The 57,671-nt window shown below is 59.2% G+C and carries 45 protein-coding genes and 1 tRNA gene (1 of these 46 running past the window's edge); 20 read left to right on the forward strand and 26 right to left on the reverse strand.

Translation table 11 applies throughout. The features are described from left to right. Positions 1–119: 119 nt before the first annotated feature. The 13 genes from RS75_RS17225 to RS75_RS17285 all read right to left on the reverse strand — a co-directional run bounded on the left by RS75_RS17225 (position 120) and on the right by RS75_RS17285 (position 15,867). Positions 120–1,697 carry a LysM peptidoglycan-binding domain-containing M23 family metallopeptidase gene (locus RS75_RS17225; protein ID WP_045022520.1) on the reverse strand — a complete coding sequence of 526 codons (1,578 nt, stop codon included), beginning with the start codon at positions 1,695–1,697 and terminating at the stop codon, positions 120–122. Positions 1,698–2,042: 345 nt separating this feature from the next. Next, on the reverse strand, positions 2,043–2,696 hold the full coding sequence (locus RS75_RS17230) for a protein-L-isoaspartate(D-aspartate) O-methyltransferase (RefSeq protein WP_045022522.1): 654 nt from the start codon (positions 2,694–2,696) through the stop codon (positions 2,043–2,045). Beyond that, entirely contained in the window at positions 2,693–3,463 is a 771-nt protein-coding gene (gene surE, locus RS75_RS17235; RefSeq protein ID WP_045022524.1) for a 5'/3'-nucleotidase SurE, read from the reverse strand. Before surE ends, RS75_RS17230 begins: the two co-directional genes overlap by 4 nt. 57 nt (positions 3,464–3,520) lie before the next feature. Then, positions 3,521–4,804 carry a serine--tRNA ligase gene (gene serS, locus RS75_RS17240; RefSeq protein WP_045022526.1) on the reverse strand — a complete coding sequence of 428 codons (1,284 nt, stop codon included), beginning with the start codon at positions 4,802–4,804 and terminating at the stop codon, positions 3,521–3,523. Between the two features lie 103 nt (positions 4,805–4,907). Beyond that, on the reverse strand, positions 4,908–5,711 hold the full coding sequence (tatC, locus tag RS75_RS17245) for a twin-arginine translocase subunit TatC (protein WP_045022528.1): 804 nt from the start codon (positions 5,709–5,711) through the stop codon (positions 4,908–4,910). Further along, positions 5,708–6,418: a Sec-independent protein translocase protein TatB gene (tatB, locus tag RS75_RS17250; protein ID WP_045022530.1), complete on the reverse strand. Its 711-nt coding sequence runs from the start codon at positions 6,416–6,418 to the stop codon at positions 5,708–5,710. The genes tatC and tatB overlap by 4 nt, the downstream gene beginning before the upstream one ends. A 55-nt stretch (positions 6,419–6,473) precedes the next feature. Then, positions 6,474–6,683, reverse strand: coding sequence for a twin-arginine translocase TatA/TatE family subunit (locus RS75_RS17255; RefSeq protein WP_045022533.1), 210 nt, complete (start codon positions 6,681–6,683; stop codon positions 6,474–6,476). Between the two features lie 129 nt (positions 6,684–6,812). Then, complete coding sequence (scpB, locus tag RS75_RS17260; protein ID WP_045023149.1) at positions 6,813–7,547, reverse strand: SMC-Scp complex subunit ScpB; 735 nt, start codon at positions 7,545–7,547, stop codon at positions 6,813–6,815. After that, positions 7,537–8,385 (reverse strand): segregation and condensation protein A, encoded by an 849-nt coding sequence (locus RS75_RS17265; protein ID WP_045022535.1) that lies wholly within the window; start codon positions 8,383–8,385, stop codon positions 7,537–7,539. The genes scpB and RS75_RS17265 overlap by 11 nt, the downstream gene beginning before the upstream one ends. 58 nt (positions 8,386–8,443) lie before the next feature. Beyond that, positions 8,444–9,460 carry a beta-N-acetylhexosaminidase gene (gene nagZ, locus RS75_RS17270; RefSeq protein ID WP_045022537.1) on the reverse strand — a complete coding sequence of 339 codons (1,017 nt, stop codon included), beginning with the start codon at positions 9,458–9,460 and terminating at the stop codon, positions 8,444–8,446. 241 nt (positions 9,461–9,701) lie between these two features. Continuing rightward, on the reverse strand, positions 9,702–12,749 hold the full coding sequence (locus RS75_RS17275) for an SPOR domain-containing protein (RefSeq protein ID WP_045022540.1): 3,048 nt from the start codon (positions 12,747–12,749) through the stop codon (positions 9,702–9,704). A gap of 66 nt (positions 12,750–12,815) precedes the next feature. After that, positions 12,816–14,573, reverse strand: coding sequence for an arginine--tRNA ligase (argS, locus tag RS75_RS17280; RefSeq protein WP_045023150.1), 1,758 nt, complete (start codon positions 14,571–14,573; stop codon positions 12,816–12,818). 76 nt (positions 14,574–14,649) lie between these two features. Continuing rightward, positions 14,650–15,867: a deoxyguanosinetriphosphate triphosphohydrolase gene (locus tag RS75_RS17285; protein ID WP_045022542.1), complete on the reverse strand. Its 1,218-nt coding sequence runs from the start codon at positions 15,865–15,867 to the stop codon at positions 14,650–14,652. 229 nt (positions 15,868–16,096) lie between these two features. On the opposite strand from RS75_RS17285, the gene erpA reads away from it, so the two are divergent. After that, entirely contained in the window at positions 16,097–16,429 is a 333-nt protein-coding gene (gene erpA / locus RS75_RS17290; RefSeq protein ID WP_045022544.1) for an iron-sulfur cluster insertion protein ErpA, read from the forward strand. Between the two features lie 308 nt (positions 16,430–16,737). Beyond that, a complete protein-coding gene (gene xth / locus RS75_RS17295) occupies positions 16,738–17,535 on the forward strand; it encodes an exodeoxyribonuclease III (protein ID WP_045022546.1) in 798 nt (265 codons plus the stop codon). A 51-nt stretch (positions 17,536–17,586) separates the two neighbouring features. On the opposite strand, the gene exoR is transcribed toward xth, so the two are convergent. From exoR to RS75_RS17325, 7 genes are all read right to left on the reverse strand, one after another. Then, positions 17,587–18,381, reverse strand: coding sequence for an exopolysaccharide production regulator ExoR (exoR, locus tag RS75_RS17300; protein WP_045022548.1), 795 nt, complete (start codon positions 18,379–18,381; stop codon positions 17,587–17,589). A gap of 553 nt (positions 18,382–18,934) precedes the next feature. After that, positions 18,935–20,218, reverse strand: a complete 1,284-nt coding sequence (locus RS75_RS17305) for an outer membrane protein transport protein (protein WP_045022550.1) — start codon at positions 20,216–20,218, stop codon at positions 18,935–18,937. Between the two features lie 453 nt (positions 20,219–20,671). Further along, positions 20,672–23,515 carry a valine--tRNA ligase gene (locus RS75_RS17310; RefSeq protein ID WP_045022552.1) on the reverse strand — a complete coding sequence of 948 codons (2,844 nt, stop codon included), beginning with the start codon at positions 23,513–23,515 and terminating at the stop codon, positions 20,672–20,674. A 197-nt stretch (positions 23,516–23,712) separates the two neighbouring features. Continuing rightward, positions 23,713–24,696 (reverse strand): cell division protein PopZ, encoded by a 984-nt coding sequence (gene popZ, locus RS75_RS17315; protein WP_045022553.1) that lies wholly within the window; start codon positions 24,694–24,696, stop codon positions 23,713–23,715. A gap of 398 nt (positions 24,697–25,094) precedes the next feature. Next, positions 25,095–25,766, reverse strand: coding sequence for a protein-L-isoaspartate O-methyltransferase family protein (locus tag RS75_RS17320; RefSeq protein WP_045022555.1), 672 nt, complete (start codon positions 25,764–25,766; stop codon positions 25,095–25,097). Positions 25,767–26,045: 279 nt separating this feature from the next. Then, a complete protein-coding gene (locus RS75_RS26900; RefSeq protein ID WP_152643151.1) occupies positions 26,046–26,186 on the reverse strand; it encodes a hypothetical protein in 141 nt (46 codons plus the stop codon). A gap of 320 nt (positions 26,187–26,506) precedes the next feature. After that, positions 26,507–26,580: transfer RNA gene (locus RS75_RS17325), tRNA-Cys, on the reverse strand. A gap of 228 nt (positions 26,581–26,808) precedes the next feature. On the opposite strand from RS75_RS17325, the gene RS75_RS17330 reads away from it, so the two are divergent. After that, positions 26,809–27,048 carry a hypothetical protein gene (locus RS75_RS17330; protein WP_045022556.1) on the forward strand — a complete coding sequence of 80 codons (240 nt, stop codon included), beginning with the start codon at positions 26,809–26,811 and terminating at the stop codon, positions 27,046–27,048. A gap of 31 nt (positions 27,049–27,079) precedes the next feature. On the opposite strand, the gene RS75_RS25745 is transcribed toward RS75_RS17330, so the two are convergent. After that, complete coding sequence (locus RS75_RS25745; protein WP_084687064.1) at positions 27,080–27,232, reverse strand: DUF3309 family protein; 153 nt, start codon at positions 27,230–27,232, stop codon at positions 27,080–27,082. 579 nt (positions 27,233–27,811) lie between these two features. Here RS75_RS25745 and RS75_RS17335 point away from each other — a divergent pair. Together RS75_RS17335 and RS75_RS17340 are read left to right on the forward strand one after the other, a co-directional pair. Further along, positions 27,812–28,099 (forward strand): hypothetical protein, encoded by a 288-nt coding sequence (locus RS75_RS17335; protein WP_045022557.1) that lies wholly within the window; start codon positions 27,812–27,814, stop codon positions 28,097–28,099. A gap of 84 nt (positions 28,100–28,183) precedes the next feature. After that, complete coding sequence (locus RS75_RS17340; protein ID WP_003515635.1) at positions 28,184–28,429, forward strand: DUF982 domain-containing protein; 246 nt, start codon at positions 28,184–28,186, stop codon at positions 28,427–28,429. Between the two features lie 508 nt (positions 28,430–28,937). On the opposite strand, the gene wrbA is transcribed toward RS75_RS17340, so the two are convergent. After that, positions 28,938–29,537 carry an NAD(P)H:quinone oxidoreductase type IV gene (gene wrbA, locus RS75_RS17345; RefSeq protein ID WP_045023151.1) on the reverse strand — a complete coding sequence of 200 codons (600 nt, stop codon included), beginning with the start codon at positions 29,535–29,537 and terminating at the stop codon, positions 28,938–28,940. 277 nt (positions 29,538–29,814) lie between these two features. Between wrbA and RS75_RS17350 the strand changes: the two genes are divergently transcribed. The 8 genes from RS75_RS17350 to RS75_RS17385 all read left to right on the forward strand — a co-directional run bounded on the left by RS75_RS17350 (position 29,815) and on the right by RS75_RS17385 (position 41,620). Then, positions 29,815–30,606: a competence/damage-inducible protein A gene (locus RS75_RS17350; protein ID WP_045022559.1), complete on the forward strand. Its 792-nt coding sequence runs from the start codon at positions 29,815–29,817 to the stop codon at positions 30,604–30,606. An 89-nt stretch (positions 30,607–30,695) separates the two neighbouring features. After that, positions 30,696–31,541 (forward strand): universal stress protein, encoded by an 846-nt coding sequence (locus RS75_RS17355; protein WP_045022561.1) that lies wholly within the window; start codon positions 30,696–30,698, stop codon positions 31,539–31,541. Positions 31,542–31,835: 294 nt separating this feature from the next. Further along, positions 31,836–32,333 carry a xanthine phosphoribosyltransferase gene (gpt, locus tag RS75_RS17360; protein ID WP_045023153.1) on the forward strand — a complete coding sequence of 166 codons (498 nt, stop codon included), beginning with the start codon at positions 31,836–31,838 and terminating at the stop codon, positions 32,331–32,333. Between the two features lie 678 nt (positions 32,334–33,011). After that, positions 33,012–36,830, forward strand: a complete 3,819-nt coding sequence (locus RS75_RS17365) for a vitamin B12-dependent ribonucleotide reductase (RefSeq protein ID WP_045022563.1) — start codon at positions 33,012–33,014, stop codon at positions 36,828–36,830. Between the two features lie 314 nt (positions 36,831–37,144). Continuing rightward, complete coding sequence (locus RS75_RS17370) at positions 37,145–38,359, forward strand: nucleotidyltransferase domain-containing protein (RefSeq protein WP_200893646.1); 1,215 nt, start codon at positions 37,145–37,147, stop codon at positions 38,357–38,359. Further along, positions 38,356–40,068, forward strand: coding sequence for a ThiF family adenylyltransferase (locus tag RS75_RS17375; protein WP_052679707.1), 1,713 nt, complete (start codon positions 38,356–38,358; stop codon positions 40,066–40,068). Before RS75_RS17370 ends, RS75_RS17375 begins: the two co-directional genes overlap by 4 nt. A gap of 38 nt (positions 40,069–40,106) precedes the next feature. Then, positions 40,107–40,544, forward strand: a complete 438-nt coding sequence (locus tag RS75_RS17380; protein WP_084687073.1) for a Mov34/MPN/PAD-1 family protein — start codon at positions 40,107–40,109, stop codon at positions 40,542–40,544. Beyond that, positions 40,541–41,620 (forward strand): SAVED domain-containing protein, encoded by a 1,080-nt coding sequence (locus RS75_RS17385; protein ID WP_052679709.1) that lies wholly within the window; start codon positions 40,541–40,543, stop codon positions 41,618–41,620. Before RS75_RS17380 ends, RS75_RS17385 begins: the two co-directional genes overlap by 4 nt. 331 nt (positions 41,621–41,951) lie before the next feature. Here the strand turns inward: RS75_RS17385 and RS75_RS17390 are convergent, their stop codons facing one another. The 4 genes from RS75_RS17390 to RS75_RS17405 form a co-directional block, all read right to left on the reverse strand. Then, positions 41,952–42,692, reverse strand: coding sequence for a hypothetical protein (locus RS75_RS17390; RefSeq protein ID WP_045022565.1), 741 nt, complete (start codon positions 42,690–42,692; stop codon positions 41,952–41,954). 671 nt (positions 42,693–43,363) lie between these two features. Then, the gene (locus tag RS75_RS17395; RefSeq protein WP_045022566.1) at positions 43,364–44,386 is read right to left on the reverse strand and encodes a DUF1254 domain-containing protein; all 1,023 of its coding nucleotides are present in this window, start codon (positions 44,384–44,386) and stop codon (positions 43,364–43,366) included. A 78-nt stretch (positions 44,387–44,464) separates the two neighbouring features. After that, positions 44,465–45,982, reverse strand: coding sequence for a DUF1254 domain-containing protein (locus RS75_RS17400; RefSeq protein WP_052679710.1), 1,518 nt, complete (start codon positions 45,980–45,982; stop codon positions 44,465–44,467). A gap of 154 nt (positions 45,983–46,136) precedes the next feature. Further along, on the reverse strand, positions 46,137–46,928 hold the full coding sequence (locus RS75_RS17405; RefSeq protein ID WP_045022568.1) for a hypothetical protein: 792 nt from the start codon (positions 46,926–46,928) through the stop codon (positions 46,137–46,139). 580 nt (positions 46,929–47,508) lie between these two features. Between RS75_RS17405 and RS75_RS17415 the strand changes: the two genes are divergently transcribed. From RS75_RS17415 to RS75_RS17445, 7 genes are all read left to right on the forward strand, one after another. Continuing rightward, complete coding sequence (locus RS75_RS17415; protein ID WP_045022571.1) at positions 47,509–49,254, forward strand: hypothetical protein; 1,746 nt, start codon at positions 47,509–47,511, stop codon at positions 49,252–49,254. 81 nt (positions 49,255–49,335) lie between these two features. Further along, positions 49,336–51,921, forward strand: a complete 2,586-nt coding sequence (locus tag RS75_RS27325) for an SH3 domain-containing protein (RefSeq protein WP_045022572.1) — start codon at positions 49,336–49,338, stop codon at positions 51,919–51,921. Positions 51,922–51,950: 29 nt separating this feature from the next. Continuing rightward, the gene (locus RS75_RS17425; RefSeq protein WP_045022574.1) at positions 51,951–52,931 is read left to right on the forward strand and encodes a SphA family protein; all 981 of its coding nucleotides are present in this window, start codon (positions 51,951–51,953) and stop codon (positions 52,929–52,931) included. Beyond that, positions 52,932–54,164 carry an alpha/beta hydrolase gene (locus RS75_RS17430; protein WP_200893647.1) on the forward strand — a complete coding sequence of 411 codons (1,233 nt, stop codon included), beginning with the start codon at positions 52,932–52,934 and terminating at the stop codon, positions 54,162–54,164. Between the two features lie 134 nt (positions 54,165–54,298). After that, positions 54,299–55,936 (forward strand): arylsulfatase, encoded by a 1,638-nt coding sequence (locus RS75_RS17435; RefSeq protein ID WP_045022575.1) that lies wholly within the window; start codon positions 54,299–54,301, stop codon positions 55,934–55,936. Between the two features lie 60 nt (positions 55,937–55,996). Next, positions 55,997–56,974 (forward strand): AAA family ATPase, encoded by a 978-nt coding sequence (locus RS75_RS17440; protein ID WP_045022576.1) that lies wholly within the window; start codon positions 55,997–55,999, stop codon positions 56,972–56,974. Between the two features lie 10 nt (positions 56,975–56,984). Beyond that, positions 56,985–57,671, forward strand: partial view of a DUF58 domain-containing protein gene (locus tag RS75_RS17445; protein ID WP_045022577.1) — the 5' portion only. It continues 255 nt past the right edge of the window; the window shows 687 of its 942 coding nt (coding positions 1–687); it begins with the start codon at positions 56,985–56,987; the stop codon falls past the right edge of the window.

Consider the following 57,671-nt stretch of genomic DNA (forward strand, 5'->3'; position numbering starts at 1 on the left):
ACCGGACAGTAGTGGGTCAAGCCCGAGGATGACGTCGAATGTGTGGAGACGTTTGCATCTCCCCAAAATGAAAAAGCCGGGCGTTCGGCCCGGCTTCATCATTCCTTGAGACGCAATACCTATTCAAGGAAACCGGATGGGTTCACCGGCGTCGCATCCTTGCGAACTTCGAAGTGAACCTGAGGACGTTTGGCGCTGCCGGTCATGCCTGATGTGGCGATGGTCTGGCCGCGCTGAACCTTCTGGCCGCGCTGCACGTCGAGATTGGCGGCGTTGCCGTAAACGGTGACCTTGCCGTCGTCGTGGCGGACGAGCACGGTGTTGCCGAGCTGCTTCAGGCCGTTGCCCGCATAGATGACCACACCGTTTTCGGCGGCCTTGATCGGCGTGCCTTCCGGGACGGAGATGTTGATGCCATCGTTGCGGCTGCCTTCGACATTATCGCCGAAATTGTTGATGACCGCACCGCGAACCGGCCAGCGATATTTGCCGATGCCGGTGGATTCCGGAGCGATCGAGGCCATATCGGACTTCTTCTCGATGTCGCCGACGCTTGCCGTGGCAGCGGGAGCGGCAGGTATGGTCGCAGCGGCGGACGGAGCCTTGTAGGGTTCCGGCTTGGCGGATGCGGTTTCGACTGCCTTCGTCGCCTCCTTGGCGGGTACGGAGGCCGTCTTGATGGCGTCGGTCGAAGCACCGGGCATGGCGAGTGTCTGGCCGACACGGATGCTTTCGCTGGAAATGCCGTTCGCGGCCTTGAGCGCTGCAACCGACACGCCGTTTTCACGGGCGATCTTTGCCAGGCTGTCGCCCGGCTGAACCTTGTAGCCACCGCTTGGCGGCAGAGGCTTGCCGCCGGGAGGCGTGAGCTTGCCGTTTTCGGCGGAAACCTTGTCGCGAGCCGCCGTCTGCGTGGGCAATACGGCCACATTCTGCTCGGGACCGCGCAGCGGGGTCGGCTTGTCGCCGTTGCGGTTGAGCGCAATGTCGCTGGCCGCAGCCTTGGCGGCGTTGCGGGCCTGACCGAACTTCGGAATGAGGATAGACTGGCCAGCCTGCGCGGAAGCCGCGGTCTTCAGACCATTGACCCGCAGCAGTTCCTTTTCAGGAACGCCGTAGCGGTTGGAAATCGTGGCGATGCTTTCACCCGGACGCAGCGTCACTGAAGAAGCGCCATCCGTATGCCAGCCATTCTTGTCGGAACGGACGGTTGCAGTGGTGAGATTGTCGGTGGGAGCGGCGGCCTGCTGTGCGGGCGCTGCGAGAGACGGCGCGGCCTGTCGCTGCGCGGAAGGGAAAGGCTGGGCCATGGCGTCGTTGCGCGTCGCCGGATCGCGGCTTGCCACCGCCGTCGGTGCCGACAGCTCGGAGCGCTGGACCGGAGAGGCCGAAGCGGAGCGCGCCGTGGAAGGCTGGACGCCGCCGCCGTAACCGCCGGAGGACGGGTAGGAATTGGCCATGCCGGAATTTGCGGCCATGTTCTGGTTGGCGTAACCGCCCTGCGGTGTCGCAGAGGCGTAGCCGCCGTTCATGTCGCCTTGCGGAACCGGGACCTGCCCATAAGCACCGCCGCCCTGACGGGCTGGAATTGACGCCGTGGTCATCTTATCCGGTCCACTGGAAAAGAGGCCGCTGAACCGCGTTGCATCCGAGCTACAGCCCGTTGCGACGCTTGCCAGCAATGCCGCTGCGAACATTTTTGCGACTGATTTTCCGATTTTAGACGAATGTCTCATACGCATGACTCGATCTACACTGACGCCAACCCGCCGCATCGAGGTCGATCCGGCACAAATTTCACTTCTTGCAAGGTCCATTTCCCGATCCCGGGAATACCATGCGTCGATGTTTATGATTAAAGCGCGTTAGTGTTACCACGCCGTTAAAACGTTAAGCCGCTCGGCGCTTTTTTGACACTTCGATAACCATGACGAAAACCGGATGCGTCATGTTGGGACAATATTACGATGGAAAATCAGTTGGTTGTGATAATTTAGAATATTCTAAGACGAAAATTAATCGCCCTGGAAATTTTCATTTTGTCACAAATGCCGCGCAATATGGCTGCCAAGCGGCAGATAAGGCGCTTCGAACAGCTCTTCCTTCTCGAAGCGGCTGCCGGTCTTGGAAAAGCGGGTCATCACACAGCGGTCGCCTTCAAGGATGATCGGTGCGATCATCATGCCGCCGGAGACGATCTGCTCGGCGAAAAAGCGGGGCATGGTGGTGAAGGCGGCGGTGGAGACGATGCGGTCGAAGGTGCCTTCACCCACCAGACCATTGCTGCCATCCGCCTGGCGGATGACGACATTGCGGATGGAAAGATCGTCCAGACAGTTCTGCGCCTGCTGCACCAGCGTTTTGTAACGCTCAAGCGAAAAGACACGCTCCACCCGGCGCGCCATGATCGCCGTCATGAACCCGCTGCCGGTGCCGATTTCCAGCACACGTTGGCCCGGCTTCAATTGCAGGCGGGCGAGGATTTTCACCGCCATATCGGCGCCTTCCATGAAGGCACCGCAGTCGATCGGGATCGTCCGGCTGGAATAGGCGTCGGTCGCAAATTGCGGCGGCACGAATTTGGAACGCGGCGTCTGCTCGACCGCCGTCAAAAGGTCGAGGTCGGAAATCCCCTCGCCCCGCAGGCGGAGAACGAGAGCTGCAAAACCTTCCTTTTCGACCATGGCAGATTTCAATCGGCGACTCCGAATCCAAGCGCTTCCGCAACCCGATCCTTCACCGTGTAGTCCGTCAGGTCAAGCTTTAGCGGCGTGACCGAAATCTTGCCGTGTTTCAAAGCGTGGATATCCGTACCCTCACGGAAGGTGCCGAGGCGTTCGCCGAAGCGCAGCCAGTAATAGGGAAGACCGCGGCCATCCTTGCGTTCTTCCACCGTCAGGCCGAAATCAAGCTTGCCCTGCCCGGTGACAGATACACCCTGCACATCATCAGGTGCGCAATTGGGGAAATTGAGATTGAGGAAAGTGCCATCGGGCAGATCCACATTCATCAGCTTGCGCAAAAGATCCGGCGCATGCGTCTCGGCCACCTCCCACGGCACGGCGCGGCCTTCGCCATGGCTGAACGCCTGGCTGAGCGCGAAAGACCGCACCCCTTGCAGCGTGCCTTCGATGGCGCCGGCAATCGTGCCCGAATAGGTCACGTCATCAGCCATGTTGGCGCCGGCATTGACGCCTGACAGCACCAGATCAGGCTTTTCCGGCAGGACCTCACGGATGCCCATGATGACGCAGTCGGTCGGCGTGCCGCGCAGCGCGAAATGCTTGTCGGAAATCTTGCGCAATCTCAGCGGTTCGGAAAGCGTCAGCGAATGGGCAAGCCCGCTCTGATCGGTTTCCGGCGCGACGATCCAGACATCGTCGGACAGCGTGCGGGCGATACGCTCCAGCACCGCCAGACCTTCGGCGTGGATACCGTCGTCATTGGTCAGCAAAATCCGCATGTTTCTCTCCCGCTATTCTTTCATTCAAATGCGGGCATGCCCGCCGCCGCCGTTAGATCAAGCAGCTTTTTCAATCCGCTTCAGCCCGCCCATATAGGGCAGCAACACCTCGGGAATTGTGACCGAGCCGTCGTCGCTCAGATAATTTTCGAGAACCGCGATCAGGCAGCGGCCGACAGCCGTGCCGGAACCGTTCAGCGTGTGCACGAACTTCGTCGCCTTGTCGTCCTTGCCGCGATAGCGCGCATTCATGCGCCGCCCCTGGAAATCGCCGCAGACCGAGCAGGACGAGATTTCGCGATAGGTGTTCTGTCCCGGCAGCCACACTTCCAGATCGTAGGTCCTGCGGGCGCCGAAACCCATATCGCCGGTGCACAGCGTCATGGTACGGAAATGCAGGCCAAGACGCTTCAACACTTCCTCGGCGCAGGCCGTCATGCGCTCATGCTCGGCAACGGCGCTTTCCGCATCGGTGATGGAGACAAGCTCGCATTTCCAGAACTGGTGCTGGCGCAGCATGCCGCGCGTATCGCGGCCGGCAGAACCCGCTTCCGAACGGAACGAGGGGGTGAGCGCAGTAAAGCGCAGCGGCAGCTTTTCCTGGTCGAGAATTTCGCCTGACACGAGGTTGGTCAGCGTCACTTCCGCCGTCGGGATCAACCAGCGGCCATCAGTGGTCTTGAACAGATCCTCGGAGAACTTCGGCAGCTGGCCGGTACCGAACATCGCCTCGTCACGCACCATCAGCGGCGAGGAGACTTCCGTATAGCCGTGTTCGCTGGTGTGCAGGTCGATCATGAACTGGCCGAGCGCCCGCTCCAGACGCGCCAGCTGGCTGGTCAGCACGGTAAAACGCGAGCCGGAAAGCTTGGCCGCGCGCTCGAAATCCATGTAGCCGAGCGCCTCGCCGATCTCGAAATGCTCCTTGGCCGCATGGTTCCAGCCGGGCTTCTGGCCGACCACGCGGGCGACCACATTGTCGTGTTCGTCCTTACCATCAGGCACGTCGTCGAAAGGCATGTTCGGCAGGCGTGACAGGGCGTCGTTAAGCTCGGCGGTGACCTTTCGATCCTCCTCCTCGGCGCGCGGCATGTTTTCCTTGATGTCGGCGACTTCGGCTTTGAGTTTTTCCGCAAGCTCCATGTTCTTCTGGGCCATGGCGGCGCCGATGTCCTTGGAGGCGGCGTTACGGCGCGACTGCATGTCCTGCAGGGACTGGATGACGGAACGGCGCTTTTCATCGAGAGCGATCAGGCCGCTTGCGGCCGGCTCGACGCCGCGCCGGGCAAGCGCCGCATCAAAGGCTTCGGGGTTTTCGCGTATCCATTTAATGTCGTGCATCGTCGTTCCAGACCGTTGTTGGTCGCTCGCGTTTTATCAGCAAAACGCCGGGCGAAAGGCCCGGCGCGAGGAATTTGATGAGCGGGAAGACCGTGGCGAACCGTCAGGTCTCTTCCAGCTCCGTGCTTTTGGATTCCGCAGCACGTTTCCTCTCCACGAGTCGAGCCATGTAGATGGAAATCTCGTAGAGAATGATCGCGGGCAGCGCAAGACCGATCTGGGACATGGGGTCCGGCGGCGTCAGCACGGCCGCGACCACGAAGGCCATGACGATGGCGAACTTGCGCTTTTCCCGCAGCCAGTCACTGGTCAGAAGCCCGACGCGCGCCAGAAGCGTAGTGACGACGGGCAGCTGGAACACCAGGCCGAAGGACAGAACCAGCGTCATGATGAGGCTGAGATATTCCGACACCTTCGGCATCAGGGAAATCGCCACCTCGCCGTCTTCCGGCAATTGCTGCATGGCAAGGAAGAACCACATGACCATGGGCGTGAAGAAGAAATAGACGAGCGCCGCACCGACGAGAAACAGGATCGGCGAAGCGATCAGGAACGGCAGGAAGGCGGCGCGCTCATTCTTGTAGAGGCCGGGCGCCACGAATTTATAGAGCTGCGAGGCAATCACCGGAAAGGACAGCACCATCGCGCCGAACATGGCGACCTTGATCTGCGTGAAGAAGAATTCCTGCGGCGCGGTATAGATCAGCGACGATTTCGTAACATCGAGCCCCGCCCAGAGTACCGCCCATTTATAGGGGATGACGAGCAGGTTGAAGAGATGCTTGGCAACGGCGAAACAGCCGATGAAGGCGACGAAGAACGCGCCGAGCGCCCAGATCAGCCGCGTGCGCAACTCCATGAGATGCTCGATAAGCGGCTGCGGCTTATCTTCTGTTTCCCCGCTCATGCTTCATCCTTTTTGGGCTTCACGGCCTTTATTCTTGCCGTTTTGACCGGTTTGGCATCCAGCGCCGCTTTATCGACTACCGGCTTTCTGGCCGGAGCTTTTACCGGCGGCTGCGAAATAGCGGGTTCGCTGGTTTTGGGAGAGGCAACGACTTCCGGCGTCGCGGACGACTTGATCCGGCTGGCGCGTTTCGGCTTGGCGGCAACCACCTCGGCCTCCACTGTCACGGCGGATTTTTCCGGCGTCTTTTTCGCCCGAGCACGCTTCGGCTTTTCCTCCGCAACCGCAGCAACCGTTGCAGATGCCGCTGTCGTGGCAACCACGGCGGGCGGTGTCTCGGGAAGTTTCATCTCCGGCTCGGGCACGCCGACGAGCGGTGCGACCGGCTCGCTCGTCGCAGGTGCGGCCGTCGCTTTCTGGAGATCGGACTTGATCTCGTTGCCGAGCTGGCGAAGCGGGTTCATCGCATCGCGCAGGGAATTGGTGGGGTTGAGATTTCGGACGTCCGAGATCGTCTGCCGCACATCGTCCATATCGGCCTCTTTCAAGGCCTCATCGAACTGGGTGCGGAAGTCCCCCGCCATCTTGCGGAGGCCGGCCATCGTCTTGCCGAAGGCGCGGATCATGGGCGGCAAATCCTTTGGTCCGACGACCACGATCAATACTACCGCAATCACCAGAAGCTCGCTCCAGCCGATATCTAACATCAATATGCTCCCGAGAGCCTAGCGCCAGTCTCACAACAGGCAGCAAACACGCCGCTTACTTGGTCTCGTCAGCCTTGTGGTCGACTGTCTTGGCATTGGCATCCGCCGCCGGTGGAGGCGTCGCATCTTCGTCCGACATGCCCTTCTTGAAGCTCTTGATACCCTTGGCGACATCGCCCATCAGTTCCGGGATCTTGCCGCGTCCGAAGAGAACGAGAACGATCACCAGCACGATCAGCCAATGCCACACACTAAAAGAACCCATAACTCAAACTCCTGAATTTCGCTTTCAGACGATGTAAGACGTTTGAAAGGCTTTTTCAAACAACAAATTGTCGGTTTGACAGGGAGTGCGCATAAAGTTTTCGTGCCTTAGCGCCGCCCCATGGCGATATCAATCGTCGCCATCGCCGCCGCCCGGCGCAAGCAGGCCCAACTCTTCCAGATCGAGCTGCGTGATCGGGTCTTCGTCCTCGCGCAATTCGTCGCTCATCATCGGCAAAGGCACGCCGAAATTGGACGGAATGCGGCCCGAAAGCAGGCCCGCACCCTTCAGCTCCTCAAGGCCCGGCAGATCCCGCAACTCCTCAAGGCCGAAATGATCGAGAAACTCAACCGTGGTGCCGATCGTCACCGGCCTGCCCGGCGTGCGCCTGCGGCCCCTGAAACGCACCCAGCCCGCTTCCATCAGCACGTCGAGCGTGCCGCGCGAGGTCTGCACGCCACGGATTTCCTCGATTTCGGCGCGTGTCACCGGTTGATGATAGGCGATAATCGCCAGAACTTCCAGCGCCGCGCGCGAGAGCTTCTTCGGCTCCTTCTCCTCCGAGCGAATGACGAAGGAAAGATCGCCCGCCGTTCGGAACGCCCATTGCCCGCCCACCTGCACGAGATTGACCCCCCGCTCGCCATAAGCGGCTTTCAGGCCGTGCAGGATGGCGATGACATCCATGCCGCGCGGCAGGCGCTCGGCAATGAAAGCCATCGAAACCGGCTCGGCCGAGGCGAAGATCAGCGCCTCGGCGATCCGCTCGGCCTCTTTCAGCTGGCGCTCGGAAAATACCGTGGGTTCGGCCTCGGCCGCATCCGCCACGATGGTCGCCTCGCCGGTCTCGTCGTCATTTGTCATCATTGGTCCTTTCGGCATTCACCGCGCGATCGTCTCTTTCGCTCCTGCGCATATAGATGGGCTGGAAGGCGCCATCCTGCCGGATTTGCAACGATCCCTCGCGCACCAGCTCCAGCGAGGCGGCAAAGGCGCTGGCGATCGCCGTCACCCGCATGGCGGGGTCGGGCACATATTGCAGCAGATATTGATCGAGCACGGTCCATTCGCCGACATCGCCAAGCAGGCTGTTCAAAAGTTCCCGCGCCTCCACCAACGACCAGACCTGACGTTTTTCAATCGTCACCTGGGTAATGGCCTGCCTTTGCCGCAGATTGGCATAGGCGCTCAGGAGATCGTAGAGGTTGGCCTCGTATACCGAGCGGTTGATATGCGGAATATGCTCCGGCGCACCACGGGCGAAAACATCGCGGCCAAGCTGGGCGCGGTTGACGAGCTTTTCAGCCGCCTCGCGCATCGCTTCCAGACGTTTCAGTCGGAAGGCCAGCGTCGCGGCCATTTCCTCGCCGGAGGGGCCGTCATCCTTCGCCTGCTGCGGAATGAGGAGTTTGGATTTGAGGAAGGCGAGCCAGGCCGCCATGACAAGATAATCGGCCGCAAGCTCGATGCGCACACGGCGCACGCTTTCCACGAATTGCAGATATTGCTCGGCAAGGGCCAGCACCGAAATGCGTGACAGATCGACCTTCTGCGTGCGGGCAAGGTGCAGCAGAAGATCGAGCGGGCCTTCGAAACCCGCGACATCGATGACCAGCCCGGCCTCGCCCGTCAGCCGCTCCGGCGTCACATCCTGCCAGAGCTTGTCCATCGGCGTTGAATTGCGAGACTTGTCTGCGGCCATTGTTCCATCCGCCGGGCGTCCGGCCTGTCTTCCCGCGTGGGAGACCGCCGCCCGATCGTCAGGAAACGGCCCACATGGCGTTGAATTCGGCTCTCAGTTCAGCCTCGTCGGAGGCGTCAGTGGCGGGGAAACCCGCTTCCACGGCCCGCACCCGCTCCAGCGAACGGCCGGAAAGAACGGGAACCTCCTTCACGACCTCACGCATTTCACCCATCACGCCGTTGCAATGCAAGACTATATCGCAGCCACCAGCAACAATATTCGCGGCGCGTTCGCCGAGCGTGCCCTTCAGCGCATTCATCGAACTGTCGTCGGACATCAGCAATCCGTCAAAGCCGATCCGGCCGCGAATGATCTCCTCTATCACCTTCGGCGAGGTCGTCGCGGGCCGTTCCCGGTCGACGGCGTTGAAGACCAGATGCGCGCTCATCGCCATCAATTCGCGGTTAAGCGCACGGAACGGCACGAAGTCATGGGCGTCCAACTCGTCGAGCGGCACATCGACAACAGGCAGTTCATGGTGCGAATCGACCATGCCGCGACCGTGACCGGGCATGTGTTTCATGACAGGCAGCATACCGCCCGCCTTGAGGCCGTCGGCCGCCGCCTGCCCCATCTCGGCCACCATAATCGGCGAGTAGCCATAGGCACGGTTGCCGATGACATTGCTGGCGCCTTCCACCGGCACGTCGAGCACCGGCAGGCAATCGACGTTGATGCCGAGCCTCATCAGGTCGAAGGCATGCAGGCGCGACATCAGCCAGGCTGCACGCAGGCCGTCCTCGCGGTCGCGCTCGTAGATTTCGCCGAGGATACGGGCATTTGGATAGGCCTGCAGGGTCGGCGGCTTGATGCGCTGGACGCGCCCGCCTTCCTGATCGATCAGAACCGGGGCGTCGGGTCGCCCGATGGCGTCACGCATGAAAGCGACGAGATCGGTGATCTGCTGCGGCTCACCGATGTTGCGCCCGAAGAGAATGAAGCCCCACGGCTGTTCATCGCGGTAAAGGGCAATCTCGTCAGCGGTAAGCGTAAGCCCGCCGCATCCGAGGATCATAGCTTTGCAATCGGTCATGATGTCACGCTCGCAGGGAAAAGAGGCAATTAGGAGGAGGAACAAGCCGCTCGTTTCGAGGCAGCGGTGGAAGCTTGAACGTTTCCACCGTCATCCTCGGGCTTGACCCGAGGATCCATTCCGGCGGCTGCGGATCCTCGGGTCAAGCCCGAGGATGACGTAGAGTTTGCTGGAAGGTTCTCATACTTCAAGGGCTGCCTTGGGCGGCAGCCCCAATCTTTCTACGCCGGACCGGCCGCTATCAGCGCGCCACCAGGCAACTACCGCCCGCAGAGCGGAACTTTTCGCAAAGCGCCACGGCTTCGTTCTTGTCGCCCGCCGGGATGCGGACACGGTAGAAAGTGCCCTTGCCGGCGATTTCGGCGGCCTTGATGTCGACGCCGCGTCCACCGATGACGGAGCCGAACTTGGCCGACATGTTCTGGTAGGACTTCTGGGCCTCCGCCTGGCTCGGCAGCGACGCAATCTGGATGTAATAACCACCGGCCGAAGGGGCGCTCGTCGCTGCCGGCGTTACGGCGGCTGTCTGCTGCTGCGCGGCAGGCGGCTGGGCCGGAGCGGTTGCGGCAGCAGGACGGACATTGCCCTGATTGGTGACCGTGGCGACCACATTGGCGGGCTGCGAGGACGGACGCGCCGAGGGAACCGGAGCGGAAGATTGCGAAGCCGGTGTCGAAGCAGCCGCTGCAGGAGGCGGCGTCTGCGGCTGTGCGGCCTGCGCGGGCGCCGTAGGAACACGCGATGCGGCGATGACGGCGGGAGCGCCCTCACCCGGCTTGGCGGCCTGGGGTGCGGCAAGCTCAGCGACCTTGTCGGCCTTCGGCGGCTGGGCGGCCGGTGCGTCGACTTCCTGCGCAACCAGCGTGCCGTCAGGCTTGACAATCATGGTGCGGACCTTGCGCGGCGAAACGCCTGTCGCACCGGCACCTTCGTTCTGCGCGGCCTTTTCTTCCGGCGAAAGCAGGCGCGGATCTTCGGTCTCGCCAACCGGCGTACCGCCGGCGGTTTCCATATCGGCGTCGTTTTCACCTTCCAGCGGCAATTGTTCGGGGATCAGCGTGCGCTGAACCACATCGACCGGCTTTTCGCTGCTGGAGATCAGTGCCGGCTGCTTCGGATCGGCGGCGCTGCCACCGGCCACACGGTCGTAAACCGCCTTGTCCTGATTGGGAACGACACGACCGCCCGGATTTTCCGGAACGACCTTCATCGGATCGTTATCGGCGGAAATGATGACCGGCGCGCCATTGGAACCCGTGCCGGACGAACCACCTGATATCAGCGCGTAAACGCCACCACCGACAAGCACCAGACCGATTGCGGCGGCAACCGGCATGATCCAGCGGCGACCGCTGCGTTCATCCTCGTCGCGATAGGTCGCCTGATGATCGGCATAGGTGTTCTCGGCAGCGCGTACGTTGCCACGGGAGGCCGCGGCCTCCTGCATGGAGCGGCGGAAATCCTCCTCCAGCGCCCGCTCGAACTCGTCGGCTTCTTCCGGGCTCTGGGCGGCACGCGCCTGCGGGGCAGCACCCCGGTTTTCCGCATGTTTGTGACGGTCGAAACCGCCGGCGACCGCCGGGGCGAACAGCGTCGCAAGTTCAGTGTCGATATCGAGATCTTCTTCGTGACGGCGGGCAGCGGGCTTGGGTTCGAAAACCCCGACCGGCAATTCCGGCACATCCATCTCGATAATGGTTTCCGGATGTTCTTCCGTCTCGCCGATCTGCGAAGGATCGAAAGGCAGGCTTTCCAGCGTTTGCGGTACTTCCGGCTGCGGTGCGGCGACGGCCGGACGCGGCTGAACCGCAGCGGCGACCGCCGGAATGGCGGAAACGGCGGCCGGGCGCACCTGAGGCGCGGGCTGTTCCCTTACCGGCTGGGGTGCCGCAGCAGCAACGGCCGCCGGAGCGACGGGCTGCTGGCGAACGGGCTGCGGCGCAAACGCGGGCGCAGGTGTCACCTCCACTGCGGCGATTTCGGAAAGATCCAGATCAAGATCGAGATCATCAAGCGCAAGCTCGAAATCATCGTCGTTGAACCCTGCGAAATCGGCAAAGTCCGGCTCCTCGGCAGGCGGCGGCGTTACGACCGGCGCTGCCTTCACAGGGGCTGCGGCAACCGGCGTCGTGGCAAACACGGGCGGCTCCACTCTTGCGGCCTGCGCGATGGGCGCAGCCTCAACGACGGGTTCTTCGCCGCGTCCGGGAATGGAGTATTTCGCAACGCCGTAGATCAGCTCGTCCATCGGCGAAAGATCAGCCGCAGCCGGTTTTTCTTCGAAGGAAGGGGTGAAAGTCTCGGCTGCAACAGGCGCAAAGGTCGGCGCGGTCTCTTCCGCCTGAACGGTAACTGGCGCGGGAGCCGGCTCGGCCTGCGGCTCGATACGGGCTTCCGGCAGCGCTTCGGACCTCGGCTCGATCCGCTTCGGATCGCCAGGAGAAACATCGCGGCGCGCGCCGAAATTGGCAAGCGGCAGACGCAGGCTGGAAAACTCCAGCGAAGAACGGCCACCCTGCGAGGACGGGCGCACGGAAACCGGTGCGGGCGCTTGCTCGGCGACGGCGATCTCTACCTCGTCGGCAAGATCGAAAGCCTGCGGCTCAGTCGCATGAGCGTAATCTGAATGTGCGATATTGCTCGAAACATCGGCCGGAAGTTCCGGCATGGCGTGCCATTCGGGGGCTGCCGGCTCTACGGCCTGCGGTTCTTCCCAGGCGGCCTGCTGGTAAACCAGCGGCTCGGCAGGACGCGACTGGCGCGAATGCACATCGAAAACCTCGGCAACAGCACCGGCATCGTCACGGAAATCCGCGCGAATGTCCTGCCCCGACGTTTCGACGTAATTGTGGATATAGGCGTGGTCGATCTCTGGAAGCAGCTCTTCCCGCACCTCTAGCGCAGGCGTCGGCTCCGGTGCGTACTGCGTCTCAACCGCAGGCTCGGCTACAGGAGAAAGCTCAGGCTCGCGGCGGGCGAAGACCGATTCGACGCGCTGCATGAAATCGCTGGGATGGATGCCGGCACGGACATCGTTTGCCGGATCAAGAACGACCGGGTCTGCGTGCGGCGCATCGTAAACCTCGAACTCGCGAAGCAGCTCGTCTTCGAGATTGAATTCCGGTTCGCGGCGGGCCGCCGGTGAAGCGGCGTGTGGCGCAACTTCGGAACCCGCATGCGAAGGACGATCTTCAAAGCCGACGATACGCGCCAGCTCTGCCAGAGGATCGTTGTCAGCGAAGCCTTCAGACCGGGCATCCCGGTTATACGCGACATTTTTTTCGACCATTACGTGTTCCACCATCTACGCATTGCAGCTCTTGCCAGCGTATTGTGAGCAAATAATGGTGATATGTTATCGCATCTCGTCAGGCGCGTCCGCTCCTAAAAGCGTAAGGCCGGACTTCAAAACATTCGCGACAGCATTCACCAGCCCAAGTCTGGCAATGCTCAATTCTCGGTTTTTATCGTTAATAAAACGTAATTCCTGATGGTCTTTACCTTTGTTCCAGTGTCCATGGAAGGAACTTGCCAGATCATAGAGGTAAAAAGCAAGCCTGTGCGGCTCGTGCGAAAGGGCTGCGGATTCGATCAGGCGCGGATATTCGGCGAGCTTTGCAACCAGCTGCAACTCGTTGATATCGCTAATCAAAGCAACGGAAGACGACATGTCGTCCTGAGACAGGACAAGCCCCGGAAACGCCTCCTGCGCCTGCCGGAAGATCGACATGCAACGGGCATGCGCATATTGCACGTAAAAGACCGGATTATCTTTCGATTGTTCGGTCACTTTGGCGAAATCGAAGTCCAGCGGCTCGGAATTCTTGCGATAGAGCATCATGAATCGCACCGGATCGCGACCCACTTCGTCCACAACATCGCGCAACGTGACGAAATCGCCTGATCGTTTCGACATCTTCACCGGCTCGCCGTCGCGATAAAGCTTCACGAGCTGGCACAAAAGCACCGTCAGCTTCGACTTGCCTTCCGAGACGGCGCGCGCGACCGCTTCCAGCCGCTTCACGTAACCGCCATGGTCAGCACCGAGCACATAAATCATCTCGGAGAAACCACGGTCGAACTTGTGCTTGAAATAGGCGACGTCGGCGGCGAAATAGGTGTAGGAGCCGTCCGATTTCATCAGCGCGCGGTCCATATCGTCGCCCACCTCGGTGGAACGGAACAGCGTCTGTTCGCGGTCTTCCCAGTCTTCCGGCAATTCGCCCTTCGGCGGCGGCAGGGTGCCCTTGTAGACATGGCCCTTGAAGGTCAGATCGTTGATGGCCGAGAGGATGGGACCGCCATTGCCATCATGCAGCGTGCGCTCCGAGAAGAACACGTCGTGCTTGACGTTGAGCGTCTCCAGATCCTCACGGATCATTACCATCATCGCGGCGATCGCCTTGTCCTTGACGATCGGCAGCCACTTTTCCTCGGGCATGGCGCGCAGCTTGATGCCGTATTCATCCGCCAGCGCCTGGCCGACGGGAACGAGATAGTCGCCAGGGTAGAAGCCCGACGGAATGGCGCCGATATCCTCGCCTAGCGCTTCGCGGTAACGCAGGAAAACCGAGCGCGCCAGCACGTCGATCTGCGAACCGGCATCGTTGATGTAATATTCCTTGGTCACGCCATAACCGGCAAAGGCAAGCAGGTTCGCCAGCGTGTCGCCCACGACAGCGCCACGGCAATGACCGACATGCATCGGGCCGGTGGGATTGGCGGAAACATATTCGACGTTGATCTTCTGGCCCGCGCCGATCTTCGAGCGGCCGAAATCGATGCCCTGCCCGATCATGTCGGCAAGAAGACGCTGCCAATAACCGACCGAAACCTTGAGGTTGATGAAACCGGGACCGGCGACATTGACGCTGTCGACATCGCCATCGGCCTGAAGGGCTGGCACGATGAGTTCGGCCAGCGCCCGGGGATTGGTGCCGAGCGGCTTGGCCAGCACCATTGCAGCATTGGTCGCGACATCGCCATGGCTGAGATCACGCGGGGATTCGACGGTAATTCGACTGAAATCGACCTTTTCTCGGTTCTCTTTCACGAGATCGAGGGTCTCGATCGCGTTTTTGATCCTGGTATCGAAATCGGCAAAAATGTTCATCGTTCCAACCTGCGCGAAGGGCTTCTGTTCATGTCCGGCCGTCATAACCGGGTCGGCTCCGCGATCGCCCGCTGCCCTATCGCAAATCGGGAGTGCGGTCAAACAGCCGCTGGTGGGCGCGCAGTGCATAACTGTCGGTCATACCCGCCAGATAATCGCCCACATGCCGGGCTTTTGCGGCCACGCTCATGCCGGAAATGCTGTCCACCCAATAGTGGCTCTGCATCTCCGCCGGCACCTCCATATAACGGTGGAAAAGATCGGTGACGATCTGCGTGGCGCCGGCGCGAATACGCATGATGTCGGGGTGCCGGTAGATATGGCCGAACAGGAGTTTCTTGATTTGCCGGTCGGTTTCCGCCATTTCCGGCGAGAAGGTCGCGACGGTGAAATCGGCGGCGCGGATATCAGCCGCACTTTTCGGCTTCAGCCGGGAAAGATTGTACTGCGCGACACCGATCACATCCTCGACCATATGGGTGATCTGGCGGCGCATGATCTCGTGGGCGAAACGGTCCTTGTCGAGCGTGGGATATTTCGCCCGCACCTCTGCCATCAGCTTGCTCAGGAACGGCACTTCCTCCAGCATCTCGAAGGTCAGGTAACCGGCGCGCAGGCCGTCATCTATATCGTGGGTATTATAGGCGATGTCATCGGCGATTGCCGCCATCTGCGCCTCAAGGCTGGCATAGCTGCCGATTTCCAGATCCTGCAACTCGCAATATTCGAGGATAGGCAGCGGAACCGGCCCCTTCACGCCCTCGCCTTTGGCATCCACCAGCGGGCCATTGTGCTTGACCAGCCCCTCCAGCGTCTCCCATGTCAGGTTGATGCCGTCATATTCGGCATAGCGGCGTTCCAGCTTGGTGACGATGCGCAATGACTGCGCATTGTGATCGAAGCCGCCATAGGGCAACAGCACCGCATCCAGCGCATCCTCGCCCGTATGCCCGAACGGCGTATGGCCGAAATCATGCACCAGCGCCACGCCCTCGGCCAGATCCTCGTCGAGTTTCAGCGCACGCGCCAACGCCCGGGCGATCTGCGCCACCTCGATCGTGTGGGTAAGCCGGGTACGATAATGGTCGCCATCCGGGCTGATGAAAACCTGCGTCTTGTGTTTCAGGCGGCGAAAGGCTGTGGTGTGGACGATGCGGTCACGGTCGCGCTGGAATTCCGAGCGCGTCAGGCTCCCCTCCTCGGCAAAAAGACGCCCGCGCGTGGTCCATGGATCCGAGGCGAAAACCGCCCTCTCGCCACTTCCGAAACCCAATGCGCGCTGGTCTATAATCATGCATCCACCTGTACTGTTCTCTGGCCGGGACTTCCTTTGGCCCGAAGTCCATGGTCTTTGACCATTGACCTTTTCATCCACCCTTCATACCTATCGCAAAGGTCGGCGCAAAGCATGATCGCGGCAAAGGCCGTTGCCGACATCGCTATAGACCGTTTATTTGACTGGTTTATAATGGTGGCGACAAATCTATTGCTCTCCGGTTCTTGACCCCGGCACGAGGAACGACATGGAAAACAACGACATTACACTTTCGGAATCAGCAGCGAAGCGAATCGCCCAGATCGTGGCGGCCGATGCGGGCAAGCAGGCACTCCGCGTTTCGGTGGAAGGCGGCGGCTGCTCGGGCTTCTCCTACAAGTTCGATCTGGCGGAAGACCCAGCCGATGACGACATCGTGATTGCACGGGGCGACGCCAAGGTGCTGATCGACAGCATGTCGGTCGTCTATATGGCCGGCTCCGAAATCGACTTCGTCGACAATCTGCTCGGCCAGTCCTTCCAGATCAAGAACCCGAATGCGGTCGCGAGCTGCGGCTGCGGCACCAGCTTCTCTATTTGATGGTGATATCAAGCGCCAAGCTTGAGATCATTCACGCCTTTCTCTCCGCCCTCATTCCTGTGCTCGTCACAGGAATCCAGCCGACGCGCGTCTGCGCGGCGAGACAACCCTTTCAGCCCAAGGACTTGGGCTGACTGGATTCCTGTGACAAGCACAGGAATGAGGGTTTGGGGACGCTGCGGTGCATCCATAGCTGTTGATCTACCCTGCCCCGGCTTCTTTCCACCACATCCTCACCATCCATTTCCAAAAACGGTGGCAATCGCATTTGCATCGGGTAAAAGTACCCCCACAAAAGGGAAACTCCGATGAAGATTGCCACCTGGAACATCAACGGCGTCAAGGCGCGTATCGAGAACCTCTGCCAGTGGCTGAAGGATTCATCGCCCGATATCGTCTGCCTTCAGGAAATCAAATCGGTTGACGAAGGTTTCCCCCGCCTTGAGCTTGAGGCGCTCGGTTATCACGTCGAGACCCACGGCCAGAAGGGTTTCAACGGCGTCGCCCTTCTCTCGAAGATGAAGCCCGACGAGATCAATCGTGGCCTGCCGGGCGACGATGCCGATGAACAGGCGCGTTTCATCGAGGGCGTGTTTTCCGTCGATGGCGGTGCGATCCGGGTCTGCTCGCTTTACCTGCCGAACGGCAATCCGCCCGACGATCCGGTCAAATATCCCTACAAGCTCGCATGGATGGAACGGCTGCGCCGCTTTGCCGAAGACCGCCTCGCGCTGGAAGAACCGCTCATTCTGGCGGGTGACTACAACGTCATTCCCGAACCCTTCGATTGTCACGACCCACGCGTGTGGGAAGGCGACGCTTTGTTCCTGCCACAGACGCGCATGGCGTTCCGCAAGCTGGAACATCTCGGCTTTACCGATGCCGCCCGCGCGACGACGGATGAGGCAGGACTTTATTCCTTCTGGGACTATCAGGCCGGCGCCTGGCCGAAGAACAATGGAATCCGCATCGACCACCTGATGCTGTCGGCGGAGGCGGCCGACAGGCTGCAATCCGTCAGCATCGAAAAACATGTCCGGGCATGGGAAAAACCGTCAGATCACGTTCCGGTCTGCGGATATTTCGATTTCACGCCGGTCGGTTGAGCGGCTCTCGCGAGGCGACAAAATTCGCCTCGGTCACAACAGATATTATCTTCAATCCGGATCGTCGATCCGCATGTTCTGCGCCATCGCGATTGCCGCGCGGCGGTCGTTTTCACCCGTGAGCGAAAAAGCCTGTTCCTGAAGGCTCTGGATCCAGGTGCAGTCCACCGCCGTACATTTGTCCATCGCGGCCGTCATGAACGCCAGTCCCTGCTGCGTCTGGCCTTCCTGGAAAAGCAGATTGCCGAAAATCGACATGGCGCCGGCATGGCCGTGCTTGCGCGCCTGATTGAGCCACTTCTTGGCCTGCTGCACATCCGCCCGACCGCCCTCGCCCGCCAGGATCATTTCCGCCAGCCGGAACTGCGCTTCGGCCACGCCAAAGGTGGAAGCCACCTGAAAATAAAGCTGTCGAGCCTGCGAGAGGTCCATTTTCACCGGACTGCCGGGAATGCCGTGACGGTAATAATCGGCAAGGGAAAGAAGTGCGTTGACGAAAAAGCCGGTATCCTCGGAACCCGGCTCGACACCCTGACTGGCAATTTCGCTGTAGATCTTGAAGGCTTCGAAATCGTTCTTGGCAACGCCGTCGCCAAAGGCATACATGTTGGCAAGCGCCCAGCGCGAGCCGGTGTGGCCCTTTTCGGCCGCATAGCGATAGGCCTCGACGGCTTCGTCCTTGTTGCCGTTCTTGTAGGCCTTGAAGCCGAACTTGAACAGATCGAAGGGACCGGATTCCTTGGTAACGCCTGCATTGATGTCAAAAGCCAGCACTGGCATTGCGAGCGACGCAAGCAACAGGCTCATGAAGAGCGGCTTTAGAACATGTGCTTCACATTTCAGCATTTCGGCGAACTTCTCTCACTCTTCCCGGCTACAGCCAATACTTGCGGAATATCTACTCCGCCGGGTCGCGATTTTTCGAACACACTGCGTCTTTCCGACAGCACTTTCCAGCGCACTACCGGTGGTCTCTTAACGGTCATTGCCGAAGTTTTTCGGTGAAACAGATATAGGCATAATTTCCGGCAATATAACGGCGTTTCACCGTCTGCCAACCAGTGTCAAACAAGAAACCCGGATCAAATTCCCGTATTACTTGCTTAAACCCTGAATCCAAACCCGTTTTCACTTTCTGCAATTCCCCAGGTCCACATCAAACGCCTGCATGTTCTTCCATCCCCGCGTCCATAAACATAAGCCAAGCACTTTGTTTGTGGCGGGAAATGGACAGATCTGCCCACATTCCAACGCGGCCTCACGCTTGCAGAAAAGTGTTGCCAAATCGTCACAAAACATCCGGCCCAGAAAATTTTATCGAGCAGGAATCATAGTTGGGAATGAAAAAAAGCCCGGTTGGTAAACCGGGCCTTTCTTTTCATGAATGCAGGGAATGGTGTCAGAACTTGACCTTGACCCCTGTGGAGATCGCAGCCACGACATCGCTGCCGAAACTATAGCCCGCCTCGTCGCCGCAGGTTGCCGGACTGCTGGGGCTGCAACGGCCGCCGCTGATCGCGGATTCACCCGAGGTGAGCAGGCCGAGAGCGCCGGCGATCTTGAACTCGAGGTTCGGAGTGGGCGAATAGACGACCTGAGTGCCAATCATCCACGTATCGGTCTGCGTGCCGATCACCGTCGATGTACCGCGATCCCAGGTCAGGCTGACGGCGCCGCTCCACTGATCGTTGAACTTGTGGCCGATACCACCGGTAACCGTCCAGCCGTCACGATAATAAAGATCGAGCGACGTGAGCGAGGTTACGCCCGCAACACAGGACGAGACACCGACCTGGCAGAAAGGCACGACCTGAATCTGGCTCCAGTCCGTCCATTTCACGGAACCGAAGGCAAGCCAGTCCGGCGCGATACCGGATTGCACTTTAAGCTCCAGGCTATCAGGCATGGAAACCGAGCCGTAGACGGGCGTTACCTTGCCGCCGTAAGCGACGAGAGCCGGGCTGCCGGCCGCAGGAAGGCTTCTGAGGTCAACCGTACCGTTGAGATCGTGATCGACGGCACTATTATAGACGAGGCTCGTGCGGAAAGCGATTTCCGGGATCTCATAAGCGACACCCGCACGCCATCCCCAGCCGTCACCTTCCATGTCAAGCTTGCCGACACCGGAATAGAGAGAGGGATAAGCGGGGCCGAGCGCCGTCGGGGAAACCACCTGACGGTATTTGTAACCGCTGAGTTCCTGATAGAAACCGCCGCCGATGATCGAGAAATCGCCCTTACCGAGATCGAACTTCACACGGCAGGTGGTGGCGTAATTGTGCGACTTGACTTTGGTTTCGATATTGTAGCTCGAACCCTGCCAGATGCCGGGATTGAGATCCGCTCCCCAGGGCTGCGAATAATCGAACATGCAGTCGCCGAAATCGCCGATCGCGGCCTTGGCGCCGACGCGTGTCGACCAGTAGTTTTCCGAGTCGTCCGCGGTGGTCGACCAGGACGACGGCAACGGGCCGCCGCTTTTCACCGGATTGTCACGCGCATTATCAACCTTGCGCTGTGGCGCAACGAATGTAGCGGAACTGTCGAGAACATAATCGGACGGATCGAACAGCAGGTCGATATTGTAACCGCCGCGCTCAAGGCCGCCCGCCAGTGAAGGCGTGACTGCCGCGATGCTGACTGCGAAACATACCGCGCCGCGAAAAAATACAGTTTTTGCCATCTATCTCCCCAATCAAGGCAATGTGATCGTTGATAGAGTGAAACGCTAAAGGGGAAATGACAATGTGTCGCAGCTTGGCGCGATCACCCCCAAACGGCCATTTTTTTACGTAAGTTTTTTATGCGTCCGCTCTTATATAATCATTTTAGGCTATTTTTCTAAACCCACCGAAAAACTTGCCGCAAAACGAAACAAATTCCCTATTTTGTCGAGAAATGTCGCCAAATAACCACAGTTGGAGGTTTCTCGAACAAACCCGGTTATCAGGCCGTTTTCATTGGTCTTTTCCCGTTTTTCCGGGCTATTTCAGCCAAAACCGGGATGAAATAATCGCACTGTCGTGCGTGAGCGATTCGCCGTTGCAGCGCAGCAATAAAACGAAAAGAAACCTGACAAAACGCAAAAACGCCCCGCTTTTCGCGGGGCGTTCCGGTCTCGAATGGAACCGAGATATTATCCCGCTTCGCTGACCCGCTGCATGGCCGTTCTCAGGCTTGTCAGCTGAACCTCAAGTTCCACCTTGCGCTCGCGCTCGGCGGCCACAACCTCTGGATCGGCATTGGCCACGAACTTTTCGTTCGACAGCTTCTTGTCGATGCGCTCCATTTCCGCATCCACCTTGCCGATCGCCTTTTCGAGACGGGCCTTTTCGGCCGCCAGATCGATGAGGTTGCCAAGCGGCAGGCAGACAGTCGCCTCACCGAGGATGATCTGCGCAGAACCCTTCGGCGCAACATCGGCGGCGCGGATTTCGTCGGCCCGCGCCAGGCGCCGGATGGCGGCAGCATGGCGGTCAAGCCGCGCTTCGGTAGAGGTGTTGGCGCCGACGACCACCAGCGAGGCGATGGCGCCTGGTGGCACGTTCATCTCCGCACGCGTCGAGCGGATGCCGGAGACCAGATCGATCAGCCAGTTGATTTCCGCAGCCGCGGCATCGTCGCGGAATTCCGGCGTCGGCCAGTCGGTATGGCAAAGTAGATCGCCACGCTCCTCGCCCTCGCCGGCCGTGTGCGCCCACAGCTCTTCCGTCATGAACGGCATGAAGGGATGCAGGAGCTTGTAGATCTCGTCCAGAACATAGGCCGCGCAGGCCTGCGATTCCTTCTTGGCCGCCTCATCCTCGCCGCTGAAGACAGGCTTGAGCAGCTCCAGATACCAGTCGCAGAACTGGTTCCAGACGAAACGGTAGAGGATGCCGGACGCATCGTTGAACCGAAAGTTCTCAAGAGCCGCCGTCGCATCGCGTGTGGTATTGGCAAGCTCGGTCAGGATCCAGCGGTTGATCGTCAGCGAGGCGGTTTCGGCCAGGAAATGCGGATCGCGCTTCACACCGTTCATTTCGGCAAAACGCGTGGCGTTCCAGAGCTTCGTACCGAAGTTGCGATAACCGGCGATACGCGCCGGATCGAGCTTCACGTCACGGCCCTGCGCCGCCATGATGGCGAGCGTGAAACGCAGTGCATCCGCGCCGTATTCGTCGATCAGTTCCAGCGGATCGATGACATTGCCCTTGGACTTCGACATCTTCTGGCCGTTCTTGTCGCGAACCAGAGCGTGGATATAGACCGTGCTGAACGGCTCGACCGGATTGCCGGCATCGTCCTTCATGAAATGCAGACCCATCTGCATCATCCGCACCACCCAGAACGGGATAATGTCGAAACCGGTAACGAGGACGTTGGTCGGATAATAACGCGCCAGTTCCGGCGTCTTTTCCGGCCAGCCCAGCGTCGAAAACGGCCAGAGCGCCGACGAGAACCAGGTATCGAGAACGTCTTCGTCACGGGTCAGGATTTCACCCGGCTTGAAGTTTTCAAGCTTCTCCTCGACCCAGGCCTTCCACGGGCCTTCATGGGCGATATAGTGCTGGATGGCTGCCTGAAGCGCCTCTTCCTCGGTCTTTTCAACGAAGACCTGCCCATCCGGACCGTACCATGCCGGAATCTGGTGTCCCCACCACAATTGCCGCGAGATACACCAGGGCTGGATGTTCTCCATCCACTGAAAGTAAGTGTTTTCCCAGTTCTTCGGCACGAAATTGGTGCGGCCTTCACGAACCGAGGCAATGGCCGGCTGCGCCAGCGTCTTGTTGTCCACCCACCACTGATCGGTCAGGCGCGGCTCGATCGGCACGCCGCCACGGTCGCCATGCGGCACCACATGCTTGTGCGGTTCGATCTTGTCGAGCAGGCCGGCTTCCTCGAAGATTTCGACGATGACCTTGCGGGCGAAGAAACGATCCTGTCCTTCCAGACGATCCCATGCGCCGTGCAGCGCCGCCGGATGGTTGAGGCCTTCGAGGAAATCCTCATTCTCCTTGATGGAGATCGTACCATCGATATTCATGACGTTGATGGCGCGCAGGCCGCAACGCTTGCCGACTTCGAAATCGTTGAAGTCGTGCGCGGGCGTGATCTTCACCGCACCCGTTCCGGCGGTCGGATCGGCATAGTCATCGGCAACGATCGGAATCTTGCGGCCAACGATCGGAAGGATGACGTGCTTGCCGATGATACCCTTGTAACGCTCGTCCTCCGGGTTCACCGCAACGCCGGTATCGCCGAGCATGGTTTCGGGCCGCGTGGTGGCGACGACGATGTAATCGCGCGTTTCGAACTCGGTGGGCTTGCCCTCCTCGTCGAAAGCGACCGGGTACTGATAGGTCACGCCCTTTTCCAGCGGATAGCGGAAGTGCCAAAGGTTGCCCTTCATTTCCAGCTGTTCGACTTCCATGTCGGAAATCGCGGTCTGAAGCTTCGGGTCCCAGTTGACGAGGCGCTTGTCCTTGTAGATCAGGTTCTGCTTGTAGAGGGTAACGAAGACCTCGAGAACGGCCTCGGACAGCCCCTCATCCATGGTGAAGCGTTCACGCGACCAGTCGCAGGACGCGCCGAGCCGTTTCAGCTGGTTGAAGATCAAACCGCCGGATTCGGCCTTCCATTCCCAGACCTTCTCCACGAAAGCCTCGCGGCCCATCTCGCGGCGGCCCGGAAGCTGGCCTTCCATCAGCTTTCGCTCGACGACCATCTGCGTGGCGATGCCGGCATGGTCCATGCCAGGCTGCCACAGCACGTCCTTGCCGCGCATGCGCTCGAAGCGGACCAATATATCCTGCAGCGTGTTGTTGAGCGCGTGGCCCATGTGCAGGGAGCCCGTCACATTCGGCGGCGGGATGACGATGGTGAAGCTTTCCGCGCCCGGCTTGGCGTTGGCGCCGGCACGAAAAGCGTTCGCCTCGTCCCAGGCTTTGGCGATCTTCGGTTCGACGGATGCGGAATCGTAGGTCTTCTCGAGCATTTCCTGACCTGAATTTTAGAGTTCTTGTGTGGATTTTTTTAAATAAGGATGGATGGTCGAGAGTCAACAGAAACCGACCCCCAAGCGACCTATTGAGAGGTCCCATCAGCGACTATGACCCGATAACGCCTTCATCTTCAACAAAAAAGCCGCCCCGGTGCCGGAGCGGCCTTCGTTTCATCGCAGCCGGCGTTGCCTCAGCGGCGCGAGCCGCGCGCCACGCGTTCGATTTCCTCGCGCACGAGACGCTCCACCAGTGTCGGCAGATTGTCTTCCAGCCAGTCCTGCAACATCGGCCGCAGCATCTCGGCGGCGATATCCTCGACAGAGCGCCGCTCGACACCGTCGAAGACTTCCGCAAGCTCGCTGAAGGAACGGGCGATCTGCGCACCGGCGGCGGCAGAAATAAGATTGAGCGACAGGCCGCCTTCATCCGCAGGCTCGGCCAGATCGAATGTCGGCATCTCGACGGCCGGCTCCTGCACCGCCATTTCGAAGCGCTCCTCGGCGACCGGCGTTTCGATGGCGCCACGCAGCGAAAACTGATCGAAGCGGCTATCCGCGAAGGACGCGCTTTCAACGGCGGCAGCAGCCGCGCGGTCCTCGGCGACGAAAGGCGCCGGTTGTTCGCCAGCACTTGCGGCAACCGCCGCCAGCAGCGGCCGCACATCCGTCGGACGCTGCGGTGTGGTGCGTTCGGCCTGCGGCACTGTCCGTTCGGCCTGCGGCGCATGCGACGCCTGGGATACGGAGGAAACGGACGAGGCCTGCGCCGGCTCGGTCACGCCCCGGTGCGCCTGCGCGGCGAAAGCCTGCGGCCCCATGGCGGCATTGCGGTCGGCGGCGGCGCGCACGCGCGCGGCGACGTCGGCCAGCGACATGCTTCTGTCGGCGGAGCCGTCCTGCTGTTCGGACATCGGCCTTTCGGAAGCCGGCGAAAAATCATGCGCCGGCCGTGCGCCGAATGCCTGGTTTGCGGCGGGGGGAACGCGCGCCGGCGGGCTGACAGCCTCCGCCACGAAGGCCGTTTCGCTCGCGGCATCGTCCTCATCGTCGTAGACCGGCGGCAACTGCCCGGAAAACGCACCGCCAGGTCCGGGCTCGTTGCTTTCGATGATCCGGCGTATGGACGCCAAAATCTCTTCCATGGACGGTTCACGCGCTACGCTTGGCTGAGCCATATCAATCCCCGGTTTCCACTCTTCAGAGCGCCATGCATCCGTTCGGACGCACAAGGGACACTCCAACATTTTCAAATCTGCGCATCGTTCCTGTTGAAAACCGATTCCGTTTCCCCGGCCGATGCTCTGAAACATGTCCGATCAAAACCGCCAGGCGTTTTTGCCGTTCCTGTTCCAAGATCAAACGGGGCAGAAATACGCACACCCCGAATCACCCTTAGTCTATGGCAGCATAGTCCGGAACTAAATCACTGATTCGACAAGTTTCGCCGTGATGCACAGCTTTGTGAGCGAGGCCTCTTTGGGGCAACGCGACGGATGGGTTTCCGGTAGAAAAACAAACGCCGGGGCGGAAAATCCACCCCGGCGTCAAAAACATGATGATCGCTTTTAAGGGATCAGAAAACGAATTCGGCCGCCTTGGCAAAACCGGGCAAAGGCTTGATCGAGGCGTTGAAAGAGGTGGCGGCCGATGTGCTGTTGCCGTCGCGGCGATAGACGGTGGCCTTTGCGGCATTACCGTATCCGACGACAACGACCAGACGTCCGCCGTCCCGCAGCTGATCGGTCAGCGCCGCCGGCACTTCCTCGGCCGAACCGTTGACGAAAACGAGGTCATAGGGCGCTTCACCCGCATAACCCTTTTCGAGATCGCCGGTAACGACGGCGACATTATCATATCCAAGCGAAGCCAGCGTCTCGGTCGCCTCTGCCGCCAGCGTCTCGTCGCATTCGAGAGAAACCACCGAACCGGCGAGCTGGGAAAGAATGGCCGCTGTATAACCGGCGCCGCCGCCGACTTCCAGCACCACGTCTTCCTTGGTCACGACCGCAAGCTGCAAGAGCTTCGCCAGCGGCGAGGCCTTCATGACATAACGGGCCGGACGGCCGTCCCGGGCGGGACAGATCTGCAGATCCTCGTCCACATAGGCAATCTGCCGCACGCCGGCCGGCACGAAAGCTTCGCGCGGCACGCTCAAAAACGCCTTCAGCACCGAATGCGACGTCACGTCGGTCGTGCGCAACTGGCTGTCGACCATATTGGCGCGTGCGGTTTCGAAATCCATCATATCGTTATCGCCTCAATTTCGCGGATGCCGGTCGGGAAGCCTCGGCTCCAAAAGCTCAAAACGGCGCGGGTTTCCCCCAGCCTTTAGACAATCTCATAATTGCCCAAGCCTGCGCTTTCAAGCGTGGTGAACGGGAAGTGCTGGAAAAAGCGAAATGGCGGGGATTTTTAGACCAGCAAGAACGTGAAAGACCGCAATAGGCATCGTCTTGACTCATCCCCAAACCAGAACATCGCTTGGCACGGCGGCGTGTGCCTTTCGGAAAATCACGGCGGGCGCTTACGGTCCGCCAGTTTCCTTTTCCTTCTTCGCTTGATCGTGGTGCCATTTGATGGCGAAGAACATGCCTGTGCCTAACACGAGAATCTTGAGCGGAAAGACGACTATAGGGAACCAATCTACCCAATCCCAATCCATCATTTTGAATATTTCCAAGCTATTACTTGACACTATCGATCATGACGATGGGCTACCTCAAAACTGCGGCTTCAACAACTTCAATCGATGCCTTCACCCAGGGTCTTTTTGACGCAGCCCTAACCGGCACGTCAGATCGTGGAGAAAATGAAATGGGATCGGATCGGATCGAAGCCGTTTCCAGCCGATGACGAGATGGGGGCACGAAATGGGGGCGTACTGCCAAACCGGCCAGAAGTGTGGCGGAACGGTTCAGGCCCATATTGCACATCTAGATAATAATGAAGGTATTTCAAATACTTGCTTCCGGTGAAGAAGCTGATTGGAGGCCTCGCCCGGAATTGAACCGGGGTACAAGGATTTGCAGTCCTCTGCGTCACCACTCCGCCACGAGGCCATCCGTGAGCGATTTTCGCTGTGGTGGCGGCGGTTTAGAATAATCCTAAACGATGTGCAAGAGGGTCATTCTGAATATGATCCTTTTTTATTCCGAATATCCGTTCTCGCCGCGGTCTTCGAACTGGCGCAGGTTCCCTCGCCTTCGCTCTCCCGATCAAGCACACAGACCCTGTTGACTCTCTTCCGAAATGAGAACATTTATAGAACAAATGAGAGAGCAAGACATATGTCGGACGCCGAGAAAATCATCGTAGTGCAGTTCAAAAAGGGGCGTTATGGGATTGTGCCGGGCGAAATGCGCCCCGCAACCAACGCGGCATCTGCCGAGAAAATGGCGGGTGCAATGGCGCCGCGTCACATCGGCGTTGCGGCTTATGCCGTCACCGTGGACGAGGAAAGCGGCAGCATGGCAAACCCGCGCCTGCTGGTGTCGCATGGGCAGATTTCCGACTTGATGCCGGACTGACTTACCGGCGCGACGGCAAACACCCGGTCGGTCAGATGCGACCGAGCAGGACCAGGATCAGGATGATGACCAGAACCAGGCCGAGGCCGCCCGAGGGGCCGTAGCCATAATTGTGGTAACCCCAGCTTGGCAGCGCGCCGATCAGGAAAAGAATGAGCAGGATGACAAGGATTGTGCCGAGCATGTTTAGCCCTCCAGTAATACTGTGTGTCCCGCCTGTTTTAATGGCGCAGCCCCGCAAAAGTTCCCTCATCTCCACTCGCTTCTGCACAGCCAGGAAAAGCCACCCCTTATCCGATTCAAAGGGTTAAACCTCGTATCCGGACAAGGCAGCGGGTCGCGCTCGGCGGAAAACGGTATTCCGGTCCCCTACACGACAAGATTATTTGCCGGGTAACAATATTGTATGGCCGCTGGCGATTCTCCGCCCTGCCCCTTGATCGACCATGACAGCGATTTATTCGAGGTGATTTCTCGCTCTATGTATGTCGCCGGTGGTTCGTCATACTAAGTCAAGTCGCCCGTTCCCTGAAACTGGCGGGAGACTGGGAGACCTGGTATCACTGGCAGTGCGCCAGGTCTCGCCTGTTTCATCTTCCGGCGCATCTGGTCTCCGGACAAGTTTCCGCCCCCTCCCGCTTTTCATCCTCAGCTTCCTCGTCTACGCTTTCCCGCGCTGGGTCGCGCGCGCGAATAGTTCTGGCTCAAGCCGGGAACCGTTGCGCCTCCATATCGTTTTCGCAAACGCACTTCGGAGGACAGGATGAAAACGCTCGTATCATCGGCCACTATCATGCTCGCGCTTACACTTGCGGGATGCACGACCACGGGGCCAGCGACCTATGTCGAGCCGATCCCCGGCAGCATCACCTATAAGGGCCAGCCGCGCACCAAGCTGACGAAATCGCCGATTGGCAGCACTTTCAGCCATGAATTCCGCATCGACGGCAGCACCCGGGCCGTGGAAACCTACCGCATCGCGCCCGACCGCTCGCTGGAACTCATCGACCGCCGCATCATTCGCGACTGGCTGTTCGGGCGCGACGACTGACCGCACCGCAAGCGGCCCTAAACAGGATTGCGCATCCCGCCCGCTTGGTTTAGAGCCGGGCACGACAACCAATACGGATAAGCGATGAACACGCGCTGGCAAAAACCCGTCCTGATCGCGTTTGAAACGCCGGGCGACTATACGAGCATCGAGACGACGCAGGCAGCGTCCTGGGCCATGATCGAGGATTGGCCGATAGAGGATGGCGATGCGCTGGACGCGGCGCTGCTGGTCTGCGCCGCCGTCGATGCCGGCAGGAAAAAACCGGAAGATGCGCGCAAGGCCTTCATCGCCGCCGCAATCGAGGCCGGCCTCGACATCAAGGCCTGACATATCGAAGTCTGACACCATCGACGCCGCCTGCGCCGCGAAAACGTCAAGACAACCGGCTTAAGGGATAAAAACAGATGGAAGCTTCCGCAAACATGAAAAAAGCCCTGTTCATTTTCCTGCTCTGCTGCCTCGCCATCGGCCTTCTCGGCCACCTCGTGGTCGCCTTCGTCGTCACCGGCTGAAGCGCCTGCCTCCCCTCCGTCAGCTGGCGGAGAGGCGAGACATTTTAAATTAGTAAAATTCACTCTTCTGTTATGGAACCGCGATAAACTCTGTCCGTTCTCTTTTCGCCCAACATACGGAGGATTGGAATGCGTGACGGATTAAACGGCTTTCTCGAAATTTCGATGCTCGGCTTCGTGATTGCAAGCTGCCTTTTCATGGTCAACCTGCCGATCTGACCCGCCTTAAAAAATCCCTCGCCTCCCGGAACCGGCGTCTTCAAATGCCGGGGTAAAGAAAATGCGGCCTTTCGGCCGCATTTCTTTTTTCAGTGAACGATCGCTCAAGCGGAAAGCTTGGCAGCCAGCTTGGCGACATGCGCGCCCTGATAGCGTGCAGCTTCCAGTTCGATCGCGGAAGGCTGGCGCGAGCCGTCACCGTCAGTGATCGTGGAGGCGCCATAGGGCGAGCCGCCCTTGATTTCATCGACGCCCATCTGACCCTGGAAAGCATAGGGCAGACCGACAACCGCCATGCCGTGGTGCAGGAAGGTGGGAATGAAACCGAGGATGGTCGATTCCTGACCGCCATGCTGCGTGGCTGATGAGGTAAACGCCGAGCCGACCTTGCCGACCAGCTTGCCGCCGAACCACAGGCCGCCGGTCTGGTCCCAGAAATTGCGCATCTGCGAGGCGACCGTGCCGAAGCGCGTGCCGGCGCCGACGATGATGGCGTCGTATTCGGCCAGTTCGTCAACGGTTGCGATCGGCGCCGCCTGATCCATCTTGAAGTGCGAGGACTTGGCGACGTCTTCCGGCACCAGTTCCGGAACCCGCTTCACGACGACTTCCGCACCTGCCGATTTCGCACCTTCCGCAACGGCGTAAGCCATCGTCTCGATGTGACCGTAAGAAGAATAATAGAGTACCAGAACTTTCGTCATTCTCTTTGTTTCCTTTGTTGGAACTGTTTCCGGCTTGACCGCCAGAAGCTTCTTCAAGAACTCGATGATCATCGGCGTTGGCCCGTCAAATGTATGTGGAGAAAAGGTAGCGAACTGGCCCGCATTCCGCCAGCCGGGGATTGGCATACGCACTGTTCACGATAAGTGAACGAAAAGCCGGAACGTCAACTGTTTGCAAAAAGACATTTTTCCGAAACCGCTTTGCATTCCTCGGACGGGGGACTAACGTCGGTCAAAACAGCTGACGAGTACAACCATGTCCAACCCTTCCCCCACCACATCCGTCGTAACCGCCGCCATGCTCGCCATCGGCGACGAGCTGCTGTCGGGGCGCACCAAGGACAAGAATATCGGGCATCTCGCAGATGTTCTCACCATGTCCGGCATAGACCTGAAGGAAGTACGCATCGTCGCCGACGAGGAGGACGCGATCGTCGAGGCGCTGAACGCTCTGCGCGCCCGCTATGATTATGTGTTCACCTCCGGCGGCATCGGCCCGACCCATGACGACATCACGGCGGATGCGGTCTCGGTGGCATTCGGCCTGCCCTGCGAGCACGATGCCGAGGCGCTGCGCATTCTGGGCGATATGTACCGCGTCCGCGAGATGGAGTTCACCGAGGCGCGCAAGCGCATGGCCCGCATGCCGAGAGGCGCCAGCCACATCGCCAATCCCGTTTCGGTCGCCCCCGGCTTCGTCATCGGCAATGTCCATGTCATGGCCGGCGTTCCGCAGGTGTTTCAGGCCATGCTCGACAATGTCATGCCCACATTGCGCACCGGCGCGAAGATCATGTCGCAAGCGGTGCGTTCTCCCTATGGCGAAGGTGATATCGGGACGCCGCTGACGGCCGTGCAGAAGGCGCATCCCGAAACAAGCATCGGTTCCTACCCGAAATATGACGGACAGCGTTTTTCGACTGAGATCGTCGTGCGCGCCCGCGACGCCGCCGTCCTGAAAGCGGCGGCGGATGCGGTGGCCGCGATGATCGAATCCATCGGCCAGGAAAAAAGTCTGGCGGCCGGCAGTGGCGATGCAACCGCCTGAGACGGAAACGGGTTGACCAATATCAAGGTGGCCTCCGGCAAAGGAAGCCACTCTCCCCACAGAAACGACGTGTCACCGAGGAGAGAGAAATGGGTTACAAAACGATACTGGCAGTGGTCGACAATGTTGCGAACACGCAAAAGCTCGGCGAATTCGTAGTAAGTCTTGCCGACCAGTTTTCCTCGCATGTGATCGGCCTGCATATGGAAACACTCGCTGCCGTTCCGCTCGTCGCGCCGATGGAAATCCCCGACCCCGCCACCGTCCAGGTGCTTCAGGACGTGGCGCACAAGGAAACCACCGATGTCGGGACCCTTTTCGAGCGCACGCTGTCCGCCAACGGCATCTCGCATGAGTGGCGCAGCTTCGTAACCTCGGTGGGTTACGCCTCCGCATCGGCAATCGACAGCGCGCGTTGCACTGATCTCATCGTCGCCCGCCAGAGCAGCGCCTCGGCGCTGTCCGACAGCCGCTCCGACATCGACAGTTTTCTTTATGAAAGCGGTCGCCCCGTTCTCCTCGTGCCGCATGTGCTGACGGCGGCCAAACCGATCAAGCGCGTGCTGATTGCCTGGAACGGCTCCCGCGAGGCGACACGCGCCACTTTCGATGCCCTGCCCTTCCTGATTGCGGCGGATAGCGTCGAGATCTTCTCCGTCGATCAGGCCGAGAGCGAAACGCAATCCTCTGGCCTCGCCGGCGCCGAACTGGCCGCGACACTCGCCCGCCACGGCGTCAATGTAACGGTAACCTCGCAGGAAAAGATTGCCGGCGTCTCACCGCAGACCGCGATCGAAAACAAGCTGTCCGACAACAGCATCGACCTTCTGGTCATGGGCGCTTACGGCCATTCCCGCTGGTGGGAGCTGCTGTTCGGCGGTGTGACGCGCACGCTGCTCGATTCCATGACGGCAATGACGCTGCTGTCCCGGTAAAACGCATGCAGTGAGGTTTGAATGTGGGCGAGCGGGTGCGGCTTGTTTCTTCTCCCCGCCGGAGAGAAGGTCGCGGCAGCGGGATGAGGGGGCGACGGCAGAGATGGACCGAGAGCTATCCCCCTCATCCGGCCCTTCGGGCCACCTTCTCCCCGGCGGGGAGAAGAAACGGGCGGCATTCGCGCATTTCATATGTGATTGGCCTCAAGGACTTTGCGCGGAAAGCTTGCCTTTTTGCAGGTCTTGCGGCTATTAGCCAAAGCCATCGACAATTTTGACCAGATGGTAGACGACATGTCCCTTCCCGATAAAGCATTTCCCGTATCCTGGGACCAGTTCCACCGCGATGCCCGCGCACTTGCCTGGCGTCTTGCCGGCCTTGACCGGGAGTTCCGTGCGATCGTCTGCATTACCCGCGGCGGTCTCGTGCCGGCGGCGATTATTTCGCGCGAACTGAACATCCGCATGATCGATACGGTCTGCATCGCCACCCGCCACGATTACGTCAACCAGGGCGACACGGTTCTCCTGAAGGGCGTCGCGCCGGAACTAATGGCTGACAGCGGCGAAGGCGTGCTCGTCGTGGACGATCTGACCGACACTGGCAAAACGGCGCTGGAAGTACGCGAAATGTTGCCGAAGGCGCATTTCGCTTGCGTTTACGCCAAGCCGAAGGGCGTGCCGACCATCGACACCTTCGTCACCGAAGTCAGCCAGGACACCTGGATCTATTTTCCCTGGGACATGGGTTTCACCTATCAGGAGCCGATCGCCAAGGGATCGCACGGCTGATCACTCGCCACAGCCAGGAATCAAGTCTGAAAAGCCGTCCCGCCGGGGCGGCTTTTTTGTGTGGAAATGCTTTTTTGACGACAGTGAAAAAACACGGAAAAACCGCAGTGTCGCCTTTATGCCTCACCCCGGAAATGCGGGGTTTTTGCTTTCCGTTGCGGAAACCAGCCCCGCACAAGCTTCAAAGTTCCGTGCCAAGTCACTGATTTTTTTGAACGCTTTCGCTATCCCCGTTTTCCACAGGCACTTCACACAATATCTTGTGGTTAAAAAACGGTTTCAATCTATGTCTTGACGAATCTATGCTGCGGGAGGAAAGTGACAGTTATGTTGCGGCGGCAACGGATCGGAAAGTAACGAGGCCGGTCCCTCTCAATTTCAGTTCGCAGGTCCAGAAGAGGCGTCCCGGCCATCAGGGGGCGGTTCGCCGGTGGATTTCGCGTGCCGTTCGGGAAGCGCCAAAAACATGACGCGGGGACTGGCGGCAGGAAGCTGTTGATACTATATTTAGTATCACATACGATGCTTGCAGCCGAATAAGCCACGAGATACAGGGATCACATCCAAGGATGAACATCCCTTACAGATCGGCAACAACCGGCTGCGCGCAGAGTTCGCACGGCTGGACCGGATTTTTGCGCCCTTTGCCGGGCGCCCAATGGACGAGGACAGGAAACCATGCGCATTGAACGCCGCTTCACGAAGCCCGGCCAATCGCCTTACGCGGAAATCGACTTCCGCAAGGCCGTCAGTGAAATCAAGAACCCTGATGGATCCGTCGTGTTCCGTCTGGCGGATATCGACGTTCCCGTGCAGTTCAGCCAGGTTGCCACCGACGTTCTGGCGCAGAAATATTTCCGCAAGGCCGGCGTGCCGAAGGTTCTGAGAAAGGTCGAGGAAAACGACGTTCCTTCCTTCCTCTGGCGTTCGGTTGCCGATGAGAAAGCCCTGAAAGACGTGCCCGAGGCCGAGCGTTCCGGCTCCGAGACCGATGCGCGCCAGGTTTTCGACCGCCTGGCCGGCACCTGGACCTACTGGGGCTGGAAGGGCAAATATTTCTCCTCCGAGGAAGATGCCCTCGCCTTCCGTGACGAGCTTGCCTATATGCTCGCCACCCAGCGTGTCGCCCCCAACAGCCCGCAATGGTTCAACACCGGCCTGCACTGGGCTTACGGCATTGACGGCCCCGGCCAGGGCCACTTCTATGTCGATCCCTTCACCGGCAAGCTGACCAAGTCCAAATCCGCCTACGAACATCCGCAGCCGCATGCCTGCTTCATCCAGTCCGTCGAAGACGATCTGGTCAATGAAGGCGGCATCATGGACCTTTGGGTGCGTGAAGCACGCCTGTTCAAATACGGCTCCGGCACCGGCTCCAACTTCTCCTATCTGCGCGGCGAAGGCGAGAAGCTTTCCGGCGGCGGCAAGTCCTCCGGCCTTATGAGCTTCCTCAAGATCGGCGACCGCGCTGCCGGCGCCATCAAGTCCGGCGGCACCACCCGCCGTGCGGCCAAGATGGTCGTCGTTGACGCCGACCATCCGGATATCGAAGCCTATATCGACTGGAAGGTGAAGGAAGAGCAGAAGGTTGCCGCCCTCGTCACCGGTTCCAAGATCGTTGCGCGCCATCTGAAGGCGATCATGAAGGCCTGCGTGAATTGCGAGGCCGACAACAGCGATTGCTTCGATCCAGCTAAAAACCCGGCCCTGAAGCGCGAAATCCGCGCTGCCAAGAGGGATCAGGTTCCGGAGAACTACGTCAAGCGCGTCATCCAGTTCGCCCAACAGGGTTACAAGGACATCGACTTCAAGACCTACGACACGGACTGGGATTCGGAAGCCTATCTCACTGTTTCCGGCCAGAACTCCAACAACTCGGTCTCGCTGAAGGACGACTTCCTGCGCGCCGTTGAAAATGACGGCGACTGGAACCTGATCGCCCGCCGCGACGGCCGGGTGATGAAGACGCTGAAGGCCCGCGACCTCTGGGAAAAGATTTCCCACGCCGCTTGGGCGTCGGCCGATCCGGGCCTGCACTTCAACACCACCATGAACGACTGGCATACCTCGCCGGCCGCCGGTCCGATCCGCGCCTCCAACCCGTGCTCGGAATACATGTTCCTCGACGACACGGCCTGCAACCTTGCCTCGCTGAACCTGCTGCAGTTCAAGGATCAGGCGACGAAGCGCATCGACATCGCCGATTACGAACATGCCGTGCGCCTGTGGACCGTCGTTCTCGAAGTCTCGGTCATGATGGCGCAGTTCCCCTCGCGCCAGATTGCCGAACGCTCCTACGAATACCGCACGCTCGGCCTCGGTTACGCCAATATTGGCGGCCTCCTGATGTCGTCGGGCATTCCCTATGACAGCGACGAAGGCCGCGCGATCGCAGGTGCGCTGACCGCGATCATGACGGGTGTTTCCTACGCCACCTCGGCTGAAATGGCCGGCGAGCTTGGCCCCTTCCCGGGCTTTGCGCCGAACCGCGAAAACATGCTGCGCGTCATCCGCAACCACCGCCGCGCCGCCCATGGCCTGTCCGATGGTTATGAGGGCCTGTCGGTCAACCCGGTCGCGCTCATCCATGCCGATTGCACGGATCAGGACCTCGTCGCCCATGCCACCGCCGCCTGGGACAAGGCGCTGGAGCTTGGCGAAAAGCACGGTTACCGCAACGCCCAGACCACCGTCATCGCGCCGACAGGCACGATCGGCCTCGTGATGGATTGCGACACGACCGGCATCGAGCCCGACTTCGCGCTGGTGAAATTCAAGAAGCTCGCCGGCGGCGGTTACTTCAAGATCATCAACCGCGCCGTTCCGGATGCGCTGCGTTCGCTCGGTTACTCCGAAAGCCAGATCGCCGAGATCGAGGCCTATGCGGTCGGCCACGGCAACCTGAACCAGGCGCCCGCCATCAACCCCTCGACGCTGAAGGCCAAGGGCTTCACCGACGAGAAGATCGATGCCGTCAATTCAGCGCTGAAAAGCGCCTTCGACATCAAGTTCGTCTTCAACCAGTGGACGCTCGGCGCTGACTTCCTCAAGGGCACGCTGAAGGTTTCCGACGAGCAGCTCTCCGACATCAGCTTCAACCTGCTGGAGCATCTCGGTTTTGCGAAGAAGGACATCGAGGCGGCAAATGTGCATGTTTGCGGTGCGATGACGCTGGAAAGCGCGCCGTTCCTCAAGAACGAACACCTGCCTGTCTTCGATTGCGCCAACCCCTGCGGCAAGATCGGCAAGCGTTACCTCTCGGTCGAATCCCACATCCGCATGATGGCGGCGGCACAGCCGTTCATCTCGGGCGCGATCTCCAAGACGATCAACATGCCGAACGATGCAACGGTAGAAGATTGCGGCAGCGCCTACATGCTGTCCTGGAAGCTGGCGCTGAAGGCCAACGCCCTTTACCGCGATGGCTCCAAGCTTTCCCAGCCGCTCAACTCCTCGCTGGTCGAAGACGAGGACGAGGAAGACCTGATCGAGGAACTGATCCAGCAGCCGCTAGCACAGCAGGCCGTGACGATCACCGAAAAGATCGTCGAGCGTGTCATCGAACGCGTCTCCCGCGAGCGTGAAAAGCTGCCGAACCGCCGTCAGGGTTACACCCAGAAGGCAACGGTCGGCGGTCACAAGGTCTATCTGCGCACCGGCGAATTCGGTGATGGCCGCATCGGCGAAATCTTCATCGACATGCACAAGGAAGGTGCTGCCTTCCGTGCGATGATGAACAACTTCGCCATCGCGATTTCGCTTGGCCTGCAATATGGCGTGCCGCTGGAAGAATATGTGGAGGCCTTCACCTTCACCAAGTTCGAACCGGCCGGCATGGTGCAGGGCAACGACGCGATCAAGAACGCCACCTCGATCCTCGACTACGTGTTCCGCGAACTCGCCGTCTCCTATCTCGGCCGTCACGATCTCGCCCATGTCGATACGTCGGATTTCTCCAATACCGCACTCGGCAAGGGTATCCAGGAAGGCAAGACCAATCTCCTGTCCACCGGCTGGACACGCGGTTACAAGCCGACGCTGGTTTCCAGCAACGAAGGCGAACGCGCCGGTTCCGAGCCGAAGGGTTCGGCAACGGCAGCCCCCGCCCGCGCCTCGACCAACGTCACCTCCTTTGCAGGCTCAGCCGCCCGCAAGCTGGAACCGACCGTCTCCATCACCACCTCGGAAATCGTCTCCTTCAAGCGCGATTATGAAGAGCGCGCCAAGGAACTGGCGGGAGAGATTGCCGAAGAGGTAATCGACGACGTGGTCCAGGAAGCCAAACAGACCGCCACCGCCCTCTTCTCCGACAAGGCCGCAGCAGACGCCGCATCGGCCAAGGCGGAAGCCAAGAAGAAGGAAAACGAACGCCGCATGCGCTCGATCGCTCAAGGCTACACCGGCAACATGTGCTCGGAATGCCAGAACTTCACGATGGTGCGCAATGGCACTTGTGAGAAGTGCGATACTTGCGGTGCGACGAGCGGTTGCAGCTGAGATAGCTGTGGATAAAATTGGATGGCCCCCACTGAAAAGTCATAAAGTGGGGGTCTGGAGTCACAAAAGTGGGATGTGAAGAGTCATAAATCGGCTTCCAAGCTATCCAATTCTGCGACCACAATTAAAAAAATCATAAGTTTCAGACACTTATGAGAATGCCGATTTTTAAGGGCGAAACTCGCCGAGGCACTAACGTCTACTTCCGGGCACTGAAAGGTGCCCGGAAAATGCCCCTCAGAACAAACAGTGAAACCAAGCAAGAGCTGTAGTTAAGTCACCTTGTGCACGCGTAACCATGAGGTCTCCCAGTCATGAACATGCATGTGAATTCCATCGAAGCATTCCTCGATGCCCTCCGGCAGGAGCTCGAGGTCCCGGATCATCGATACGAGCAGGCGGAGAGAAGCTACACATCGCTCGCGAACTGGCTTCACCGCGACGGCAGCACGGTCAGCCGATACGATCCTCAGGTCTACTGCCAGGGATCCTTTCGGCTGGGGACCGCCATCCGTCCACACACCGAGGCCGAAGAGTACGACGTCGATTCCGTTGTCGAGTTGCGATTGCTGACGAAGCGTGAGAAGACACAATACCAGCTCAAACTTATGCTTGGTGCTGAGATACACGCCTACCACGACGCTATGGACATGCTCAAACCGGTCCGCGAAGGCAACCGGTGCTGGATCCTCGACTATGCCGACGGTGCCCAGTTCCATATGGACATCGTTCCCGCGGTTCCGAACCATAACCAGCACTACATGCTTCTCAATTCTTTGTCTCTCGACACCAGATGGGCGTCGACGGCAATCTCCATCACCGACAGGCGGGAACCGAACTACAAGCTGCTGACTGATACCTGGCCCCGTTCGAATCCCAAAGGCTACGCAAGCTGGTTTGCATCAAGGCAGGCGATCGTCTTCGAGCGCCGTCATCGCGTCGCTCTCGACAACATGCGGAAGCAGGGACTCATCACCGCAAGCGTGGAGCACCTTCCTACTTTCAAGGTGAAGACGCCGCTCCAGTCCGCGATCATGATCCTGAAGCGGCATCGCGACAACATGTTCGCGCGCGACCTGGACATGCGACCGATTTCCGTAATCATCACCACCCTTGCGGCGCACGCCTACAACAACCAGGACACCATATCCGGAGCGCTCTTCGCTATTCTGAACGACATGGACAAGTTCATCGTCCACGATGGCATCAGATGGATAGTCGCGAACCCCACCGACCCTTTGGAGAATTTCGCCGATAAGTGGAACCGAGAGCCTCAGAAGAAGGCCGCATTCGACGCTTGGCTTCGCCAGGCAAGGATCGATTTCCATGCGGCGGCACAAGCCTCCACGTTGAAGGACATGGCGGATGCGCTTAACCCTCGCATGGGATACGCGTTATCCATGCGGGCGATGGATCGGCTCACGGGCGGCTCTCGACTGTTGCGGTCCGCCACCACTGCAGGGGCTGCAACGGCACCGAGCTTTGCGAATGCCGAGCGCCGTCCGTCGAAACCCCAGGGCTATGCATGATCTGGTGGTGGCAGGACCAGCAGAGGGCAAGAGCTGAGAAGGCGGCGTTTGTCGCCCTCCAGGAGGAGAACGACTGGGTGGCGAACGTGCGTACGAAGCACCTCGCCGACTACCAGCTCTGCGTCGACGTCGACCTCGTGCATGGCGGAGAGACCTTCAGGCTCGCTGTGATCTATCCCAGCACTTTCCCCGACACTCCACCTGTCGTGATGCCTCATGACGATAAGCGGCTGTCCATTCATCAATACGGTCCGGGCGGCGAACTCTGCCTGCAGTGGCGTCCAGACAACTGGGACCCCGCCGTCACCGGAGCGATGATGGTGGAGAGCGCCTACGGCCTGATCTCTGGTGAGCGCCCTGCAGACGGACAGCCGGGCACAGTGCCATCGGCGCACCGTTCGACACTTGCCGGGGAACTGCGGTTCGAGACGTGGAGACTGATGGTCCCGGAAGGTGCATGGGCATCCCTACAAGGCCAGTTCCCGGAGGCGGTTCTGCAGATCGCGGTGACGATGACTGTCCGCAGGACACAAAGAGTTGCCCACCTCACTTCGATCGGCGCGCCCGGCTCCGAGATATGGAAGATACCCCGGCCAGCCCCGGACGCGCCAGGCAAGCGTCTCGGTTACCTCTTGCGAACTGGGCAGAACATGGATGCCCTTGCTCTGCACCGTGGCGGGTTCTTCGAAGACATAACAGATCGAGTTCCCGAGCTCGCTTCGCTCCTCAAAGGCCCGGAGTGGCCGTTCATCATTCTCCTGGAGCAGAACGGACGACGAACTGCATTCGACATCGTTCGCAAGGAGGGTCATCCGTTTCTCATTCCCTACAGGATCGTAGAAGAGGAAGAGCTGTCGAAGCGATCCGCATCGAATCGAGATGCCGTCTCCATGAACCGCGTTGCGATTGTCGGTTGCGGTTCGATCGGCTCAAAGATCGCCGCATCGCTCGCACGCGCAGGTGTCAGGAAGTTCGTTCTCGTAGACGAGGACATCTTCCTCACTGGAAACCTCGTTCGCAATGAACTGGATGCCTGGGCGATCGGTTGGCACAAAGTGGATTCGCTTGCCGACCGGATCGGGCAGCTAGCGACGGATACTGACATCACCCTGCATCGAATCGAGCTGGGCAGCCAGACGTCTTCGCTGCTCATGGAGTCGGTGTTGGAAGCAATCGGGGAAGCCGATCTCATCATCGATGCGACGGCTGACCCGACTTCATTCAATCTCTGTGGAGGAGCGGCCAGGCGGCACCGGAAGCGAATGATCTGGGCCGAAGTATACGGCGGTGGGATCGGCGGGCTTGTGGCCCGGGCACGTCCGGATATCGATCCCCCTCCGATCGAGGCGCGCAGCCAGATTTCGAAGTGGTGCGACGACCGCGCCACCCCGTGGGAGTTCCAGCGTGGAAATCCTTACGATGCCAACGGAGACGAAGGCGTTTCTTTTATTGCAGACGACGCCGATGTCTCCGTCGTGGCCGCCCACGCGACACGGGTCGCGCTCGACATCCTCCAGGGAGGCGAAACGGCTTTCCCTCATTCGGCCTACATGATCGGCTTGAAGAAGGCTTGGATCTTCGAGGCTCCATTCGATACTTGGCCAATCGACCTCGCGCCGATTGGCCCATGGCAGGATCCGCGGGCGAACCCCGATTCCGGAGATATCGCCGGACTGATGGCAGACATGATCGATGAGGACGCTCTGTGACAGTGGAGCTTGTCCTCCCCTTCCCGATAGTCGGCCGGATGAAAGTCAGTCTTGATCGCGCCGGGGGTCGTGAAATCGGAGGCGTGCTGATGGCGCGTCAGATCGTGCCCGGATGCTTCGAGATCGTCGATTTTTCGGTCGATGAACTGACGGGAGAACGGGCACACTTCGTGCGCGACCCTGCTCTCCACGACGGGTTTCTCGACGAGTTCTTCGAGCGGACCGGGCGCGACTACACGAATTACAACTACATCGGAGAATGGCATTCGCATCCCAATCTCCCGGTCACTCCGAGCATCACCGATCTCGGCAGCATGGAGGACCTCGTCAATGGTGAGCGAGACATTCCGTTCGCGGCGCTTCTTGTCGTCAGGTCGGACGATCCTTCTGAATTTACAGCAACCGCTACATTCCATCAGCGCGGGATGCCCCCTGTTCCCGCTCGCATCCTGTGCACGAACCAGAGACATCAATGAGTAGAGAAACCTTCGACTGGGCCTTACGTGAGTTCGTTCGTTTTCTGTTGCGGTCTAAAGGATTCGAAGTTCGAATTGCCGCAGGCTGCGTGCCCATCCTCGTCACGCTGCTGGGTTGGAACTGGGCCGTCAAGTTAGCCGCGCCGGATGGCTACTCCATCGAGATGGGATCCACGAATGCCATTCCCGAATGGATCCAATGGCCCTTGGTCGCGCTTTTCTCCGCAATCCTCACCTTCTGCGTCTTCATTGCATGGCGGCGCTTCGTCCGCGACAACGAGCTGCGGAACAGGAAGAAGGTCATCGTCATCGAAGGACGCGGGTTACGAGAAGATGATGGATCCCCGCTGACCGAGGCGGTGCCCGCAGAAATCGTCGGTAGTCGTATCGGGGTCCTGCTGGATCTCCGGCAGCGCAAGGATGGCGTAGTTGTTGATCCCGAAGAGCTGCTGCTTGACGTCGACAGTGCCCGAAGGCAGGTCCAGCAGCACGCGAAGCACGGTGATAGCCGAGACGTAACGCTGGTCTACGGCGGCTTGACCCCGGTCCCTTTCACCTTTCTCTCAGGTGTTGTCTTCGATGACGAGGGGCGGATCGTCGTCATGGATTGGGACAGGACCCGCGAAGCTTGGCGCAGCCTCAACAGCGATGATGATGGCCAGCGATTTGAAGTCGAAGGTCTTGATGGGATCGAGAGTGTGAAAGAGGTCGTTCTCGCAGTTTCGATCTCATACCAGGTGCGTTCTGAGAACATCGCGACGACTTTCAGTCATCCGGTCGTCCGCATGACAATGCCGGACCTTGCATCGTCGTATTGGTCACAGGCGAAGCAGAACGCACTCGCGACACAGTTCTTCGAGGTTGCCAAGCTCCTTGAGGCGAAAGGCGTAACCATCATCCACCTGCTCCTGGCCGGACAGAACAGCGTGGTGTTCAATCTCGCCCGCCGATACGACAAGCGAAACCTTCCTGATGTGATCGTTTATCAGTACGAAGGCGACAATCTGAAGAAGTTTCCCTGGGGAGTCAGGATGCCGGTCCACGGACAGCGAGCCCCATCGATCGTGCGGACTTGAAACCTGATGGAGAGATGCCGAAGTGCGGTTGCCGGAAACGTGCTTAACCTATCGTCAGCACTTTAGAGGATAACGACGCAACAGAAGTCCTTCAGCCTGCAGAAGAAGTTCTCGACGGTGTCGCTGGGCGTAGAGCGCCCGGTCGTGCTCGATCTGGACCTCGCGGCTCTTCTTCGTCGGAACGACGCCACGCTCCGCGCAGCCGCAGAGTCTCAAACAGACGTCGCCAGCCCCCGAGCCACGCCCAGTCTTCGCCATCGCGTCATCACCTGCGCGAGCCTGCCTCCACATTTCAAGAGTTTGGTCGAAAGCTACGGAAGTAAGTCTGATTTCAGATCTGTCGAATCTTGTAGACGAATACTCCGGTCCCTACGCGATCGTGCGTGCTCACAGGAGCGAATCCATAGTTTTTGACCAAGCGAACCCCATGCTTCGTCATCGGCCTGGCGAAGGCTTTGAGGCAATCCTTGTTCATGAGAAAAAGCTTGAGCTGCTCAACAGCCGCCGCTGCGCCTTTGGTGTTGGCACCTGCGATGCTGCCTATGTAGACTGAGCTACCCTTGGCGAAGCGCTTGGCAAAGTTGTCCAAATCGACGGTTCCGGAGAGAAGATTGCGCTCCTGCACCTGGGCCACACCCTTACTGGTCAGCGGGACTACGCAAAAGTATCCGATAACTGCTTGGGTCTTGACGTCAACAATCTTCCTGAAACAGTCCTTGTTGTGATTGTAGAGCGCCTGGGTTTGAGCCAGATCGGACACATCACCAACCTTTTCAGCCGCAAGTCTGTGAATGACGGGCAGATCGGAGAACGCACATTTCGATACGGTTGTGTTACGAAGACTTGTACCCCAAATTCGCTGGAGGCGCTCAAATACCGAAATGATTAGATGCATGGCGAGCGACAATGCCATCAGCCCTGTGACGGTGAGCATCGCTAGGGGGATCAGAAACGTATAGGGGGCGATAGATGGATAGTTTTTGGCCAGCTTGTCATCAACGCCATAGGCGGAAACCAAGAATGCAAGCAAGGCAAAGAAGACCGCTGTACCGGTCTTTAAGTAGTCTCTCATCAAAAAGCCCCCGAAATTCAATTCAGGGGCTACTATGCAATCATAAGCCGAAATGCAAGGCGAATAAAACCACCTCGACAGTCATTTAGATGATGCGATTGGCTTTTGCGAGAAAGTAGTTTGCCACGCAGAGAACCGGAATGAGACCCGACATTACGACAATGGCGATTTTCACCAACTCCATCTTCGTTCCTTTCGTTTTCATCCACTCACTGGTCACCGTGACCACAAGCGCACATTACCATCATGCGTTGCAATCGCCAAGCACAATACTTTGAAAGGCCGACGCCTTACGTGATCGTAACCCGTGTTGATATACAGATCGCAACCTCTCAATGCAATGCACTAGCTGAATGCAGGCCTCACAATCATAACATCGGTTGCAAGGCGATAGTATGATCCGAGCGATTAACAGACAATGAATCAAGCCTGTCGACCACGGCGAGATTGATAGCGGCCCTGGTTGGAGTCAAAGACGGGGATTTCTTTATCTCCAACTGGTACGCAACCGCAATACGGTAGAGTTCCTGGGCTTTTGGGAGCAGGCCCACGGATCAGCGTCAGCCGTTCAAGCGACATCCGCACCTTATCCGGGCCTGTGGCAGCCGCCAGCCCAGAACGACGACGTTCTGGGCTGTTACCGCCCATCAGTTTCCGTTGGCAAAAGATCATCAATTCAATGGTTGGGGAACGGGGAAATGCCAGGTTCCGTCCAGAACGGATTCGCGTGGCCGATATAGTCGCACCGTATAATTCCAGCCGGCCATGATCGGAAGGCAATTTGGAATCTTGCCATCGCACCCCCCAAACTGCACGCTGATCGAACCATCGGCGTTTTTCTGAGCTGTTACGTCGTTGAGCGAGTATGCTCCGTAAGGATTTTTCTCGTAGTAGCCCTTCGAATTGTAAAGACTGATCGACCAGAACCCCTCGACGGGTACGTCCTTGACATTGAGTTTGTAGATCGTCTTGCCGTCATTTTTGTCAGGCGTGACGTTCAGGTAGGTGGCGTCCTTGTCCGGGTTACCACCCCATGCGGCAGCACTGGAAACGAGATGACGTACGGGATCGACCTCATCCTTCGATCCGAAGGATTTGTTGAAGTCTGACATGGTCGTGGCGAGGATCAGGAGGGCGTCGCGTACCTTCTTTTGACTGGCGGCATCCCAGTCGGCGGCCTCGAACTTGCCCGGCCCGCCTGGCTGTTCGATCTTGATGGCATCCTGCAGCGCGTGCACCTGTTCCACGTCCTTCGGATTAGAAGGATCGACGAAGGTCCGGATGGCTATCACCATATAGCGTGTGCCCGCTGTCTCCTTGGTGAAGGTCGATACGCCCTCATACGATACATCAGTGACGTAGTGGTCCTCGTTGATGGCCAGCAGCGACATAAAACGCTTTCCCGCGTCCGGCAGCGTGATCGTCAAAGGCCCTGCCTCAAGATCGAAGACGGCGCCCGAATAGAGCGTGTCCCGGTTTAATCTTATGATGGTCTGGTTTTCGATCGTCGCCGGCTCGCGGCGATGAAAGAACTTCCCGAAGCCTCCGTCCTTGACAACATTACCGAAATACAGATCGCTCTCGGCCCGGACAAAGTTGTCGATCGTAACTTGCTCGGCCGCGGTGGCCGTGGAAAAGGCGACAAGCGCCGTCATGACTGTTGCAGTGGCCAAGGCAAGAGGTGTGGTTTTCATGATATCTCTCCGATTTTCTCAACGATTCCCCGAACCGGAAGGGCGGCTTCCCGCCGTGCCCGAGGTCCGGATTCGTGCTTACTGGACCTTTTCGAAGTCGCCTGGCTTCCAGCTCTTGTCGAACCATGGCTCCAATGGCGCGTATAGTCGCAGGATTGTGTTCCATCCCTTGCCGGGCATTGTTTGCACCCAGTTTGTCTCGTGTCCCGCAGGAACCGTGGGCGAGAACCAGATAGTCACTGATCCATCCTGGTTTTTCTTGATGCTCGGCTGGTTGCTGTCGATGCCAGCAAGCTTCTGGTCTGTCTCAAGCATCGATCTGGTCTGGTTGTCGTAAACTGTGAACGACCAGAACTGCCCAGCAGGAATGGGCGACGGGAGAGTGATCTTGTATGTCTTGCTCCCGTCGAGATAAGCTCCTGTGGCATCCCTGACGGCAAACGCATAAGCCGAGCCCGTACCAGGTTTTGCGTCAGCCATCGCAGGCGTGATGCCGGTCGCCGCATAATGGAACATCGTGCGGGGGTCGAGCATTCGTTCCCCATCATTGAGAAACTGGTAGCTGTTGCCGATAAAGCCGTTGTTCCACTGACGATCGGGATAGAACTTCGCGCGCGCTTCACGGGGGTCGAACACCATCGAGCGAGCCGTCGCGTTGCCAACCGCAACGGCATCCGTGAGGATTGCCTTCATACGGGCATCAGGAGCGAAGGGCTCACCTTTCTTGATACCAATCGAAGCGAACAGGCCGACGAGTTCAGGATCAAATGCATCGCCAGGCTCACTCTGTATGACGTCGTTGAGCTCCTCGTAGAAATGGAAATCGTTGGCATGGATGGTGTTGATCTGCGCTCCGGAGAGATTGACGAAGGCAGTTTCCGGGACCGCTTCTGCTGCGGACAGCGGATAGACGCGCGCATGCTCCTTGACGCTTTTCACCGCTGCCGCAATGTCGCCATCCTTGACGAAAGCCCGGTAGAGAACGAAATTCGTGTTGGTTGGCGATTTTGTAACAAAGTAGCCGTCGGAGGGCAGCTTCTCAGAGTAGCCCGGCGGGACGAAAAGATACTTTCCTCCCTTGCCTTTATCGGGTCCGATGATACCGACGTCGGTGACATAGCGGAAGTACGCATCGTCGACGGGGCCTAGAACACCCGGCGGTACCTGCGCCACGACAGGGCCGTTAGAGAGATCGACACAGAAAAAGACGTAGACGGTTGTCGTATTCGCTGTCAGAAATAAAGAACGCGCATCCATCAGGTTCTCTGTAATTCCAATGCCCTTGTTTTTTGCCGCTCCGACATCGGCCAAGCCCTTGCACATTGCGTAGACAGAGGCGGCCGGCATTCCGGATAGGAACGCCTCGACACCCCTCGAAAAGTCGATGTTGTCATAAACCTTCTGCACGGTCGCCTGATCGGGAAGGCCATCGGCGAACTTGAGCGTTCCAATGCGAGTTTCGACCGTATCTGGCGTTTGAATGCTGGCAGGAACGTCGGCTTTGAACTTAGGTTTGGAGGAATCCTGCGCGACGACCGAGGTCGCTGAGAGGAACGAAAAAAGCGCCACGACTTGCATTCGATTGAATCTGGTCATCTGTCTCTCCAGAAGATCATATTGGGAACGGGATACGCAGCTTTTTGACGCGCATGTATGTTGCCAGCCCGCTGTGTTCGGGTTGGTCGGCGATGGTCGATTGGAGAACGAGACACTCTATGCTCAAGAGCTCAATTTTCCATCTCGACAAGCTCTATCTGCCCACGGGAAACTGAAAATTCACGCCAGCAAAAATCTGCCACTCCGGCGCTCCGGCTCCATCGTGCCAGACCGTATACTGAGGTTCGACGAACGCGTTCATCGTGATACCTTTGTCGAGCTGGAATACCTTGCCAATACCCGCTCCTACCGGAATATAGGAATTCCCATTTTCAAGATTGAAATTCCAGTTCGCCGAAGAACGCAGATACCACCCATCTGACAGGTTGATGTTGACGATAGGCTGGATTGTCGCGAGGTTTACGTCGTCACGATCGCTTACACCCGCAAACGACGTCTGATAGGTCACCAGTCCACCCAGTAGGCCCCAGCTCTGGGGCGCGACCGCGACACCGGCCGCGCCTGCCTGCCACTTGCCACTTCCAAGGGACTTATCGGTGGCAGTTGGCAGAACCAGAAGCGGTCCAGCGCCAATGGTAGCCTCGCCGACCTTCGGGAGGATGAAAATGTCCATTAGCGTAAGATCGCCAAGACCCGTGACGTATCCGTCGGGAACGTCCGGCGAGGTGGCCACCGGCAGTGTGAACCGTAAAAGTTGCGGCAGACCGAACATGTCGGAAGGCACGAGGCCTCTTAACAGGAACTGGTTCGCGTGCGGATCGCCTGGCGTGTCGATAAAACTCGGAATGAAATAGTCGTGAAAATTGACCGTGATTTTTGGCGTCAGCGGATTGTTGGCCTCGTTGATGGCATCATGCGCCTCCTGGGCTAGCGCGGAACCGGGCAGCAAAAGCATGGACGTAAATATAACAGAAATTAAACGCATGGAACCTCCGGGGATTTCGACCACAGTCGAGCATGAAGCGTTAATCCTGAGAAGTCGGTAACGGTTACATTCGGTTCGAAAATCTCAACATCAACGATTGTAACAGTAACAATCTCGCTTTCTCGTGATGGATGTGGACGTGATGTGGAGGGCATATCAACTCGCACAGCCTATTTCCGAAAGGGAAACCAGCACGCCATGGAAACGTCGACAGACGCCTCCCATCGGGGCTTTTTGAAGCTTATGCTTCGTCTGCCGGAGCTCCGTAGTGATTTGCGGGTGTTCTGGCCACGCGATCCATCAATCCAGGCGCTCTGCGAGGCCTACGACCAAGCGACAGTGATGTTCGAACGGCTCGTCGCGACGTCAGACATCGATGACGAAACACTCATCGAGGAATATCGTATATTGTGCGCGCAACTAGAAGGCGATGTCATTGAAACGTGCGTTTCGAGACATAAGGGGTCCACATAAGCGTAGCTTGGTCCTCTACTCGTCTATTAGAAGTTTGGATTGCAACCACACGTATTATCTAGCATAGTCCGTCCACCTAATGACGCAACGGGTATGAAGGTGCGGGATGACGGTGAGCGGGGTGGGGGACGGAGCCATACTGGTTTCCGACATTGAAGCACGGACAGAGGCCGAGCGCTTAATGTCGGACGGACGATTGCACGTATCGGACAGACACCGGGCTTTCCTTCAATATATTATCGATGCCTTGTTTGAGGGTCGCAGTGATGCGGTAAAAGCTTATGCGATCGCCGTCGACGTTTTTAATCGCCCAACCACCTTCGACGCATCCGCCGATCCGATCGTAAGGATCGAGGCGACACGGCTTCGTGAGTCGCTAAAAAAATACTACGAGCAATTGGGGAACGAAGTGCAGGTGAGGCTTGACATTCCTCCCGGCCGGTACGTCCCTCTGTTTATCAGCAGAAAGCCAATTAATGCTGCGGTCGAGGCAGAAGCCGCGCCCATTGACATCGATCACATAGCGACCGCGTGCGACAATTTCTCCTCGAGCGAGGAAGCTGTCTCTACAGGGTATAGGTGGCCGCGTGCTGCTAGACCAATCGCAGGCGCAATCTGTGTAGCACTTGCCGCTGGCACAGCTATTACATTTCTGGCACCGAAGCCACTCGTCGTGACAGGACGACCGGTCGTTGAACTCTCACTGGTGGGATCCGGTGACGACGAAGATACTGCCCATGCCGTCATGGACAACCTTTCCGCATCGCTTGCCCGCTTCGGTTCCGTGAGACTACAGTCGCGTGGAAAAGCTACGACATCTGCAAGAATTCATTCTTCCGTCTACGACAGGACCTACAAAATAGACTTTCGCTATGGAGGAGATGCGGCTTCCTTCGCGGCGTGGTGGCAGGTCACGGACGTCTCGACGGGGGAAGCACTATGGACCGACACTGAGGTAAAATCGATCCAGGACGGTCGACGCGACAACGCGCTTCAAGAATTTGTGTACGGTCTGTCGCGAAAGATTGCCGGTCCGCTTGGTGTAATCAACTCGATGGAAATGCGGCGGGATCTTCCACTATCCGCGACCGGAAACATTTGCGTGCTGCGCGGAGACTTTGCTGTCGAACGACGCGATCCGGATGCCATCAAAGCTTCACGTCAATGCCTGGACATGACACTCTCAGCAAACCCCGGAAATGTCGATGCAATGGCATCACTGGCACGCGTGATGGCATGGATGGGGCGGGCAAACGGCGAGGCTAGCTACCTCGCGCGGGGATTGGATCTCGCCAATCAGGCTGCACTGAAAGCTCCGCTTTCGGTTCCTGCTGCACGCGCCCAGATGGCCACTCTGTATCTGGCGGGCCAGACGGAAGCGTCGATTGCAGCCGGGTACCGCGGTGTCAAATTGAACCCGGAGAATGCCGAACTGCTGGCCAAACTTTCAATAGCGGTCTTCATAAGCGGGCAATGGGAAGAAGGTCGCAAACTTGCCCAGCAAGCATCCGAAATCGCCGGTGAAACGCTTCGTGATGCCAATTTTGTTTTCATCCTCGATGCATATCGCAAGGGAGAGTTCAAAGAGGCGATCTCACTTGCAAGGCAGGTTCCGGGAACGGACGCGATAACTGCTGTTCTGAAGCTGGCGTCGATCGCCAGGCTCGGTGACCGGAGGACAACCGAGGAGGAGGTGTTCACGGCCAGGCTGCAACACCCGGACATCGATCGAACCGCCGCAACATTTTTTTCCGGGACGCGCTGTAACGAGAGCTTGCTGGCCTCTCTAAGAGTTGGTTTTGAACAGGCCGGCCTGGGATCTTCAGCGCCCCTTAACAACAAGCCAATGTAACAGTAACAACCTTGTTTGGCTCAGGATGATGCCGTTCTCTGCAACAGTCAGCCCTCATGGGCGAATTCGGAGATCGCCATCATGCGCAAGTTGCTTGTATTGTCAGTCGCAACGTCGTTCCTTGCCAACAGCGTTTTTGCAGATTCTGCAGTCGTGACAACAGGGGTCAACTTGAGGTCTGGCCCTGGTACGGGCTTCGCGGCGATCGGCAAGGTCCCGGAAGGAGCACAGGTCGACCTCAAGGAGTGCGACGCGAGCGGGGCTTGGTGCGCGATAACCTTTGGCAGGCAGAATGGCTTCGTCAGCGGCCAGTATCTCAGCCAGACGGTAGCCGAAGCGTCCTCGTGGCCGAGAACTTTCACCGCCGACAGCGGCGCGGTGCTGACGCTGTTTCAGCCGCAGGTGGTTGACTGGCCGGGCTTCACGAAGCTCGACGCGCTTGTCGCTGCCGAACTGAAGACGTCGAAGGACGCCTCCCCGGTTTATGGAGTGATCGGCGTGACGGCCAAGACCGTCGCCGACGACGAAACCGACGCTGTCGTGCTCACTGACGTAGAGGCGACGGAGGTGAACTTCTCTACGCTCGACAGGGACCAGCTTGCGAAGCTCGCGATCGGCGCGGGCAAGATTCTGCCAACCGACCCGATCACCGTGTCGCAGGATCGTTTGACGGCCAGCCTCGCCGACTACAAGCGCCTGAATGACGTATCGGGCCTCAAGGCAGACCCGCCGCCCGTCTTCCATAGCGACGTTCCTGCCATCCTCGTTCAGACTGACGGCAAGGCCGTTGTCTCCCCAGTGAAGGGCGTGCAGGGCCTTTCATTCGTCGTCAACACCAACTGGGACATATTCCAGGCCGACGGCGACAAAAGCTTCTATCTTCGCGACGAAAAAAGCTGGTTGACCGCATCGAGACTTGATGGAGACTGGGCGGAAGCTGCGGGCCTGCCACCGCAGATTTCCTCACTCCCGGACGAGGACTGGAAGGACGTGAAGGCCGCCGTGCCAACCCAGAAGTTTGCGGACCGCGGCACTCCGAAGGTCTTCTATTCCGATACGCCTGCAGAACTCCTTGTCTTCGATGGAAAGCCCGCACTGGAGAAGGTTCCCGGCACGGGGCTGGAATGGGCATCAAACACGACGAGCGACGTCTTCTACCACCCGGCAGAAAAGACATGGTACGTCCTGCTCTCCGGCCGCTGGTTCTCGGCGCGGTCTCTTGACGGTCCCTGGACGTTTGCGACGCCGAACCTGCCCGCCGACTTTCAGAGCATTCCGCAGGATGTGTCGTACTATGCCGTCAGGGCGTCAGTCCCGGGAACCTCGGAAAGCGCCGAGGCACGGCTGAAGGCGAGCATCCCTCAGATGGCACGGGTGGCGACCGACGGGACGGTGAAGATCGACGTGTCCTACAGCGGAGATCCGAAGTTTGAACCCATTGACGGCACCACGCTTTCCTATGCGGTGAACTCCAACGAACAGGTCATCAAGGTCGGGACCAAGTACTTCGTGCTCAAGGACGGTGTCTGGTTTGTCGGCGACAGCCCGAGCGGGCCGTTCGAGGTTGCCAAGGCGGTTCCTGACGAAGTCTACAGGATCCCCGCCTCCTCTCCCGTCTACAACGTCACCTATGTCAGGGTTTATGACACCGAGCCGGATGCTGTCTGGTACGGCTACACGGCGGGCTACCTCGGCGCCTACCTTGCCTGGGACGCTCTCGTCTGGGGGACGGGCTGGGCCTATCCGGCATGGTGGGATTTCGGCTGGGCCGGCGGCTACTGGCCGTACTATCCGCGCCCAGTCACCTACGGCGTCGGCGCCTTTTACAATCCAGCGTTTGGCACATTCGGGCGCTATGGCTACGCTTACGGCCCCTATCGAGGCATCGCAGGCGGCGCAGCATACAATGCGCGTACTGGAACATACGCCCGCGGTGGCGCGATTTCCGGTCCTGCGGGCTCACGCGGCTTCGTCGCAGCCTACAATCCACGGACAGGCAACGCCATTGCCGCGCGTGGCGGCACAAACGTCTACGGGTCGTGGGGCACGGCGGCTGTCAAGCACGGCGGTGAGTTCGCGCGCATCAGCGGCGGCTCGACGGGGAATGCAGCGGGCCTGCACTGGCACAACTCGTCGGGCGACCGGGGGTTCATCGCGGGCGGCAAGGGCGGCGACATCTACGCCGGGCATGATGGCAACGTCTATCGACGCGAGAACGGCGAATGGCAGAAGCACACGCCTGATGGCTGGAGCCCTGTGAATCGCCCGGCAACCGCAGGTCTCAAGAACGCGGGCGAGCACTTCGCCTCGAAGCATCCGGAAGCTGCGGATCGCATCCGTCAGAACGCTCCGCAGCGCGCCGAGAACATCCAGAACAGGATCCAGAATAATCCTGCTGCGAGGGAGCGCGTGCAGAACCGTCAGAACGCTGCTCCCCGACGGCAGATCCGCGAACACGCGCCCGACAATCTCGGCGTCGACCGGATCGCGCGGCACGCGGGTAACCAGCGCGACTTGTCTCGCGATTTCGGACGTCGCGACATCGGTCAGTTTCACGGCGGTGGCCGACAGTTCGGCGGCCACATTGGCGGCGGGCGCGAGTTCAGCGGATTCCATGGCGGCGGAGGCGGCTTCCACGGCGGCGGGGGACGATTCCGCAGACGTTAGACATAAGGTTCAATGGAGACGGACAGCGCATGATTTGCAATCTTGGAAGACGACTGACGATAGTTGCGGCCTGCGGGCTGCTCCCTTCCGTGGCGACCGCGGCGGAGGGCGGCGCCGGCTTCTACCTGCTCGGTTCCAAGGGTCCGGCGGCGGCCATCACGCCGCCGCCAGGAGTTTTCTTTTCCAACGACGTCTACATCTACTCGGGGGACCTTGGCGGCGGGCGGGCGCTGCCCGCTGGCGGCCGCTTGGCGGTTGGCGTTGAAGGCTCCGCCGTCATCGACGTCCCGACAGTCCTCTGGATTCTTCCCGAAGAAGTCATGGGCGGCCACCTCGGCCTCACTGCGACGCTTCCGATCGGCTGGAAGAAGACCGATGCGGACCTGACGCTGGCGGGACCGCGCGGCGGTTCGGTGTCGGGCTCCGTCTCGGATCCCGTCTTTACCGTCGGCGATCCGGTGCTGGGCGGTCTACTCGGCTGGGAAGCTGGAAACTTCCACTGGCAGACGAGCCTTCTCGTCAACGTACCCATCGGCGATTACCAGGAAGGCCAGATATCGAACATCGCCTTTCACCATTGGGGGGCGGACGTTTCTGTCGGCGCGACCTGGCTCGATCCGGCGATAGGACTTGACCTGTCGGCGGTGGTCGGCATGACCTTCAACGCCGAAAACCCCGCGACGGACTACCGAACCGGCAACGAGTTCCACTTCGAGTGGGCAGCAGTCCAGCACTTCAACGAGCAGTTCGATACCGGGCTCATCGGCTATTACTACAATCAGGTGACGGGTGACAGCGGCGCAGGTGCGACGAGCGATTTCAAGGGCCGCGTCGCCGCTATCGGCGCGACGATCGGATGGACCTTCAAGGCGGGCGAGTTACCCATATCCACGCGGATCAAATATTTTCATGAATTCGCCGCAGAAAACCGGGCCGAGGGGGATGCTGTGTTCTTGACGGTCTCAATGCCACTGTCGATCACCAAGCCAACGAACGTCGCGGCGCAGTAGATGAGGGTCGAGCTGTTTCGGCCTGCCCTCGCCCTTGCCATGCTGGTCCTGGTCGGGTGCGGCCATCCCACCGGAGTGATGAACCCGGTCGAGCTGACGGACAGCCCGCCGAAGACGACGCAAGTCGACATGCTCGTTGCGACCACCCGACAGCCTTCGGGCGATCCGGCGACGCTGTTCAACGGCGAACGCAGTTCTAAGCCCTACATGACGGACGTCGCCGTCTCAATCCCGCCGAAGCGGGAAGCGGGTACCGTTCAATGGCCGAAACGCCTACCCGCGAACCCGGCGACCGACTTCGCGGTGACCCGTGTCAGACAGATAAGGACCGTTCCGGAAGGCCGTGCCTGGTTCCGCCAGCACATCGAGGACGGGCATGCGCTTGTCTTCATTCACGGCTTCAACAACAGGTATGAGGACTCGGTCTTCCGCCTCGCCCAGATCGTCCACGACAGCGGGATGAAGGCGACGCCAATCCTCTTCACCTGGCCCTCGCGCGCCGAACTGACGGGATATGAGTACGATAAGGAGAGCACGAACTATTCGCGAACCGCGCTTGAGCAGTCGCTGCGCGTACTCGCGCAGGATTCGGCGGTGAAGGATATCACGATCCTCGCCCATTCGATGGGGACATGGCTGGCGATGGAGTCCCTGCGCCAGATGGGCATCCGGGACGGCCACGTGGACGCGAAGATCCAGAACGTCATACTGGCCTCTCCCGACATCGACATCCAGGTGTTCGCCAAACAGTACGTCGAGATGGGCAATCCGAAGCCGAAATTCACGATATTCGTGTCTCAGGACGACTGGGCGCTGGCGGCGTCGAGCTTCATCACGGGCAACGTCTCGCGACTCGGAGCGATCGACCCGTCGAAGGAGCCATATCGCTCCCGTCTGGAAAAGGCCGGGATCACGGCCATCGACCTTACAAAGGTAAACACCGGGGACAGTCTTCACCACGGCAAGTTCGCCGAGAGTCCCCAGATCGTCCAGCTCATCGGTCAGAGGCTGATGACGGGGCAGACGCTGACCGACAGCAATGTCACGCTTGGACAGGGGGTCGCGGCGGTGGTCGGGGGAACGGCGCGTGCGGTCGGGACCGTTGCTGGGGCCGCCGTCTCGGCACCGCTGGTGATCGTGGAGCAGCCGCGGGGTCAACGTCGAAAAGCGGCCGGAACGGATCTTGAGGACAATTTTCGAAGCGACCAGCAGTCGAAGCCTCTGACCCAGTAGAGCACCATTGTTACCCCCTGCCACGCCCATTGTAACTGTAACAAACTTAACCCACGCCCGCCCCTGAAGCACTATCCGCCAACCGGACCAGTTCCGCCAAGCAGCGTCAAATGACGAGAGAAAGGAAACTTGTAATGAGTAGGCCTGTCCACCACAAACTTCTTGCCGCCACGGCGCTGGTCGCGATGACCTTCGCAACCATCACGCCCCCGGCCCTCGCTCAGACGGCTCCGGCGACCGCCACGCCCACTACCACCGAGGGCACGGGCAAGCCCAACATCCTGGTCATCTTCGGCGACGATGTCGGCCAGACGAACATCAGCGCCTATTCGATGGGCGTCGTCGGCTACAAGACCCCGAACATCGACAGTATCGCCAAGGCTGGAATGATGTTCACCGATTATTACGCCGAGAATTCCTGCACAGCGGGACGTTCGACCTTCATCACCGGACAGACCTGCCTTCGAACTGGTCTTTGCAAGGTTGGCGCGCCGGGCGCTCCCGTAGGGCTTCAGGCTGGTGACATCACGATCGCACAGGCGCTGAAACCGCTCGGCTATGCAACAGGGCAGTTCGGCAAGAACCATCTTGGCGACCGCGACGAATATCTCCCGACGAAACACGGTTTCGACGAGTTCTTCGGCAATCTTTATCACCTCAACGCCGAGGAGGAGCCGGAAGCCCCATATTGGCCGAAAGACGATACAGAGTTCCTGAAGGCCTATTCGCCACGCGGGGTGATCAAATCATCGGCTGACGGGAAAATCGAAGACAGCGGGCCGCTTACAACGAAGCGGATGGAGACGATCGATGACGAGACCAGCGACGCTGCGATCGATTTCATCGACCGCCAGGTCAAGGCGAAGAAGCCTTTCTTCACATGGATGAACGCCACGCGCATGCATGTCTTCACCCATGTGCGGGAATCGATGCGCGGTCAGAGCGGCATGCTCGGGAACGAGTACGCAGACGGGATGGTCGAGCACGATCAGATGGTCGGAAAGCTTCTGAAGAAGCTTGACGATCTCGGCATCGCCGACAACACGATTGTCGTCTACACGACCGACAACGGACCGAACCAGTGGTCATGGCCGGATGCCGCGACGACGCCTTTCCGTAGCGAAAAGGATACCAACTGGGAAGGCGCGTTTCGCGTACCTGCCATGGTCAGGTGGCCCGGCCGCATTCAGCCGGGCCAGGTCTCGAACGGCATGATGTCGGGTCTCGACTGGTTCCCGACCCTGGTCGCAGCCGCAGGTGACCCCGACGTCAAAAGCCGCCTGTTGCAGGGCTGGAAGCCCGAGGGAAGCGCCACCAGCTTTCGCAATCATCTCGACGGTTACAACCAGCTCGACTATCTGACAGGCAAGACTGACAAGAGCGCACGAAGCGACTTCTATTATTTCGATGACGACGGCGGACTGGTCGCGACACGATACGATGACTGGAAGGTCGTGTTCAAGGAACAGCCTGCACCAGGAGGCTTCGCCGTCTGGCAGACACCATTCGTCACCTGGCGCATTCCCAAACTCTTCAACCTGCGCATGGACCCTTACGAGCGCGCTGACACGGTTTCAGACCAGTACAACGACTGGCTTGTTCGCAATGATTACCTGCTTGTGAAGGGACAGTTGCAAGGCGCAGCGTTTCTGGAAACCTTCGTGAAGTATCCACCGAGCCAACGCGTCGCCAGCTTCAATATCGAGGGCGTCCGCGAGCAGGTCGACAAGGCGATCGACCAGTCGTTCAAGGACCGTGGCATCGAGAAGTGACATTTTGGGGCGCGCCTTGGATCAGGGCGCGCCTTTCCTCCTGACCGAGAGAACATCATCATGCCCGCCCGTGACGACATCATCGCGCTCGGCCAGCGGATCGGCCAGTCCATCATTGGCCAGGACCAGATGGTCGAGCGGCTTCTGCTGGGTCTGCTCGCTAACGGCCATCTCCTGGTCGAGGGGTTACCAGGCCTCGCAAAGACCAGGGCGATCAAGAGCCTGGCGAAGAATCTTGATTCAGAACTTTCGCGCGTCCAGTTCACACCCGACCTGCTGCCTGCGGACATCACGGGGTCCGAAATCTACTTCTCCGAAGGTGGCAAGGGCGAGTTCAAGTTCCAGCAGGGTCCGATCTTCGCCAACCTGATCCTCGCCGACGAGATCAACCGGGCGCCCGCCAAGGTACAGTCGGCACTGCTTGAGGCGATGGAAGAACGGCAGGTGACGGTCGGCGGCAAAAGTTATCCACTGCCCGACCTGTTCATGGTTATGGCCACGCAAAATCCGATCGAGCAGGAAGGCACATATCCCCTCCCCGAAGCGCAGCTCGACCGTTTCCTGATGCACGTGGAAGTCGGATATCCGGACGAGAAATCGGAGGCTGCGATCATGCGCCTGAACCGGGACGAGGAAAACGAGGCACATGGCGGCTCGAAACCAAAGCCACTGCAGAAGCTGAGCCCGCAAGCGGTGTTCGATGCACGTAAGGAGATCGGAAGCGTCACCGTATCCGATCCCGTTGAGAAATACATGGTCGCCCTGGTCTTCGCCACGCGTTATCCTGATCGTTACGACAAGGACCTCGCAAAGCTTCTGCAGGTGGGTGTCAGCCCACGCGGCATCATCGGCCTCGACAAGGTTTCGCGCTCCTATGCCTGGCTGAAAGGTCGTGACTTCGTAACGCCGGACGATGTGAAAGCCGTCGTCAACGGTGTTTTCCGCCACCGGTTGATCCTTTCCTATGAAGCCCATGCATCGAATACGACGCCGGATCAGGTGATCGACCGGATCACCGAACTCGTCGCGGTATCGTGAAGGAGGAGCCATGGCTGCGGGAGACGGCGTTTATGTTTCGACCGAACAGCTCGTCGCACTGGAGCCAAAAGCCCGCGACCTGAGCTTCGTGCAGAAGGCACGCAGCCACCAGCAGCTTGCCGGACGAATGAACTCGGCCATGCGCGGGCGCGGCCTGACATTCGAGGAACTGCGTAACTATCTGCCGGGTGACGACATCCGCTCCATAGACTGGCGCGTCACGGCACGCACCACCAGGCCCGTTGTCCGCGTCCATTCCGAAGAAAAGGAGCGCCCCGCGCTTATCGTCGTCGACCAGCGGATCAACATGTTTTTCGGCAGCAGACGCTCGATGAAATCGGTGACGGCGGCGGAAGCCGCCATGCTCTGTGCCTGGCGGATACTCGGCTCCGGTGACCGTGTCGGCGGGTTCGCGTTCGGCGACAGCGAGATCAGCGAAGTGAAGCCGCATCGCAGCCGCAATGCCGTCATTGCTTTTGCGGATCGGATTGCGACGCTGAATGCGACACTGAAAGCCGATGCGGCGCCCACCCCGGCATCCGGACAGCTCGACATCGTGCTTGAGACCGTATCGAATATCGCGCACCATGACCACCTGGCCGTAATCATTACAGATTTCGACGGTCATACGGCGAGAACACGAGACCTCCTCCTGCGTCTCTCCGCCCGCAACGACGTTGTCTGCATCCTCGTCTAC

Source organism: Rhizobium nepotum 39/7, assembly GCF_000949865.1.
Classification (GTDB): domain Bacteria; phylum Pseudomonadota; class Alphaproteobacteria; order Rhizobiales; family Rhizobiaceae; genus Agrobacterium; species Agrobacterium nepotum.

Coding starts and splice junctions, on each gene's coding strand:
- RS75_RS17285 (WP_045022542.1), bottom strand. CDS start 15,867: ATGATTATAGACCAGCGCGCATTGGGTTTCGGAAGTGGCGAGAGGGCG.
- RS75_RS17385 (WP_052679709.1), top strand. CDS start 40,541: ATGAGTAGAGAAACCTTCGACTGGGCCTTACGTGAGTTCGTTCGTTTT.
- RS75_RS17440 (WP_045022576.1), top strand. CDS start 55,997: ATGCCCGCCCGTGACGACATCATCGCGCTCGGCCAGCGGATCGGCCAG.
- RS75_RS17265 (WP_045022535.1), bottom strand. CDS start 8,385: ATGGCCGCAGACAAGTCTCGCAATTCAACGCCGATGGACAAGCTCTGG.
- RS75_RS17400 (WP_052679710.1), bottom strand. CDS start 45,982: ATGACCAGATTCAATCGAATGCAAGTCGTGGCGCTTTTTTCGTTCCTC.
- RS75_RS17375 (WP_052679707.1), top strand. CDS start 38,356: ATGATCTGGTGGTGGCAGGACCAGCAGAGGGCAAGAGCTGAGAAGGCG.
- RS75_RS17380 (WP_084687073.1), top strand. CDS start 40,107: ATGAAAGTCAGTCTTGATCGCGCCGGGGGTCGTGAAATCGGAGGCGTG.
- RS75_RS17365 (WP_045022563.1), top strand. CDS start 33,012: ATGCGCATTGAACGCCGCTTCACGAAGCCCGGCCAATCGCCTTACGCG.
- RS75_RS17225 (WP_045022520.1), bottom strand. CDS start 1,697: ATGTTCGCAGCGGCATTGCTGGCAAGCGTCGCAACGGGCTGTAGCTCG.
- RS75_RS17435 (WP_045022575.1), top strand. CDS start 54,299: ATGAGTAGGCCTGTCCACCACAAACTTCTTGCCGCCACGGCGCTGGTC.
- RS75_RS17350 (WP_045022559.1), top strand. CDS start 29,815: ATGTCCAACCCTTCCCCCACCACATCCGTCGTAACCGCCGCCATGCTC.
- RS75_RS17320 (WP_045022555.1), bottom strand. CDS start 25,766: ATGATGGATTTCGAAACCGCACGCGCCAATATGGTCGACAGCCAGTTG.
- RS75_RS17255 (WP_045022533.1), bottom strand. CDS start 6,683: ATGGGTTCTTTTAGTGTGTGGCATTGGCTGATCGTGCTGGTGATCGTT.
- scpB (WP_045023149.1), bottom strand. CDS start 7,547: ATGACAAATGACGACGAGACCGGCGAGGCGACCATCGTGGCGGATGCG.
- RS75_RS17405 (WP_045022568.1), bottom strand. CDS start 46,928: ATGCGTTTAATTTCTGTTATATTTACGTCCATGCTTTTGCTGCCCGGT.
- wrbA (WP_045023151.1), bottom strand. CDS start 29,537: ATGACGAAAGTTCTGGTACTCTATTATTCTTCTTACGGTCACATCGAG.
- exoR (WP_045022548.1), bottom strand. CDS start 18,381: ATGCTGAAATGTGAAGCACATGTTCTAAAGCCGCTCTTCATGAGCCTG.
- RS75_RS26900 (WP_152643151.1), bottom strand. CDS start 26,186: ATGATGGATTGGGATTGGGTAGATTGGTTCCCTATAGTCGTCTTTCCG.
- RS75_RS17305 (WP_045022550.1), bottom strand. CDS start 20,218: ATGGCAAAAACTGTATTTTTTCGCGGCGCGGTATGTTTCGCAGTCAGC.
- RS75_RS17340 (WP_003515635.1), top strand. CDS start 28,184: ATGAACACGCGCTGGCAAAAACCCGTCCTGATCGCGTTTGAAACGCCG.
- argS (WP_045023150.1), bottom strand. CDS start 14,573: ATGAACATTTTTGCCGATTTCGATACCAGGATCAAAAACGCGATCGAG.
- tatC (WP_045022528.1), bottom strand. CDS start 5,711: ATGAGCGGGGAAACAGAAGATAAGCCGCAGCCGCTTATCGAGCATCTC.
- tatB (WP_045022530.1), bottom strand. CDS start 6,418: ATGTTAGATATCGGCTGGAGCGAGCTTCTGGTGATTGCGGTAGTATTG.
- RS75_RS17415 (WP_045022571.1), top strand. CDS start 47,509: ATGACGGTGAGCGGGGTGGGGGACGGAGCCATACTGGTTTCCGACATT.
- RS75_RS17370 (WP_200893646.1), top strand. CDS start 37,145: ATGAACATGCATGTGAATTCCATCGAAGCATTCCTCGATGCCCTCCGG.
- RS75_RS17390 (WP_045022565.1), bottom strand. CDS start 42,692: ATGAGAGACTACTTAAAGACCGGTACAGCGGTCTTCTTTGCCTTGCTT.
- RS75_RS27325 (WP_045022572.1), top strand. CDS start 49,336: ATGCGCAAGTTGCTTGTATTGTCAGTCGCAACGTCGTTCCTTGCCAAC.
- nagZ (WP_045022537.1), bottom strand. CDS start 9,460: ATGACCGATTGCAAAGCTATGATCCTCGGATGCGGCGGGCTTACGCTT.
- gpt (WP_045023153.1), top strand. CDS start 31,836: ATGTCCCTTCCCGATAAAGCATTTCCCGTATCCTGGGACCAGTTCCAC.
- RS75_RS17310 (WP_045022552.1), bottom strand. CDS start 23,515: ATGCTCGAGAAGACCTACGATTCCGCATCCGTCGAACCGAAGATCGCC.
- RS75_RS17330 (WP_045022556.1), top strand. CDS start 26,809: ATGTCGGACGCCGAGAAAATCATCGTAGTGCAGTTCAAAAAGGGGCGT.
- popZ (WP_045022553.1), bottom strand. CDS start 24,696: ATGGCTCAGCCAAGCGTAGCGCGTGAACCGTCCATGGAAGAGATTTTG.
- xth (WP_045022546.1), top strand. CDS start 16,738: ATGAAGATTGCCACCTGGAACATCAACGGCGTCAAGGCGCGTATCGAG.
- RS75_RS17425 (WP_045022574.1), top strand. CDS start 51,951: ATGATTTGCAATCTTGGAAGACGACTGACGATAGTTGCGGCCTGCGGG.
- RS75_RS17430 (WP_200893647.1), top strand. CDS start 52,932: ATGAGGGTCGAGCTGTTTCGGCCTGCCCTCGCCCTTGCCATGCTGGTC.
- RS75_RS17355 (WP_045022561.1), top strand. CDS start 30,696: ATGGGTTACAAAACGATACTGGCAGTGGTCGACAATGTTGCGAACACG.
- surE (WP_045022524.1), bottom strand. CDS start 3,463: ATGCGGATTTTGCTGACCAATGACGACGGTATCCACGCCGAAGGTCTG.
- RS75_RS17275 (WP_045022540.1), bottom strand. CDS start 12,749: ATGGTCGAAAAAAATGTCGCGTATAACCGGGATGCCCGGTCTGAAGGC.
- erpA (WP_045022544.1), top strand. CDS start 16,097: ATGGAAAACAACGACATTACACTTTCGGAATCAGCAGCGAAGCGAATC.
- serS (WP_045022526.1), bottom strand. CDS start 4,804: ATGCACGACATTAAATGGATACGCGAAAACCCCGAAGCCTTTGATGCG.
- RS75_RS17335 (WP_045022557.1), top strand. CDS start 27,812: ATGAAAACGCTCGTATCATCGGCCACTATCATGCTCGCGCTTACACTT.
- RS75_RS17395 (WP_045022566.1), bottom strand. CDS start 44,386: ATGAAAACCACACCTCTTGCCTTGGCCACTGCAACAGTCATGACGGCG.
- RS75_RS25745 (WP_084687064.1), bottom strand. CDS start 27,232: ATGCTCGGCACAATCCTTGTCATCCTGCTCATTCTTTTCCTGATCGGC.